46 protein-coding genes, 1 tRNA gene and 1 riboswitch are annotated in these 43,072 nt (G+C 45.6%); of the genes, 9 read left to right on the top strand and 38 right to left on the bottom strand.

Features of this window, described 5'->3' with window-relative positions:
• Window positions 1–248 precede the first annotated feature (248 nt).
• From H7T88_RS21580 to cysT, 11 genes are all read right to left on the bottom strand, one after another.
• Window positions 249–875 carry an ABC-2 transporter permease gene (locus H7T88_RS21580; RefSeq protein WP_221790225.1) on the bottom strand — a complete coding sequence of 209 codons (627 nt, stop codon included), beginning with the start codon at window positions 873–875 and terminating at the stop codon, window positions 249–251.
• Window positions 868–1,734, bottom strand: a complete 867-nt coding sequence (locus H7T88_RS21575; RefSeq protein ID WP_221790223.1) for an ABC transporter ATP-binding protein — start codon at window positions 1,732–1,734, stop codon at window positions 868–870. Before H7T88_RS21575 ends, H7T88_RS21580 begins: the two co-directional genes overlap by 8 nt.
• A 5-nt stretch (window positions 1,735–1,739) precedes the next feature.
• Entirely contained in the window at window positions 1,740–2,114 is a 375-nt protein-coding gene (locus tag H7T88_RS21570) for a GntR family transcriptional regulator (protein ID WP_090918040.1), read from the bottom strand.
• A 236-nt stretch (window positions 2,115–2,350) separates the two neighbouring features.
• On the bottom strand, window positions 2,351–2,932 hold the full coding sequence (gene clpP / locus H7T88_RS21565; RefSeq protein ID WP_123063326.1) for an ATP-dependent Clp endopeptidase proteolytic subunit ClpP: 582 nt from the start codon (window positions 2,930–2,932) through the stop codon (window positions 2,351–2,353).
• Window positions 2,933–2,950: 18 nt separating this feature from the next.
• Complete coding sequence (locus H7T88_RS21560; RefSeq protein WP_260511055.1) at window positions 2,951–3,934, bottom strand: RNA polymerase sigma factor; 984 nt, start codon at window positions 3,932–3,934, stop codon at window positions 2,951–2,953.
• A 164-nt stretch (window positions 3,935–4,098) separates the two neighbouring features.
• Window positions 4,099–4,893 (bottom strand): MBL fold metallo-hydrolase, encoded by a 795-nt coding sequence (locus H7T88_RS21555; RefSeq protein WP_221790221.1) that lies wholly within the window; start codon window positions 4,891–4,893, stop codon window positions 4,099–4,101.
• Between the two features lie 234 nt (window positions 4,894–5,127).
• A complete protein-coding gene (locus H7T88_RS21550; protein WP_221790219.1) occupies window positions 5,128–5,574 on the bottom strand; it encodes a hypothetical protein in 447 nt (148 codons plus the stop codon).
• Window positions 5,575–5,700: 126 nt separating this feature from the next.
• Entirely contained in the window at window positions 5,701–6,786 is a 1,086-nt protein-coding gene (locus H7T88_RS21545) for a sulfate ABC transporter substrate-binding protein (RefSeq protein WP_260511054.1), read from the bottom strand.
• Between the two features lie 28 nt (window positions 6,787–6,814).
• A complete protein-coding gene (locus tag H7T88_RS21540; RefSeq protein WP_221790217.1) occupies window positions 6,815–7,879 on the bottom strand; it encodes a sulfate/molybdate ABC transporter ATP-binding protein in 1,065 nt (354 codons plus the stop codon).
• Window position 7,880: 1 nt separating this feature from the next.
• Window positions 7,881–8,678, bottom strand: a complete 798-nt coding sequence (locus H7T88_RS21535; protein WP_090918049.1) for a sulfate ABC transporter permease subunit — start codon at window positions 8,676–8,678, stop codon at window positions 7,881–7,883.
• On the bottom strand, window positions 8,675–9,490 hold the full coding sequence (gene cysT, locus H7T88_RS21530; protein ID WP_090918051.1) for a sulfate ABC transporter permease subunit CysT: 816 nt from the start codon (window positions 9,488–9,490) through the stop codon (window positions 8,675–8,677). The genes H7T88_RS21535 and cysT overlap by 4 nt, the downstream gene beginning before the upstream one ends.
• A gap of 231 nt (window positions 9,491–9,721) precedes the next feature.
• On the opposite strand from cysT, the gene H7T88_RS21525 reads away from it, so the two are divergent.
• Window positions 9,722–10,123, top strand: a complete 402-nt coding sequence (locus H7T88_RS21525) for a secondary thiamine-phosphate synthase enzyme YjbQ (protein WP_090918053.1) — start codon at window positions 9,722–9,724, stop codon at window positions 10,121–10,123.
• A 176-nt stretch (window positions 10,124–10,299) separates the two neighbouring features.
• Here the strand turns inward: H7T88_RS21525 and H7T88_RS21520 are convergent, their stop codons facing one another.
• The 5 genes from H7T88_RS21520 to tkt form a co-directional block, all read right to left on the bottom strand.
• The gene (locus H7T88_RS21520) at window positions 10,300–10,902 is read right to left on the bottom strand and encodes a TetR/AcrR family transcriptional regulator (RefSeq protein WP_090918057.1); all 603 of its coding nucleotides are present in this window, start codon (window positions 10,900–10,902) and stop codon (window positions 10,300–10,302) included.
• Between the two features lie 5 nt (window positions 10,903–10,907).
• Window positions 10,908–11,540: a YigZ family protein gene (locus H7T88_RS21515; RefSeq protein ID WP_090918449.1), complete on the bottom strand. Its 633-nt coding sequence runs from the start codon at window positions 11,538–11,540 to the stop codon at window positions 10,908–10,910.
• 168 nt (window positions 11,541–11,708) lie between these two features.
• Window positions 11,709–13,064, bottom strand: a complete 1,356-nt coding sequence (locus H7T88_RS21510; RefSeq protein ID WP_090918059.1) for a glucose-6-phosphate isomerase — start codon at window positions 13,062–13,064, stop codon at window positions 11,709–11,711.
• Between the two features lie 182 nt (window positions 13,065–13,246).
• On the bottom strand, window positions 13,247–13,564 hold the full coding sequence (gene ppnP, locus H7T88_RS21505) for a pyrimidine/purine nucleoside phosphorylase (protein ID WP_090918062.1): 318 nt from the start codon (window positions 13,562–13,564) through the stop codon (window positions 13,247–13,249).
• A 154-nt stretch (window positions 13,565–13,718) separates the two neighbouring features.
• Window positions 13,719–15,761 carry a transketolase gene (gene tkt, locus H7T88_RS21500; RefSeq protein WP_154890898.1) on the bottom strand — a complete coding sequence of 681 codons (2,043 nt, stop codon included), beginning with the start codon at window positions 15,759–15,761 and terminating at the stop codon, window positions 13,719–13,721.
• A gap of 372 nt (window positions 15,762–16,133) precedes the next feature.
• Here tkt and H7T88_RS21495 point away from each other — a divergent pair, with 372 nt between their 5' ends.
• Window positions 16,134–16,613, top strand: coding sequence for a hypothetical protein (locus H7T88_RS21495; RefSeq protein ID WP_154890897.1), 480 nt, complete (start codon window positions 16,134–16,136; stop codon window positions 16,611–16,613).
• 106 nt (window positions 16,614–16,719) lie between these two features.
• Here H7T88_RS21495 and purU read toward each other — a convergent pair whose 3' ends face one another.
• Together purU and H7T88_RS21485 are read right to left on the bottom strand one after the other, a co-directional pair.
• A complete protein-coding gene (gene purU / locus H7T88_RS21490) occupies window positions 16,720–17,613 on the bottom strand; it encodes a formyltetrahydrofolate deformylase (protein WP_090918068.1) in 894 nt (297 codons plus the stop codon).
• Between the two features lie 67 nt (window positions 17,614–17,680).
• Window positions 17,681–18,787, bottom strand: a complete 1,107-nt coding sequence (locus H7T88_RS21485; RefSeq protein WP_221790215.1) for a deoxyribonuclease IV — start codon at window positions 18,785–18,787, stop codon at window positions 17,681–17,683.
• Between the two features lie 167 nt (window positions 18,788–18,954).
• Between H7T88_RS21485 and H7T88_RS21480 the strand changes: the two genes are divergently transcribed.
• A complete protein-coding gene (locus tag H7T88_RS21480; RefSeq protein ID WP_154890895.1) occupies window positions 18,955–19,422 on the top strand; it encodes a DUF2621 domain-containing protein in 468 nt (155 codons plus the stop codon).
• Between the two features lie 173 nt (window positions 19,423–19,595).
• The gene (locus tag H7T88_RS21475; protein ID WP_221790214.1) at window positions 19,596–20,507 is read left to right on the top strand and encodes a TIGR01777 family oxidoreductase; all 912 of its coding nucleotides are present in this window, start codon (window positions 19,596–19,598) and stop codon (window positions 20,505–20,507) included.
• A gap of 26 nt (window positions 20,508–20,533) precedes the next feature.
• Here H7T88_RS21475 and H7T88_RS21470 read toward each other — a convergent pair whose 3' ends face one another.
• The 16 genes from H7T88_RS21470 to H7T88_RS21395 all read right to left on the bottom strand — a co-directional run bounded on the left by H7T88_RS21470 (window position 20,534) and on the right by H7T88_RS21395 (window position 35,111).
• A complete protein-coding gene (locus tag H7T88_RS21470; protein ID WP_221790213.1) occupies window positions 20,534–22,333 on the bottom strand; it encodes a DUF6382 domain-containing protein in 1,800 nt (599 codons plus the stop codon).
• Window positions 22,334–22,393: 60 nt separating this feature from the next.
• Window positions 22,394–22,900: an A24 family peptidase gene (locus H7T88_RS21465; protein ID WP_154958494.1), complete on the bottom strand. Its 507-nt coding sequence runs from the start codon at window positions 22,898–22,900 to the stop codon at window positions 22,394–22,396.
• A gap of 15 nt (window positions 22,901–22,915) precedes the next feature.
• Entirely contained in the window at window positions 22,916–23,956 is a 1,041-nt protein-coding gene (locus H7T88_RS21460; protein ID WP_423246152.1) for a pilus assembly protein, read from the bottom strand.
• A gap of 26 nt (window positions 23,957–23,982) precedes the next feature.
• A complete protein-coding gene (locus tag H7T88_RS21455) occupies window positions 23,983–26,211 on the bottom strand; it encodes a hypothetical protein (RefSeq protein WP_221790212.1) in 2,229 nt (742 codons plus the stop codon).
• The gene (locus tag H7T88_RS21450) at window positions 26,192–26,866 is read right to left on the bottom strand and encodes a TadE/TadG family type IV pilus assembly protein (RefSeq protein ID WP_221790229.1); all 675 of its coding nucleotides are present in this window, start codon (window positions 26,864–26,866) and stop codon (window positions 26,192–26,194) included. The genes H7T88_RS21455 and H7T88_RS21450 overlap by 20 nt, the downstream gene beginning before the upstream one ends.
• Complete coding sequence (locus H7T88_RS21445; protein WP_090918085.1) at window positions 26,850–27,026, bottom strand: Flp1 family type IVb pilin; 177 nt, start codon at window positions 27,024–27,026, stop codon at window positions 26,850–26,852. The genes H7T88_RS21450 and H7T88_RS21445 overlap by 17 nt, the downstream gene beginning before the upstream one ends.
• Window positions 27,027–27,039: 13 nt before the next feature.
• Window positions 27,040–27,909, bottom strand: coding sequence for a type II secretion system F family protein (locus tag H7T88_RS21440; protein WP_221790211.1), 870 nt, complete (start codon window positions 27,907–27,909; stop codon window positions 27,040–27,042).
• Between the two features lie 12 nt (window positions 27,910–27,921).
• Window positions 27,922–28,680 carry a type II secretion system F family protein gene (locus H7T88_RS21435; protein ID WP_312027647.1) on the bottom strand — a complete coding sequence of 253 codons (759 nt, stop codon included), beginning with the start codon at window positions 28,678–28,680 and terminating at the stop codon, window positions 27,922–27,924.
• A 167-nt stretch (window positions 28,681–28,847) separates the two neighbouring features.
• The gene (locus H7T88_RS21430; RefSeq protein ID WP_221790209.1) at window positions 28,848–30,143 is read right to left on the bottom strand and encodes a TadA family conjugal transfer-associated ATPase; all 1,296 of its coding nucleotides are present in this window, start codon (window positions 30,141–30,143) and stop codon (window positions 28,848–28,850) included.
• A gap of 45 nt (window positions 30,144–30,188) precedes the next feature.
• Window positions 30,189–31,463, bottom strand: coding sequence for a P-loop NTPase family protein (locus tag H7T88_RS21425; protein WP_221790208.1), 1,275 nt, complete (start codon window positions 31,461–31,463; stop codon window positions 30,189–30,191).
• 177 nt (window positions 31,464–31,640) lie between these two features.
• Window positions 31,641–32,024 (bottom strand): VOC family protein, encoded by a 384-nt coding sequence (locus H7T88_RS21420; protein ID WP_154958501.1) that lies wholly within the window; start codon window positions 32,022–32,024, stop codon window positions 31,641–31,643.
• A gap of 226 nt (window positions 32,025–32,250) precedes the next feature.
• Window positions 32,251–33,108 carry a DUF6612 family protein gene (locus H7T88_RS21415; protein WP_154890885.1) on the bottom strand — a complete coding sequence of 286 codons (858 nt, stop codon included), beginning with the start codon at window positions 33,106–33,108 and terminating at the stop codon, window positions 32,251–32,253.
• Window positions 33,109–33,239: 131 nt separating this feature from the next.
• On the bottom strand, window positions 33,240–33,662 hold the full coding sequence (locus H7T88_RS21410) for a thiol-disulfide oxidoreductase DCC family protein (RefSeq protein ID WP_090918101.1): 423 nt from the start codon (window positions 33,660–33,662) through the stop codon (window positions 33,240–33,242).
• Window positions 33,663–33,811: 149 nt separating this feature from the next.
• Window positions 33,812–34,090 (bottom strand): hypothetical protein, encoded by a 279-nt coding sequence (locus tag H7T88_RS21405; RefSeq protein WP_090918103.1) that lies wholly within the window; start codon window positions 34,088–34,090, stop codon window positions 33,812–33,814.
• A 104-nt stretch (window positions 34,091–34,194) separates the two neighbouring features.
• Window positions 34,195–34,440, bottom strand: a complete 246-nt coding sequence (locus H7T88_RS21400; protein ID WP_090918105.1) for a zinc ribbon domain-containing protein — start codon at window positions 34,438–34,440, stop codon at window positions 34,195–34,197.
• Window positions 34,441–34,691: 251 nt separating this feature from the next.
• Complete coding sequence (locus tag H7T88_RS21395; RefSeq protein WP_090918107.1) at window positions 34,692–35,111, bottom strand: organic hydroperoxide resistance protein; 420 nt, start codon at window positions 35,109–35,111, stop codon at window positions 34,692–34,694.
• A 396-nt stretch (window positions 35,112–35,507) separates the two neighbouring features.
• Between H7T88_RS21395 and H7T88_RS21390 the strand changes: the two genes are divergently transcribed.
• A complete protein-coding gene (locus tag H7T88_RS21390; protein WP_154890883.1) occupies window positions 35,508–36,866 on the top strand; it encodes an Nramp family divalent metal transporter in 1,359 nt (452 codons plus the stop codon).
• A 130-nt stretch (window positions 36,867–36,996) separates the two neighbouring features.
• On the opposite strand, the gene H7T88_RS21385 is transcribed toward H7T88_RS21390, so the two are convergent.
• On the bottom strand, window positions 36,997–37,695 hold the full coding sequence (locus H7T88_RS21385; RefSeq protein WP_221790207.1) for an HAD family hydrolase: 699 nt from the start codon (window positions 37,693–37,695) through the stop codon (window positions 36,997–36,999).
• A 157-nt stretch (window positions 37,696–37,852) separates the two neighbouring features.
• Window positions 37,853–38,281 carry a hypothetical protein gene (locus tag H7T88_RS21380; protein ID WP_090918114.1) on the bottom strand — a complete coding sequence of 143 codons (429 nt, stop codon included), beginning with the start codon at window positions 38,279–38,281 and terminating at the stop codon, window positions 37,853–37,855.
• A 118-nt stretch (window positions 38,282–38,399) separates the two neighbouring features.
• A riboswitch (cyclic di-AMP (ydaO/yuaA leader) is annotated at window positions 38,400–38,575 on the bottom strand.
• Between the two features lie 378 nt (window positions 38,576–38,953).
• Between H7T88_RS21380 and H7T88_RS21375 the strand changes: the two genes are divergently transcribed.
• Entirely contained in the window at window positions 38,954–39,433 is a 480-nt protein-coding gene (locus H7T88_RS21375) for a glutathione peroxidase (protein WP_123063300.1), read from the top strand.
• Window positions 39,434–39,637: 204 nt separating this feature from the next.
• Here H7T88_RS21375 and H7T88_RS21370 read toward each other — a convergent pair.
• Window positions 39,638–39,720: transfer RNA gene (locus H7T88_RS21370), tRNA-Leu, on the bottom strand.
• A gap of 461 nt (window positions 39,721–40,181) precedes the next feature.
• Here H7T88_RS21370 and H7T88_RS21365 point away from each other — a divergent pair.
• From H7T88_RS21365 to H7T88_RS21355, 3 genes are all read left to right on the top strand, one after another.
• Entirely contained in the window at window positions 40,182–40,883 is a 702-nt protein-coding gene (locus H7T88_RS21365) for an urease accessory protein UreF (protein WP_167375681.1), read from the top strand.
• Between the two features lie 266 nt (window positions 40,884–41,149).
• Window positions 41,150–41,353, top strand: a complete 204-nt coding sequence (locus H7T88_RS21360) for a Rha family transcriptional regulator (RefSeq protein ID WP_090918120.1) — start codon at window positions 41,150–41,152, stop codon at window positions 41,351–41,353.
• A gap of 34 nt (window positions 41,354–41,387) precedes the next feature.
• Window positions 41,388–42,014, top strand: coding sequence for a nitrogen regulation protein NR(II) (locus tag H7T88_RS21355; RefSeq protein ID WP_221790206.1), 627 nt, complete (start codon window positions 41,388–41,390; stop codon window positions 42,012–42,014).
• Window positions 42,015–42,103: 89 nt separating this feature from the next.
• On the opposite strand, the gene H7T88_RS21350 is transcribed toward H7T88_RS21355, so the two are convergent.
• The gene (locus tag H7T88_RS21350) at window positions 42,104–42,529 is read right to left on the bottom strand and encodes a helix-turn-helix domain-containing protein (protein ID WP_221790227.1); all 426 of its coding nucleotides are present in this window, start codon (window positions 42,527–42,529) and stop codon (window positions 42,104–42,106) included.
• Window positions 42,530–43,072: the final 543 nt, after the last annotated feature.

Raw genomic sequence — 43,072 nt, 5'->3', positions numbered from 1 at the left:
CGAGTGTCCAATTGGATTAGGGGGCTTTAAAGCCAGAAACCTTATTTAGGCGTTTTTCACAACCTAAAAAATGTAACGATCACCAGTGACCTTATTTCAATGGAAACATGTGATTTTTACCCATTTTCCATCGAAATAACTAAAATAGCATCTCCTGAGATCGTTACATTCTTAAATCACCTGAAATGGAGCAAATAGGCTCATCTGTGATCGTTAGCGCCCGCTTCGAGTCCCTAAAGTCAATCCGCTCACAGATCTTTTCTCTCAAATAACCGGATCGTGACGACATACGAAACAAAAAACAAGGTCACTATGGCTATGGCAATCCCCACGATAATGGGTGTTGTGATCAGCCCATCTTTACCCGCAACATCAAGAATAAACGCAGTCGGTTGAGCAAGAACAATTAAACAAACGAAGAAAACCGTATTAATAATGCCTGCTCCCTTTTTGCTGAGTGCATAGAAAAGTGGCATATAAATAGATACCAGTATAAATACCAACCCCATAGAAATAAGGATATCCAACAGGGAATAATGAGGTTTGTTGAGTTCAGGATAATTCAGGTTAACAATCGTGTGAATGCCGTAGGATACAAGCACTCCAAACAGGGAATAGAGAATGGAAGACAGATACTTTGCTTGCACGATCTGTTTGCGACTGACTGGAAGTGTAACTAAAAAGTTATGATTATGGTTTTTGATATCAATCATCGTAGCTAGCATAATCGAGCCAAAAGCCGTATAAATCCCTACGAGATACATGGACATTTCCATCTTCGGAATAAACGCCCAACTGAAAATCACCACATACAGAGCAATAATCCACAAAGAACTTCTCAGTGCAATAAAGTCTTTACGAAGCAGATTAAGCATGTTGACGCCCCCCTTTTGCCGTGAAATAAATCAAGTCTTCCAACGCCGGCCTATGCAAAAGAGCCTCACTGCCGAACATGCGCTGTGCCTCCACTTTGTTGTCCGATAACGCTTCAAAACCAATCGTTGTTTCACGTATGCCAACGAATTGACGCCGGGTATCCGCATCCAGTAGATCCATATCGCCTTTCACAATGGTGTAGCGCTCAAGTACGTCGTCTTTGGCCTCATTAAAAATCAGCTTGCCTTGATTAACAAAAGCGATATAGTCCGCGATCCGCTCCAGATCCGTCGTAATATGTGTCGAGAAAATGATGGATTTGGCCTCGTCCTGTATCATGCCGGCCAGTAGATCAAGCAGCTCTCTCCGAAAAACCGGGTCAAGACCGGATGTTGGTTCATCCATGACAAGCAGATCGGCATCATGAGACAAGGCAACCGCAAGCGAGAATTTGATCTTCATGCCTTTGGATAAATCCTGGATTTTCTTTTTTGGAGACAATTCGAATTGTTCCAAATAACTCTTGAATACGGCATGGTCCCAGCGACTGTAAAAAGGAGCGATTAACCTTGACATCTCCCTGATGGTCAAATGTTCATAATAAAAGCATTCATCGGACACAATACCGAGCCGCTGCTTGACAGCCACATCACCGCTCGGATTCTCACTGCCCAGCGTTCGCAATGTCCCCTGATCAGGATGGATGAGTCCGGTAATCATTCGGATTAATGTACTTTTTCCAGCTCCGTTTGGGCCAATGAGCCCTGTGATAAATCCCTGTTTCACATCTGTGGATATGTTATCCACCTTAAATAACGGATACCCTTTCGTAACATTCCGCAATTCTATCGCATTCATCTTGCCTATTCCTCCTCTAACAGCAAAGTAAGATGATGAATCAAATCCTGTGCGCTCATGCCCAGTTCCTTGCTCTCCTGAATAACCTCAAGCATCTTCGCTTCTAATTGCTTCATACGTCTCTCGCGGATAAAATCCTGATTTGCACCGGATACAAAACTTCCCTTGCCAACCACGGAATCAATCAGTTGCTCTTTTTCCAGTTCTTCATACACACGTTTCGTCGTAATGACGCTGACTTGCAAATCCTTCGCAAGTTGACGGATGGAAGGAAGATGGTCTCCTGCTGCCAGTTCTCCGTTCAGAATGCTCTGCCGAATCTGGGATAAAATCTGGATATAGATGGGATCGCTCGATGCATTGGATATCCGTATATTCATTTTCTTTCTTTCACCTCATTGCCATTGTTTCATATTAATAACCAGGCATAGTGTATATATATAATATACACACTATATCCGGTTTAGGTCAACCTTTTTTATCCATTTTCTTACCTCCAATAGAAAAAACAAAAAAAAAGAACGACAGTCCCCTGTCGTCCAAATCTTTACATCCGTCGTTTCGATTATATTTGCTGTCTGTGTCACTCGCTTCGTCAATTCCATCTAAGGTGACACTACGCACCTGTAACAACCTTATCCACCAGACCATATTCCACCGCTTCGGCTGCGGTGAGGAAATAATCGCGGTCAGAGTCTTTTTCAATGCGCTCCAGCGGCTGGCCTGTATGGTCTGCAAGCAACTGATTCAGACGCTGGCGGTGCTGGATAATCCGGTTTGCATGTATCAGCATATCGGATGCCTGCCCGCGTGTACCTCCATGCGGCTGATGAATCATAATCTCGCTGTTCGGTAACGCCATTCGTTTCCCCTTGGTGCCGCCCACCAGCAAAATCGTACCAAAACTCGCCGCCATACCGGTACAGATCGTCGAAATATCCGGCTTCACAAACTGCATCGTATCATAAATGGAGAAACCTGCTGTCACCGATCCCCCCGGACTGTTAATGTACATCTGAATATCTTTATCCGGGTCCTCGGCACTCAAAAACAATAATTGGGCCACAATGGCATTGGCCATCTGATCTTCAATCTCTCCTGACACCATAATGATGCGGTCCTTCAGCAAACGTGAATAAATATCATAACTCCGCTCACCGCGAGCGGTCTGTTCAACAACGTAAGGTACTACGTTCATATGTGTCGCCTCCTTATATTAGGCAGCCATGATGACCGTATACGCACTTCCATAAGACATTGGATTCGTGCTCGAAGTGACATAACCGTACATCACTGGCTGCATCGCTCGAGACGGCAGAACCTGTTGCAGAATCGTACCCGCCACAGCTATCGGATCATGCATACGGTTCAGGCACAGATCAATTAGACGTGCAGTATCTCCTTGACGGAAAGCCATCAGATAATTGCGGAGCTGCTCTTGCTCCAGATCTGCGGACTCTTTCATCGTCCCCTGTTCCAATGCAGCATCCATCCCTGCTTCCTCCAATGTATGCCTAACCTTGGTTAAAGCTGTACGGGCACGGCTTAATGCCGCTTTTACAGCACCTTCGGTTGTATGCAGCATCTCAGCGGTTTCTGCCGCCTTATATCCCATGATTTCACGTAATATATAGATTGCTCGTTGCCACGGTGGCAAGGTGTGAACTAACAGCTGCACCGCAGACTCCAGCTCTTCAAATGATTCTTCTTCCGTACATTCGGACATCACAGATTTCATCTCCGCGAGAATAGATCGAAGCTTCTCCTGCTTACGAATTCCATCAATCCATGTATTGCGTGCAATCCGAATCAGATAAGCCTCCCAATTAAACGACGCGTTTGATCTTTCGGAAGCTTGCACCACCTCTGACGATAATCCCTTAAGACAGGTTTCCTGTACGAGATCCTCTGTCTCTGTCACTGATTTGGTCAATGACAAGCAATATGCATAGAGTGAAGCCATCAAATCAGGCAATATATCGTGCAACATGGGGTGCGAAATACGTTTCCCATCAGCATCCTTTGTACAATCCATATCATATCTCTGATTCGTTGTAGTAATCTGATTTATTGAACTAGCTTGATTCATTTGATTGGTAATTCCGCCATCTCCAACATGATCCGTCTTGTAATTACGCGTGTTACTCCATTCATGCTCAAGTCTGTTGACTTCGCAATCTGCGGACTTCACAAAGGCCATCTCGGGGGCCCCCCTTTGCTGGTTCCTGATTAAGTGTTTCATTATGTAAACGAAGAACCTCCTGAAAAGGATACGCTCTTCTAAATTTATTTTTTACAACAAAATCTATTCCTCAACCTCAAATTCTCCAATTTCAATGCCGAATCCTGATTTCACATCGAATCTTAGCCCAGCGTCACCGTCATGCCTGTTCGTGCTATGGTAATGCCCTGATCCAGTTTATAGTCCTGCCTTACATCTACATCATGGGACATATGTGTAAAATAAGTGTATCCCGGCTTCAGCTCTCGCAAAAGCTCCTGCGCCTCCTGCATATCGTACACCGAACGCGTTGAAAACTCCGCCAGCTCATGCACAAAACTTGTGCCCAATACCAGTAGATCCAGTCCATACAACAGTTCCTTCTCGTCTTCCTTCAAATCTATAGCATCCGAACAGTAAGCCCAAGCATACCCCCTACGTTCCAATCGATAAGCGTACGAAAATCCATTGTGTCCGTGACACACTTTCCAGGAGCGAATCGTCCATCCACCGAGTTCAATCCCGTTATCCGTTTCCATAAAATCCATGTGACGAGCGAGCCACGGAAATTGTCCCTGTATCGTAACGATTACCTCACGCGGGGCATACAGCTTACCCTTCACGCCTAGCCAGCGGCACGCATCCGCCCATTCCGGCAGGCCGCCGATATGATCAAAATGCGCATGTGTAATCAGCAACGTATGCACCATACGCATTCCCTGATCTTCCATCTGAGAACGCCAGTCCGGCCCGCAGTCGATCATAAACATCCCGTCTTCAGGCTGATCTTCCACGTGACTACCATCATGAATCATGACCGATGAACGTTTTCGTCGATTTTCTCCTGTCTGCCTCGCCTCTGCACATACCTCACAACTACAATACACCCTTGGGACACCCATGGCGTCGCCTGTGCCCAGAAATGTGAGCTGATTCATTCCGCATTCCCCTCTCGCTCCCTGAAGCCGATTCAGCTCAGATGTGATGTCTCTTCCTTCGTAATCAACAAAGTTGTGCCACAAATATTTTATGTAAATTGTAATCCCCTACCTCCGCTTTTGCAAAAAAAAGACTCCCCCACTCACAGCTCATCACAGCTGGCCGGGAAAGTCTGTCGTCTGACCGGGCTGGAGAAACCCAGCCTCAGACACGATGATTCCATATGCGTCCGCTCACACCAGCGCACGCAGTTTCAACGTCAGTTCACGGCCAGCAGGAACCTCTAAGGCATCCGTGATGACCCAGTTACATGCCAGACGTTGCTCTAGCACCTCAGCCTGTTCTGCAGTCAACTGCAAACCGGTGATGATTCCCTCACCCACCGCGAAATCCTTGTCTACTTGCAGATTAAATGCTTTTTCCAGCCAGATGCCCAGGCCGCCACGTGTATTAAACGTAATTCGATACCCGTTCCGTACAGCCCCTTCCAAGTTCTCACCATGCTCGTCCGCATAGGAGAAAAACGTATCGTACCGATAATGCTCTTCGGATACGGTATCAAATGCCGCTACATCCTTGGCTTGAATCGCTTTTAATATATCCGCTTCTGGCATGCCCTTGCCGCGGGCCTGCTCCAGCCGAATCGCTGTGCTTTGGGACAATTTGATCTCTGTACTCATTACGGTCACACCTCTCTTCAATTACGATTATGCCAACATGTGTATTAGTATACTTCCTATTATAACCTTTTCGTAGTAAAAAACCTCCATCTCGGCATGCCGTAAAATGAAGGTTCACATTAGCTGCTACAGTCCCGCCAGTACCTGATACCATACGCCGCGTTTGGAATACAGTGTCTTCCGCACCTCATCCCATCCACCCAGATAGTTGATATCAAACAGTCCCGCTGGTGTCGGGAACGATTCTTTCGTCTCGGCAAATACGTCCGGGTCTACCGAGCGGAAGCCGTGTTTCGCAAAAATACGCTGCGCTTCAGGTGTCCGCAAGTATGCGATAAAGGCTTCCGCCAGCTCCCGATTGCCATGTTTGTCAGCATATTTATCCACCACCACTGCAGGATTTTCGATGAGTATTGTATTTTTGGGCACCACGATATCATAATCTACACCCTTTGCGATTCGAGCGAGCAATTCATTCTCGTATGTTACGATGACGTCGCCTACACCGTATTCAAATGCCGCCATCGAGGAACGGCCACTCTTATCCAGGGATTCAACGTTCTGGTGCACCTCTTCCAGAAATGCTTTGGCTGCGGCAGGGTCTTTCTTGCCCTCTTTCTCCTCCGAAAGCTTCAATCCTGCACCATAGATTGCATTAATATCCCACTGTGCACCACCGGATGTTTTCGGGTTAGGATACAGCACCTTTACGCCAGGTTTGGTTAAATCCTGAAAATCTTTAATCCCAAGTGGATTGCCTGCTCGTGTTCCCAGTACAACGATTGAACGAGTAATCATGCCCTCATTCGGCGTTTGTTTCCAATCCGTAGTGACCAGCTTGGCCTTCACCAGTTTATCGATGTCACTTTCCATCGCCAGCAAGGCTACATCCGCTTCGAACCCGCCGACGATCGCTCTAGCTTGAGTTCCTGAGGCTTCATAAGACTCTTGAAAATTAATACTCTGTCCCGTTTTGGCTTTCCATTCTGCCTGGAACTTGGGCAACAGTTCACCTACCGCATCTTTCGCTACGCTATATGCACCAATAACCAGTGTGTTCGAAGAATCCCCACTCGAAACCCCGGCTGGCTGCCCTGGCTCCTGCTTGCTGCATCCGGCAGTCACACAGACGAGCACAAGCATCAGGATCACGTATAGAGGTATAAATTTCTTATTGTTTTGGCTCGTCTGCATGGCCGCTCCTTCTTTCATTTCTGCTTTATTCTTAACATAACAGGCTCTAGATCATGACAGGCATCGGATCTTCTTTCAGTCGGTTCTCAACAACCCAGCTCTCCGAGTCGTTGAACAAATAGGCGCGGTGCACAAGCACACGAATCGTTTGCCCGATCTCTAGTGTCGTTTTCTCCAATGAGCGATAAGTGATGAGCTTATGTCCCTCCACCTCAACTTCAACCATCCATTCACTACCGCGGAAGTGAAGATGTTTCACAATCCCTTTTTCCGTTGCAGACAACATCGTGAACTCGTTTTTGAGTCCAATCTCGATATACTCGGGTCTTATCAGCGCACGTGTATTGCCACCTTGCACCGCATGCTCGAAACCTTTCAGCTGAGAGGCATCCTCCACCACCGTGGACTCCCCAATAAAAGTCGCCACGAAAGGGGTCTGCGGATTTTTATAAATATCCCAAGGGGTACCCTTTTGCTCCAAACGGCCTTGGCTGATAATCATAATCTCATCTGCTACTTCAATGGCTTCATCCTGATCGTGAGTAACAAAGATGGACGTGATTCCTACCCGCTCGATCAACTCACGTAGCCATGAACGAAGCTCTTGACGGATCTTTGCATCAATGGCTGCAAACGGTTCGTCCAGAAGCAGTAACTGCGGCTCAGGCGCAAGCGCTCTGGCAAAGGCCACACGTTGACGCTGTCCACCTGACAGCTGGTGCGGATAACGCTGTTCGAAACCTTTCAGCCCAGTCAGCTCAACGAGTTCCATCACGCGATCACGAATCTGGGCTTTGGATGTCTTTTTCACCTTGAGACCAAACGCAATATTATCAAAAACACTCATATGTTTGAACAACGCATAGTTCTGAAATACAAATCCAATGCCTCGCTCTTGAGGCGGCAGATGATTCACGACTTTTCCGTGGAAGCGGATCTCGCCCGACCCTGGGCTTTCAAGCCCTGCTAGCATACGCAGAATCGACGTTTTCCCGCCTCCGCTGGGGCCGAGCAAACCGATCAGATGGCCTTTGGCAATATCGAACGAGACATCTTTTACCGCATGAAAATCACCAAAGTGTTTGTTCAGATCACGAACTTCTACATGCATCTCAATGCACTTCCTTTCGCTTCTTGGCCCATTCCATCAGGAGCAGCAGTCCTACGGAGAAGGTTACCAGCACCAATGCCACACCATTTGCGGCTGACACGTTGAAATTCTCTACATCCTGATACACCAGTGTTGTTGCTGTCTGCGTTTTATTCATAATGTTACCGGATACGACCAATACCGCCCCGAATTCTCCCAGTGAACGCGCTACCGTCAGAACCAGACCATAGACCACTGCCCAGCGGATGGAAGGCCAGGTAACACTCCAAAACGTTCTCCAGCCATAGGCTCCAAGTGTGGAAGCTGCCTCTTCCTGCTGCGAACCTAGCTCTTGCAGGACGGGCATAACTTCCCTTACCATCAACGGGAACGTAACGAACAACGTGGCAATAACCATGCCTGGAAAAGCGTAAACCACATTAAATCCGATGCCCTCAAAAAATCCTCCCATGATGCTGTTTGGTCCAAGCAACAAAACAATCATCAAACCGCCAATAACAGGCGATACCGCATAAGGTAAATCGACAATGCTGTTAAGCAGTCCTTTCACCCGATCACTCAGCCATCCTGCGCGGACCAGATAAATCGCCATCATGATGCCAAACAATGTATTTAACAGAGTAACCACCAGAACGACCAACCCTGTCATCATCAGTGCGTGAAGCGCCTCAGGACGCATAATGCCTTTAACAAAGCCACCTGCACCATCCTCAAATGCGCCAATCAGAATCCGTCCAAGAGGAATGATCAACAGCAGTGTGAATACTACAAACGTAAGTCCGATTAAGAGTCTTCTCATCTTCTTCTCCCCCGCATCTGTACCAGATTGATCAGCCAGAGGATCAGGAAGGAGAGCGTTAGTAGCAACACGGATACGGCAGCAGCCCCAGTCGGGTTATCACTTTCAATCTCACCATAGATAAAAACAGAAGCGGTTAGTGTTCTGCCTGGAATATTACCGGCAACCAGTACAACCGCGCCGAATTCAGCGAGCGCTCTGGAAAAAGCCAACATTCCGCCGCTAATCATGCCAGGAGCCATAGATGGCAGAATGACCTGCATGAATGTACGTGCCTTGGAAGCACCCATCGTGTACGAAGCCTCTTCCTCGGAAGGATCGATCTCTTCCAGCAAAGGCTGCACTGCCCGGATGACAAAAGGAAAGGTAACAAAGGTCATCGCAATCACAATTGCAGGCTGATGAAAAACAATTTCAAACCCCATTGATTCAGCCAGTTTTCCGACAGCACTGATCGGGCCGAGCAACAGCATAATCATCAGACCGCCTACGGCTGTTGGTAACGCAAACGGCAAATCGACGAGACTGTTAAGAAATGATCTGCCAACGAATCGATATCTGGTTAAAACCCAGGCAATCATGGTTCCCAAGACCACATTAATTATAGCGGCGACCACGGCCAGACGTACCGTTAACAGCACCGCCTTCCATGCGATCGGGTCCATGATACTCTCAGCAAAATTGCTCCATCCTTCTGAGAAGGAATTAGCGTACACACCGATGATTGGAAGTACAATGAGCACGATGAAATATAACAATACGGTACTGCGAAAACCCCAAGTCCATCCCTTGTGACGAAGAACGGTGTTCATTACTGTGTTCCCTCCCAGCCTCCGGCTTTAACTCCGGTCGGCAGTCTACCTGACTTCATACGACATTTTCCTGAGTTGGATAAGTTTACTTTATTATTATTCCCATTAGTCTACTTGGTTTTTGCTTATCTGATACTTTACCAGTTTGCAGTGCTGATCGTCAATGCTTTTATTCGAACTATTAGGGAGTTAAAATTGAGGAGAGCCATTACAACGACAAGGAGGAAAGACATGTTATACACAAAAAATATATCAACATTTGCAAGAGATGAAATGAAGGATATCACACGGGAAGTCAAACAAGTTGTACAAAGCAGCGGCGTGCAGAATGGCACCGTGCTTATTTATTGTCCACATACAACAGCCGGCATTGCCATTAATGAAAATGCGGATCCCGATGTTAAACATGATGTCTTGTTACGTCTCGATGAGGTGTACCCATGGGAGCACCCTCAGTATCGTCATGCCGAGGGCAATACGGCCTCTCACCTCAAATCAATAACTACCGGTCCATCACAGACTGTCATCCTTCATGAAGGCAGACTGCTTCTCGGACGCTGGCAAGGAATCTATTTTTGCGAATTTGATGGACCGCGTAACCGGGAGTATTTTATTAAAATTATGGAAGGTTAAGTTCCATCTCCAAAAAAGACAAACACAAACAGGCGCTCCACCCTGTACCGGGGTTAGGAACGCCTGTCTTCATCTTCAGCGTATGAAAATAATATCTTTCGCATGATAACGTAATAAAGAGTTAATGTTATGATCAATCACCGCCTTGAAGTGTAGGGGCAGGCATAAGCGGCAAATTATTGCACGCCAGGCTGCTGACCCAAGTTACGGCACAATACTTTCACATGAGACAACGCAGAGGATTCGATCTCCGCAAACGTTAAACGGTCTTGAATATGATACGATATGAATCCGTGCATAGCCAAAAACAAAGTACGCGGCACATGCTGAATATCTTCTTCGGCACAGCCCTCTTCCTTCATATACTGCCGAATAATCGACGCAAACAGTTCGAAACAACGTCCTTGCTCCGTACGACAATAGGACAATAACTCCTCGTCCCGAATCATAAACATAATCTCGTATTGATACGGATTTTCCAGACCAAATCGAATAAACTCCATCAGAATATGCTCCACTTTGTTCACGCCGCCTGCAACCGGCCTGACCATGGCTTGCAACAGTAGATGTCCCAGATGGTTGAAATCCTCTACCACGATCGCATAGAACAATTCTGCTTTTTCCTTAAAATGATAATACAGCGACCCATGACTATAGCCAAGATGCTGGCCGATGCTTCGCATCGAAATGGCGCGGTATCCTTTGGTAATAAAAAGATGCCTCGCCGCCTCCAGTATCCGCTCCCTCGACAACTCCTGTTCGACTGCTCTTCTAGCCATATATTTTATTCCCCTTCAATAAAATAAAGCCGCTGTCCCTCCGTGATCCGGGATTGCCCTTGCGTCAAATCCGTGATCCAGGCGATAAATGCCTCGGTTTCACTATCCGGCGGAAGACAAGTTAACGTAACTTTATCGGTGAAAGCCGTTTCACCTGTACGCACTTCCCGGCCCCTTAACTCATTTTCCACTTTCCCAAGCCACGTATAATCCAATTCGACAAATACTTCTCGATGCAGCACTTTGGTAATGGCTTCTCCTGCTTCGATCGCTGCCACAGCTCCATCTGTATACGCACGAATAAGTCCACCAGCGCCAAGCATGATTCCCCCGAAGTATCGTGTAACAACAATCGCTACATTCTTTAATTGCTGATTCTTGATCACCTCAAGAATAGGTTTACCCGCTGTACCACTCGGCTCCCCGTCATCAGACTGCTTCTGAATCTCATCCCGCTCGCCAATCATGTACGCCGAGCAGTTATGTGTCGCATTCCAATGCTTTTTCTTGATATCATCAATAAAAGCAATAGCTTCTTCCTCAGTTGAGACCGGCATAATATGACCGATAAACCGTGATTTTTTGATCACAATTTCCAGTTGTCCCGATCCTCGAACCGTTCGATAACGTTCAATCATTTCCAATCCAACTTTCCGTAAATCATCCATTTTACAAGAAAGCAGTTCCCCGCATATTGCGGATGAACTGCCTTGGTTAATGACACCCGGGAAACGATACCCTGCAAAAGCTCGCATTCCCGGATGAACTTAACAATCTTTATTTAACTATATGAGCGAAGCCATGAATTATTCAGACAGTCTCGCTTCGAGCGCTGCTTTCTCTTCTTCAAAGCCTGGTTTGCCCAGCAATGCGAACATATTTTTCTTGTATGCTTCCACGCCTGGTTGGTCAAATGGATTCACACCCAGCAAATATCCGCTGATGCCACATGCTTTTTCAAAGAAGTATACCAGATATCCGAAGGAATATGGAGTCATATCTGGAATGTTCACAATCAGATTTGGAACTTGGCCATCTGTATGTGCGAGCAACGTTCCTTGGAATGCTTTTTTGTTGACGAAATCCATCGTTTTTCCTTCCAAGAAGTTCAAACCGTCCAAATCGTCCGCATCAGCTTCAATGGAAATGTGCTCGGATACTTCTGCGACTTGAATAACGGTTTCGAAGATGTTACGGCTACCTTCCTGAATGAATTGACCCATAGAGTGCAAGTCTGTGGAGAAATCTACGGATGCAGGATAGATGCCCTTGTAGTCTTTACCTTCGCTTTCACCAAAGAGCTGTTTCCACCACTCGGATACGAAGTGCAAGGAAGGCTCGTAGTTTACCAGAATCTCTGTTCCTTTGCCTTTACGGTACAATGCGTTACGAACAGCGGCGTATTGATACGCTTCGTTCTCCGCTACATTCGGATTGCTGTACTCTTTGGAAGCATCAGCTGCGCCTTGCATCATTTCTTCGATGTTGATCCCTGCTGTTGCGATTGGCAACAAACCTACTGCTGTGAGTACGGAATAACGTCCACCTACATCATCCGGGATGATGAAAGATTCATAACCTTCTTCATTCGCCAGCTTTTTGAGTGCTCCGCGCTCTTTATCTGTTGTTGCGTAGATACGTTTGCGAGCTTCCTCTTTCCCGTATTTTTTCTCCAGAGCTGCACGGAAGATACGGAATGCAATCGCTGGTTCAGTTGTTGTACCCGATTTAGAGATAACGTTCACGGAGAAGTCTTTACCTTCTACCAGATCCAGCAAGTGTGTCACATACGTAGAGCTAATGTTGTTACCTGCAAAATAAATCTCAGGAGTTTTGCGTTTGTCTTTCGGCAAGTTGTTGTAGAAGGAATGTGTCAGCATTTCGATCGCTGCGCGTGCTCCTAGGTAAGATCCACCGATACCAATCACGATCAGCACTTCGGAATCACTTTGGATTTTAGCAGCCGCTTTTTGGATGCGGGCAAATTCTTCTTTGTCATATGCTGTCGGAAGGTCGATCCAACCGAGATAGTCGGAACCTGTTCCTGTACCATTATGAAGTTGCTCGTGAGCCAAACGGATCGGTTCAGCGAAATAGTCTACTTCGTGCTGGTTTACAAATTGCAAAGCTGTACTATAGTCAAATGTCACTTTTTTTGCCATGATCTCAAAAACCTCCTGATATCGGTATAATATTTCCGTTTTCCATGTTAAACAACTTGTCCTAAGGATACTTCAAATCCAACTTGCTGACAAGCTTATGCACGAACTTGGCTGTTAACATTCAAGAAGCAAAAAGGGCAAATCGAATCCGCAACAATGCGGTTCGAGTTCCCCTTCTTGTGTTATTCCGCCGGGTACGAGCAGACGTAGTCGGTAACGCTGCGTATCTCCAGTTTGAATTTGGATTCAGCAGGCACGTGGAATGTAGCTTGGCCTTGAATCTCTTGCCACTCTTCTTCACCAGGAAGCAATACTCTCAGATCGCCGGACAGAATCTCCATAATTTCGCGGGAATCTGTGCCGAACTCATAGTTACCTGGAAGCATGATACCTAGCGTCACTTTGCTGCCATCCCCCAAAATAACCGTTCTACTGGTTACCTGGCCATCATAATATATGTTGGCCTTTTTCACTACACTGACTTGATCGAATTGTGACATGCGTACCCGCTCCCCTGAAGTTAATGAAAACAAAAGGCAACACAGATCAGGGCAGCCATGCCGCCCTTGACTCTGCGGAAATAACAACTGTCATGAGCCAGAAGCGCCGGAAGACGTTCGGCCCATGACAGACTGTTGAAGTATAAAGTTTTAATTACAGCAATGCTTTTACGCGGCTAACTACGTTATCCACAGTAAAACCATACTCCTGGATTACACGGTCGCCAGGCGCGGAAGCACCGAATGTGCTGATTCCGAGAATGTCACCTTGATCTCCAACATATTTTTCCCAGCCCATTGGATAAGCCATTTCGATTGCCAGACGAGCTTTAACATCCGGAAGAAGAACGGACTCTTTGTAAGCTTTGTCTTGTTTCTCGAACAGATCCCAGCTAGGCATGCTGATTACGCGAACTTGAATCCCTTGCTCAGCAAGTGCAGCTTGAGCTTTAACAGCGAGCTGTACTTCAGAACCTGTCGCGATGATTTGTGCTACCGCTTTACCGTCTTTAGCATCGGACACCACATAAGCACCACGTTTAACGTTCTCACGTGCACCTTCTACAGTACCTTCGAGGATCGGCAAGTTTTGACGAGTCAGTACCAAGGCAACCGGGTTGCTCTTGTTCTCCAGCGCGTAAGCCCAAGCTGCAGAAGTTTCGTTACCGTCAGCTGGACGAATTACCGTCAGGTTCGGGATGATACGCAGGGAAGCCAATTGCTCGATCGGCTCGTGCGTAGGACCATCTTCACCAACAGCGATACTGTCGTGAGTCAGAACATACGTTACTGGCAGGCTCATCAGTGCAGCCAGACGAACAGCCGGACGCAGGTAGTCGGTAAATACGAAGAACGTACCGCCGAATACTTTCACGCCGCTGTGCAATGCCATACCGTTCATCGCACCAGCCATACCGAATTCACGGATACCGAAGTAGATGTTACGGCCGGAATAGTCTTCCGGAGTGAAGTTCGCCAGGTTGTTCAAGTGCGTCATTGTGGAGCTTTCCAAGTCAGCAGAACCACCTGTCAGATGAGGCACATTGTGTGCAAGACCGTTCAGAGCGTTACCGGAAGCTACACGCGTAGACAATGCTTTGTCTGTTGCCGCATATTTCGGCAGATCACGATCCCAGCCTTCTGGAAGGTCACCGTTAATTGCTGTTTCGAACTGAGCAGCCAGTTCAGGGTATGCTTTTTTGTACTCAGCAAATTGTGCGTCCCATGCTTTGTTTGCAGCAATACCTTTTTCTTTTACTTGAGCAAAGTGATCGCGAACTTCAGCTGGTACGTGGAAGTTTTCTTCATATACCCATTTATAATATTCTTTAGTCAGTTTAGCTTCTTCTGCACCCAGTGGAGATCCGTGAGTACCGCCGTGGCCGCCTTTACCTTGTTTGTTCGGGCTACCGTAACCGATAACGGTTTTCACTTCGATCAATGTAGGACGTGCTGTGTCTGCTTGACCTTCTTTGATTGCTTTTTCAATTGCAGGCAAATCGTTACCATCTTCAACACGCAATACTTGCCAGCCATACGCATCGAAGCGTTTAGCGATGCTTTCGGAAGAAGACAGATCAAGTTTGCCATCCAGCGTAATGTCGTTGGAATCGAACAACATGATCAGTTTACCAAGGCCCAGACGTCCAGCCAGGGAAGCAGATTCATGAGATACGCCTTCCATCAGGTCGCCATCACCGCAGATTGCATATGTGTAGTGATCAACAACGTTAAATTGATCTTTGTTATAAGTCGCGCCCAGTTGAGCTTCAGCCATAGCCATACCAACTGCCATTGCAATACCTTGACCCAGTGGTCCGGTAGTTGCATCAACACCAGCTGTATGTCCGAATTCCGGGTGACCCGGAGTTTTGCTTCCCCATTGACGGAATTGTTTCAATTCTTCCATAGGAAGATCGTAGCCGCTCAGGTGCAGCAAGCTGTACAGCAACATGGAGCCATGTCCTGCGGACAGCACAAAGCGGTCCCGGTTAATCCAAGTCGGGTGGTCCGGGTTATGAGTCATCGTTTTTGCAAAAAGCTGGTACCCCATCGGAGCGGAGCCCATCGGCATACCCGGGTGTCCGGAATTTGCCTTCTCAATTGCATCAATCGCCAAAGTACGTACGGTTGTAATCGACAGATTGTCGATTGTGGTGTTCTCGTCCTTTTGAATCGCTTCGTTCTTGTCAGTCATGGTTTGTCCTCCTCATGTCTTTAGATAAGTCGGGTGCGCAAGCGAGTCCCTCTCATCATACAAGCAAACCGCATAAACAATAAGTGAATCCGCTTGAATGTTTCATTTTGACTTATTCACTTTTGTATTGTATCACTTGCCGTGAAGCTTTTCCATAACCTTCTTTTAGAAAGTTACGGAAAAATTCGGCTGATTCTCGCTAAACCTTGTTAATCCATCGGATGAAGTATAACCTTTAAGCTGAAAACCATACACTTTTTAGAGATTAACGTGAAATTTGCATCTTCTAGTCTGTATCTCTCGATTCGAGAGCAAGGTGAACGGTTTATTTTTCAGATAGCTAGGTATGCTTCATTCCAAGGAGGGCTTGTAATGTCAGATGCAGTGCGACACCCGTCTCGTTCGTTAAAATCATCATTACCCTTGTTTTCCGGGATCATAACCGGAATCGTCAGCGGCGTTTTTCTGGGACTGTTTCTCAAAGTGGTCCAAACATTAACTGACGAAAAGGTATACACCTTGCTACTTAACATTGATTTTGTACCAGGGCTTCCTCCGCGCCTGCCGGAATGGATCGAATTTTTCCTGCACCTTGCTGTATCTGTTATCATCGGGATTTTCTATATCTGGTGGATCAGACGTTCAGGCCGTCCAGTCAGTAGAGGAATACTTATTGGAGCCGTCTCTTCCCTGCTCTATCTCCCTTTGTCTCCGTTATCCCCACGTGTACCCGATCTGAATGACGCTGGTGCCATTTTCTATTGGGTCGTTGGCCATCTTCTCTTTGGTACTTTGTTAGGTCTATGCGGAAAATACATACACGCCAAAAAGCGGCACCCGGTTCATCATTGAACTGGGGCCGCTCGGATTATAGTGCAGCACTCTCTGAGTGACTGAGTCTACTTCTCTTGTAAGGTTACGGATCAACCTTGCACAGTATTAAAGCGTAAACTTAGACTTAAAATACGACTGTTTTATTTTCGTGTACAAGAACACGGTCCTCCACATGCCATTTCACAGCCCGCGCAAGCACAACACGCTCAATAGTACGTCCAATGCGTTTCAATTCGGTCACATTATCCCCATGGCTTACACGCTGAACGTCCTGTTCAATAATTGGGCCGCCATCCAGCTCCTCCGTTACATAATGCGCCGTTGCGCCAATGATTTTAACACCACGGTTATAGGCTTGAGCGTATGGCTTACCTCCAACAAAGGCTGGCAAGAACGAATGATGAATGTTGATAATACGGTTACGGTAATGTTCAATAAACGTTGGAGAGATAATCTGCATATAACGGGCGAGAATAATCACATCCACATCGTTGCCGATCACTTCCAGTTGACGTTGCTCCGCTTCTTTTTTCGTATCGGCTGTAACCGGAATATGGTGATACGGAATGCCGAAAGACTCTACATAGTTTTTCATATCCAAATGGTTGCTGACCACAAGCGCAATATCCGCATCAAGATCGCCAGCCTGCCATTGCCAGAGCAGCTCTACCAAACAGTGATCCTCTTTGGATACAAAAATAGCCAACCTTTTTTTGCGGCTAACCGCTGAAAGAGACCATTCCATCTCGAAACGTGTTGCTACATCGGCAAAATCCGCTTCCAGCTTCGCCAAGTTGCTCTCCAGTTGCGGTAGATCGAACTCGATCCGCATAAAAAACATACCGCCTGACGGGTCCATCGTATACTGGTCAGACTGTACAATGTTGGCACCATGTTGATGCAAAAAGTGTGATACCGCTGCTACAATTCCCGGACCATCCGGACAGGAAATAAGCATACGCGCTCGATTGGCGCGGTTTTGATCATCAGGTCGTATTTGTTTTGCGTGAATCTCCATCGGGTTAATCTTCCTCCTTCAATTAGACAAGACATACATGAACTATATCAGGCAAGACTTGCAGGGATTACCCTGCAAGCCAAGCAATCAAGCGGTGATTGATTTGTTCTTCATTCAAATGCGGGAACAATGCCGCCTCTGTCACCATGTCATACAAGCGTTCCAGCGGTTCACGCGGATCAGCTTTTTTGGCTTTGGCATCATTTTTGAGCAGTGTCCACATATCAAGTACATACGCACGGGAATCCAGTTCCTTACCCTTGAAGAAGTGCTGCATTTGCTCGACTTCACTCAGGAACTCCTGACCGAAACGGCCTTCCACGTCTCCGCGCAGCAATGCAATTTCAATTTCATACATCGGTCGCTGGGTTTTGGCATCTTTACCAATCCACGGCGTTTCCAGAATGAATGGACGATTATTCAGCTTCTCATGGTTTACAATACGGTTGATTGCTTCAAAACCAATCCAGCCCGATCCAATCGGTGTATGACGGTCTTTGCGTGCACCGGCAGGGTTTTTACTATCGTTAATGTGCATTACAGCAATGCGGTCAAGTCCAACCGTTCGATCAAATTGATCCAGTACACCATCCAGATCGTTGACAATGTCATAACCCGCATCATGAATGTGGCACGTATCCATGCACACCGTCAGACGTTCGTTATGTTTCACTTTCTCAATAATCTGTGCAAGTTCCTCGAAGCTACGGCCCATTTCGGTTCCTTTACCAGCCATCGTCTCCAGTGCAATATTCACATCGGTTTCCTGAATACCATCGAGCACTTCATTTAATCCTTGTGCAATACGTTCGATACCGTAATGAGCATCCTTATCCGTAAATGCACCTGGGTGCAATACGATGTTTTTCACACCAATGGCGTGAGTACGGCGAATTTCCTCCTGAAGGAAGTCCACAGCCAGTCCATATGTGCTGTCCTTGTAAGAGCCCAGGTTGATGATATAAGGAGCATGCACAACAATGTCCTCAAATCCGCCTTCCTGCATTGCAAGTTTGCCTTCCTCAATAAACATCGATTCAATAGGCTTGCGGCGTGTGTTCTGCGGTGCACCCGTATATATCATAAACGAACTGGAACCGTACGAGGACGCTTCCTTCGTTGCACTCAATAATCCCTTGTCCGAAAAGGACACGTGGGAGCCGATTTTCAGCATCAATAGATCCCCCTTTTTCTGAATTATCCACTATCATAACGCGATTATCGAAATAAATCTAGAAATGCGATATAATTCGAATGAGAGGCTATTTTTGACAGCAAATTACGGAACATGGACGCCTTTTCATCAGGGCGTGAAAATCAATAAACCGAGGTGATTTGGCAATGATTTTTAATACCTACACCCAGCTTTTAACGAGTAGTTCGCCCAGCAACTGGTTTATGAATACGATTGCGTTCTGGACGCTTTTGCTGCTTGGAAGCATGTGCATCGGTGGATTTTTCATGATGCGCAAGTTCCTTAAAGTGCTGCCGAAAGCTGACGGAAAGTCCAAGCTGGATTGGCAGAATCACTGGGTGGAGACAAGCCGCCACCTATGGACAGATGAAGCCAAAGCTTTTCTGGATCAGCTTGTTGAGCCTGTACCTGGCCCTTTTCGCGACATTGCCAAACATTCCATTGCTGCCGAGATTGGTAAAATTGCCGTGGAAGATCATGCAACCGAAGTGTCCAGAGACCATTGCATTAAAGGTTATATCATTGCGACACCAAAACGGGACAATAAATTTCTGGTTAAGTTTCTGGAGAAAAATAAAATCGACTATACTCCCTATCGCCATTTGATGAAATAATAATTTGATGAATTATAGCGTATGAACCGATTGGAAAATATAGCAGGTCAGCATCGTTAGATGTGGTACCAATTTGGTTAAATTAAACACATGTTAGCTCCGCTCGGTAAGCCCTTTTCACTCATTTAACTTACCTTGCGGGGCTTTTTGACCCATAAGAGAGGATGTTCAATATGAAAATTGCCATTTGTGGAGGTACCGGATTTGTCGGAGGCGCACTTGTAGATTACTGGTTGCAGGCCGGACATCATGTGAAAGTAATCACTCGCAAGCTTCCTGACATGCATAATCCGAGTAAAAACCTTACATATATATCCTGGGATCAGCTCGAAGAAACTCCGCAGGAACTGGAAGGTTTTGATGCTCTGGTGAATTTAGCGGGCGAGACATTGAACCAGCGTTGGACAACGAAGGCCAAGTTGGAAATTGTGGAATCCAGAGTTACAACCGTTGCCCGGGTTGCTAAACTAGTGGAATCGCTACGACAAAAGCCAGAAGTTGTCGTCCAGGCTTCGGCCATGGCAATTTACGGCACCTCTCCCGATGAAACCTTTGATGAGAGCAGCCCGCAAAGGTCGATGAATTTTCCTTCTCGCGTCTCGGAACAATGGGAAGTTGCCGCCGATGCCATCCGGGATGTAAGACTGGTCAAAATCCGTGTCAGTCTCGTTTTGGGTCATAAAAAAGGGGCATTCCCATTGATGAAACTGCCCTATATGCTCGGATTTGGCGGCAAGATCGGCAGCGGCAAACAGTGGACCAGTTGGATTCACATTATGGATATCGTTCGACTGATTGACTTCACTATTCATAACAAAGAGATTTCGGGTCCAATTAATGCTTCTTCGCCCAACCCGGTAACCAATGATGAATTCGGCCGTACGGTAGGCAAAGTTTATCATCGTCCTCACTGGTTCCCTGTCCCTGGCTTCCTGATCAAAACACTGGTTGGTGAACTATCCGTCGTCCTGCTTCAAGGACAACGGGTCATTCCACAAAAATCCTTGGATCACGGTTTTAAGTTTACCTTCCCCACATTGACTCAGGCTCTTGAGGACCTGAAGCATCGCGGGTTATCCGATTAAAACAAATTACATTTGGATCGTACAGTTCATCCTGACACTCGATAAACGTAGACCGATTCGGCCAGGATGAACGTATCCCCATCCGTCAGTGGATATTCTTTGTAAGGAGCCAGCAGATTTCCTTGAAGCATCGTTCCATTGACGGAGCCTAGATCCTTGAGAGCATAACCAGACTTGCTCCGACTCAATTCCACATGTGCACGTGATACACCTGTCGAGTTATCTACATATTGAACCATATCCGCCGCTCTTCCAATGACAAAAGATGCCCCCTTCACATCAACACGTTTGCTCCCTCCACCTTTATTTAAAGTTAGTTCAAGGTAATATGATGGTAGACTAGGGCTTCTGTCTTCATTGGATAATCCGTCCAGTGCCTGCAGATTAACTGTTGCCTCAGCGGCTGAGTCCGTGAGATGGGGTTCAGAAGTGCTCCCCCATTCCCTATCCCGCTTCTCAGTATATGGTGGATTGAGCATTTCTTCAGACTTTAGGTTCATAGGGGATATGCTCATGCTGCGAAGGCGGGAAGAGGTATGATCTTCAGCAACCTCAGGCAAAGATTCAATGGATTTCCCCTTATCTTCTTCGGGCTTATCCATGGCATTCCAGCGCCAGCTCTCCTGAAACATCTCCTCTTCTACTTTAGCCCCCTTATCCTTTTTCCTGCCTAGCACTGATAAAGAGAAAGGGATATGAACGCCGGATTTACCAGCGGAATCACCCGTTCTCTTCCACATCCAACTCGCCACTGCAATGAGGCCAACACTTAGCGCTGTAGACAAAATCATTGCATTCTGACTTGGCTGTTGCATGTAGATAAATCTCCATACTAATGCCATGGAAACTATACAACCTAGCCAGATATATGTTGTACGCGAAGAGCTAATGACCGAATTTTGCTCTTCCATCTCCACATTTTTCTGATCTACGGAAACAAATGATGAAGAGGACTCAAGTTGAGTTGAGGTCTGATTCTGATGAAAGTAGTTTGTATTTCTCGACGAAGGTTGGCCAGCTGTTGGCCTGTGTAATAAAGATTTCGAATAGGGGTCTACTTTTTTAATGTCTACATCCGGTTTGATGATTTGCTGGCGCTCACGTTGATGACGATCTGATTGTTCTGCATCAGGTTTATTGTAATTAAGTCTGGCGACACTTTTCTTTTCAGGTAGCTGACTGGATATCAGTCGTGCTGGTTTACCAGTACACAATTCTAATAAAAGTTCACGTAATTGCCGAATGTCCCACCGCTCATCATCACATAACTGTAATACTCGTTGTATGCCCTCTCCTTCTAATTCCTGAACATGAGCCATAAGCTTGATTACCAAGTCACGGAATATCTGCGGGGGTTGCTTCTCCTGCCGGGCATGGGCATTCATCATGGGTACGTAAACTAAACCAAGCTCCCCTTGCTCCATTGCCCCCTGAATAAATATATAGTCTTCGTGAATACACAAATTTTGTGGTTCCAACATGTAGTGCCTGCACTCCACAAGAGCTTCTGCCAACTGAAATAAAAGATTATACAATACTGGCAAGCTGATTTGACTCGATTTTAACATCTGGGACAACATCTTATATCCGGAGATGTCATACTGTAACGTTACATTCTGATCAATCTCCCGAGTGAATAAAGGTAGCATACGAGGAATTCGATTCGAGGTTAACATACCGATCTGCACCCTGCTGAGTTCCTCCATTCGTAGCCCGTCCGCTTTTTCCAAAACCATAAATGTCCCGCCGTTACGTACGAAATCCCTCGTTAAGCCATACATACCGCTCCTCACTTTCCATTGTTTTAATATGTTAACAAAAGTCATTACACGGATGCTCCAATAACAGAGGAGCCTTTCAATCGCTGTTATTCCAGAGCAGAGCAACTACCCAAACATATAAATCCATGAGCTGACGAAACCGGGAAGTACAGCGAGCATAAACGGGAACTTCAACGTTTTTTCGTGACTTACGAGTTTAAGAGAGCCTAGTTTAAAGAAACCGAATATATTAAACATCATTGTACGTATTCTCTGCGACGCATCTTTGCGAAATAAAAGGATAACTAAGCCGATTAATCCAGCGTACAGAATGGAATATATGATCACGTGTATGCCAAATGTAAACCCCGTCCAAGCTCCTATGCCCCCAAATAACTTCACATCTCCTGCACCGACTGCACCGATGACGTACATTAAAAACAACATACCGAAACCAACAGCAAATCCAGCTAAAGAGAACCACATACCTCCCCAGCCTCCCCAAGCAAGATGAGCAAGCACTCCCATTGCCGTTACTGGTAGAGTCAACCGATTCGGAATTTTCATAGACCGTATATCGGTTACAAACGCCACCAGAAGATATATACCACAGATCACATAAAACCATCCCACCTATATCATCGCTCCTTACTTTCTGGATGCTACCGTAAATGAAGTTTCCGTCTGCATGCCCTCCGCAGTCTCTACAACAAAACTCCAAGTCCCTTCCGTTGTTCGAGTGCCCACAAACCATGTCCATTCTATGATTCCGTTCTCGTCAGCCGTAGCCCAGCCAATATGCTTCGCAGAACTCTCACCAGACTTGTAAAAAATCGTGAGATTAGCCGTTGCGCCTGGCTTGACCTGAACCTTTATCGTTGCATGGTTCCCTATGAATGCTGGATCTGGCTTTGATAAAACAGTTGCTGACCCCGTGCTATTTTCTCCCCCGCTTCCGTTACCACTTCCTTCTCCTGTGTCACCAATCCATATCCGCTCTGATGCAGCAACTTGAATTCGTAAAGGCTTGCCGAGAAAAGGAACCTTCACAGGCAACTCATAACTCAGCTCTAATCTGAAATACGGATTCGTCTTATTCTTCAAGTTAGGAACGGATACTCCGTTAACATGAATACGTTCCATATCTAGCAGTGTAGTTTCAACAAATGGTTGTAACAACGGCTTCACAACCGGATCAAGTATGGCTTCCATTACCGACGTTTTGATTCTTTGCAGTGGCTCTTCACCACGTTTCGCTGCATCTCGCACCCAGTCACTTAAGGGTAAAGGCAAGGAAGAAGCGTAACCGTCTGCCCATTCCGTCAGGGACAGCTGTGGCCATTTCCAGCCCTCCTCCAGGCTCTCACCTCCAGCAGAATCTGAAGGCGCGAAGGCAAGTGATACTGGATAAATCTTCGTTGATAACTGTTTTACCGTTTCCCCCGCTGTACTCTGCAATGCGGTGGAGATCAGTGTCATCTGAACAATGAAGATAAGAAATAGGATAAAGAATAGAAAAATGGGTAGAACCAGCGAAGCCTCCAGCACCATAGTGCCCTGTTCTTTCTTCGCTTCAAGCACCTGTTTTCTCAGTGACTTCAAGCGTTCCAATCTGCTTATCCGCATGATCCGATGTTGCATCTGCACACATTTCCTTTCATCCTGAACCTGAACCCTTTTTTCCATCATGCCTCCATCAACATGTTTTCACGTGTTCAATAGGAATAATCCGCATTCCGTTCAATGAAAAAGCGTCCATCTTGTACTTGATCCTCACTGCCCATAACAGCGCCTATACTTCGCACAATTCCAGGCAAAAACCATAGCTTGATGCTGCTGCGCATCTGACCGGAAGCATAAGTTTGTTTCTCATCCGGGTTAGCTCCCGTATTCAATCGGATCAAGGCTAACATTCGGGACATTTTGCGATCATTATTGCTATGCATAAGCAGGAACAATCTAAGGTGATCCCTGTATGTCAGCTTCACCTTGATATATTTGGATAATTCAACATTGCCGTCCTTCGCCAGCTTCACCATATCTTCTATTGCATGCGTGATTCCATATAGGATCGCGGCAGACAGCACAAGAAGCGGATTCCCAAGCTTACTATTCTCACTTAGTCCTTCAGCTGTACGAATCGCCAGACGCATTCCGAAGACCTCCGCATATGCAGATGCGATGTTACCTGAAGGGTTATGAAAACCGTATAGAATATACTCCAGCTCCTGATTCTCCAGTTTGAACACGTCATTAACATCTCCACTACCTTCCGTCCAGGAGAACAATTGACCAAAATCCATGGAATTAAAGTAAGCAAGCGCATATTCATTCTGAAACAACTCATCGCCAAGTTGTCCGAGTAGTCCTGACATCCCTCCAAACAGGTGATCCATTCCCTTCATGGCATTTCCACCGGAATCATACGGATCACTCGCAATCTCTGTCTTTTCCGCTCGCTCAGAGCTTTTTTGATTGAACGCTATGTTGGCCTCATAAAATTGTTCCAACTGTTTGAATGTCTGCACGGAACCGGAACTTCCGTTTTCTATCCGGCTGAATATCCGTTTGATTTCCTTCAACTTCCCTTTGGACTGCTTGTCATTCTCTTTACGCTGGGCATCCGATCCACGGCCGTTTTCAAGCTCCTGTTGGCTCTGTGTGATAAGATTGGAAGGGCCTGTTCTCCCAAAAGAATTCATATAACGTTCCGTAGTCTGACTTGCCTGCCTGACCGCAGGTTTAATTGGAACACCACTCATACCCGTCACACTCCGAAGCTGGGTATTGAGTTCCATGCTATCTTTTCGCACGCCAGAGAAGTCTTCATTTTGAGAAATCACACGAGATTTTATCCGATCAAATAGAGCATCTTCCCTGACAAGCTCGGAAGCGAGCGAACGAGTACTTTTGGCTTCATTGCCGGAACCCGCAGATGTCGGACTCGTTCCAGGAAGGGTAGAGCTACCCACGTTGTCATAACCGGCATTCTCGGAACGATTTTCTCCTTCCGCAATCAATCGTTTCATTTCTTCATTAATTTCACGTGCCTCTTCGATCTTGTCCTGTGCTTCCAATAGTTTGGTCTTATGCGCCTCTAGCGCTGGTTGCATCAACATGCTGATTCCTGTCACAATCTGATTTACACCTGTCCGGTAACGCCCCAATTCCAATATGTACAGCTGTTCATTGAAAGGCAGTCCCTCGTCTGCTTGTTTCTTGCTTAAGTAATCGGCATAACGTGCAGCCGCTTCTGCCGCTGTCTCTGGCGCTGTCTCAAGCATTTCTTCATAGATGGCCTGGGCTGGCGGTTTCATGATCAAGTCTGGAAGTTTCATTACCTTATCGGCAGATTCAATCTGATTCCCGACCGCTTCATCCAGCAATTTCTCACGTTTGTCATAGAGCTTTTGTAATTTCTTCAACAGATCTACGGTATGTGCTGCTTCCTTCATCTCCTCTGACATCGGTTTGAATCGATTAATCACTTCAATAGCAAAATCAACCGGCGCTCTATACTTCATGTCTTCCTGGATTTGACGATTAAAAATATCATACCTGCCCAGTTCACGTTCCATACCGAGTGAAGTGGTGTCCCATTGAATATCCAGAATCGGGAAACCATCCTTTACGGAAGAAGGTTTCACACTATCATTCAACACTTTGGCCATAATGGCATCGCCGCTACTGTCGCCATATGCAAACAAACCATACTCCCGAAGTGATGTATCATAAGCTGACATAACGGATCTCATTGCGGCATGTGCCATCCGTTCCGTCTGTACTTTGAAGGCGGCAATTCTCGCATAATCAATAAAAATCGCCACAAACATATACACTCCAGCCAGAATCAAAATCAGAAATAACGTTACAGCTCCAGCTTCACCATCTTTTTTTCTAAACAGTGCCTCTCTCCCCCTTTGCTCATTTTTCGTTTTTTCCAAAATGCTGTATAACTTGCCCTGCCTCCACAGCTGAAGTCGCTTCCTTTCCGCCTTTTCCTTTAAACTTGGCACCGTAATAACGGATCAAATCCACCGTTCGGATGAATTCAACCGGTTCTACAACAGCAGAGGAGCCCTTCGTGAGCACAAGATTGCCGGAATCAAACAAAAATGAGGGCAGAGGCAACGATATAACCTGCTCAAGCTCAGTTGTTACCTTCCGCTGGATCAATGCATTTTGATATGTCATTGTGCCCTTCATCGCTGAAGGCATATGGCTTGATGCTTGTGCTAGTTTTTTTTCCGAAAGACTAACGCCTTCAGATCCAGGTATAGAAACACTAACCTCATTGTCCGCTCCCGCCCAACCAAACAAAGCTCCTAACAGCCGATCATCGCTTAACCTCCAATACAAGTGATCATATTTCCCGGAAGCATATTCGCCTGTCAGCGCCTGTTTGTGACTATTATCCCAACTGTAGGCAGCTCGTTCAGAAGCCGCATAAGCATGCTGGTTTAAAAACGTTTTTTGGTACATGTACATCGTGAAGAACAGCAGCAACATCAGGATAAATAAGATGATCGGGAAGACCAGGGAAGCTTCGATAGTGAAGCTCCCTTCTTCCTTTCTAAAACGTCTACTCAAAAAACTCATCACTTTTGCTACTGACATTAACCAGCAGTCTTGTTACCAACTTTTTAATCTGGTCTTTGAAGATCAACGCTATAATGATAATTACACCAATAATCAGAATCAGTTCCAGCGTGCCCAGACCCTCTTCTTCTTTCCAAAATGCCGCTACCTTGTTCTTCATCCCAATTTCCCTCCTACATGTTCATCATCATAAAAGCTGGCGCACCGATCATGATCACGATTGTAAAAAAGATCAGCACCATCGGAAACACTAATTTCGAAGAGGCCTGCTCTCCCTTGGCCCGGCTAACCGCCTTGCGTTTCTCCCACAATACATGTGACAGATCCCGCAGTGCCAATACAAAGTCACCTCCTCCACGCCGGAAATTCAGTAAAACTGTCGTTGTAAAAATCGTTACTTCCTGCACACCACATCGGCGACTGAACTGCTCTAAAGATTGCTGAAACGAGTATCCGTTATTCCAGTCCCCTGCCGCTCTCCGCAATTCGTTGTACATGGGATGATTCCGTTCGCCCTGGCTATTCACACTATGGTTGATTGCACGTTGTACTGTTTCTCCTGCCCCAACCAAGAGCACAATTCGATTAAGCAGTTCAGGGAGCTCTATAAGGATATCTTGGTCTCTTCGCTTCACCTTGGTGTAAAGATCCTTATACATCGCAAGCGGTAAAGCAATTGCAAGAACGACTCCACCAGCTAATGCTCCCGTGCCTACCTCCCTCACAAGGGATAATAAACATCCTGCCAGCAACACTAGCCATGAGTATGTCAACATTTCAGCACAATAGAGTAGCGTTTTCTCACCGCTATGTTGTATGCCATGCATCTTCTGGATCGCGTGCTGCATCCGAAACATAAGTACAGGTAATCTGCGGCCGATCTCGAACTTGTCCAGCATAAACAGAAACGGAGCATGCATTTTTTTCAAACGTAATCCTTCCATATGCAGCTTTCGTAAATGCTTGTAAGTTTTCCCTCGGGTTCGATCAAGCACAATCCAGCCCGCACTAAGTACTCCTCCAATCATGAGGGGAAACAGCATCTTTTCATCTCCTCACACTTTGATATCCATAATGCGATGAATCCATAGATAACAGCAGACCAGCACAGCAAGCGCACCTGTAGAAATGAGATATCCGAGCCCGCTGTATAGTGGTTCCATAAAATCTTTGGCGGTCAGGTTGAGAAATAACAAAAAAATGAAGGGTGCCGCAAACATCACTTTGGATTCAAATCTTTTCTGTGCCACAGCAACCATGATGTCCTGTTGAATATCCAGCTTTTCTCCAATCACTGCGGAGGTACGACGAACCACTTCCACCAGATCACCGCCCGTTCGTTTACAAGTAATAAACACGTCTGCGAAATTCGTAATATCTTCAATCTGTGCCCTTTCCGAAAAATCCTGCAACGCCTCTTCAATCGGCTGACCGTATTCCATGCGTGTCCGCAATATAGTGAACTCTCGAATCAAATCGGTATCAGCCTCAGGGTTCAACATCCGCAGGTCTTCAACGGATTCCTTAAAACCGTTTTCCACTGACTTCCCGGCCGCCAGGGCCGAGGATAGTGCATACAGAGCTTGCTTGAAATGCAGACTAAGTGTCATCCTTCTGCGTTCCAGTAGCACCTTTGTCCAAAACCTGGGCACCCATATACAACCAGCAGCCAGTATCGTACCTGCCAACCAGTGATGATAAAACAACAAGCCAACACCGAAAAATAAACATCCGCTGACCAGCATACAGACAATGCGTTGTCTTGAGCTAAGTGTATATACGGTATAATTTGTTAATGTTTGCTTGCCCTGCACCGCCCTCTGCACCCTCTTTCTCTCACAGCATGGTTTGGAACTTCCCAAAATCGTTAACAACAAGATAGGTCACATCAAAAAATATTAAATTATAGTTGTTATACGACGTTTTTCTTTTCCACTCACCTTGTATCCCATCCTATAGCTCGCTTCACCTTCATAGCTTACTACTTGTTTTCTGGTCCGGCCTGCTCAGCTAATTGTTCTATGTATCCTTCAAGCCACTCTCCAAGTCCGGCCATATGAATCTTATCCACCTTGGTCAGGTTGCCCACCCGGATGAGTCCACCAATGATACGCCCTTCCCGTTCCTCCTGCTCCTGAAATCGAAACAACGGGTTCAAAAGCACTTCACCATGACGTAAACCCATCACTTCACTGATTTCCGTCACACGACGTGAACGGTCTCGAAGCCGGGAAAGATGTACAAAAATATCGATGGCCGAGCTAATCTGCTGTCTTACAACAGTAATGGGAAGTTCCGCTCCACTAAGGACCATCGTTTCAAGTCTACTGATCATGTCCGAGATCGTATTTGCGTGACCAGTAGACAACGATCCATCATGTCCAGTGTTCATCGCCTGTAGCATATCCAGTGCTTCCGCTCCCCGTACTTCCCCAATCACAATCCGGTTTGGACGCATCCGTAGAGAGGACTTGATCAAATCCCTGATGGATATCAGACCTTTTCCTTCTGTATTGGCATTTCTGGTCTCCAGAGAGACGAGATTGGGCACAGTCACGATCTGTAACTCCGCTGAATCCTCAATCGTAATAACCCGCTCATCAGCAGGGATGAACTGGGATAACGCGTTCAGAAAAGTCGTTTTCCCGGAACCTGTACCTCCCCCGATAAAAATGTTGTATTTGCTCCGCACTAACTGCTGTAATAACTCGGCTGCTTCCTCATGCAAGGCCCCCTTCTCAATCAGATCAGACATCTTCATCGGCTCACTGGGAAACTTCCGGATCGTCATCGTTGGCCCCTTTAGCGCAATAGGCGGAAGCACAATGTTGACCCGTGAACCGTCCTTCAGGCGGGCATCCACAATGGGGGAAGATTCATTGACGATGCGGTTCACACCAGACACGATTATTTGAATAATATCCTCCAACCGCTCTCTGGACTCGAATTGCATTGGAATCTGTCTGACCTCCCCTTCTTGTTCCACAAATATCTCCCGATGACTGTTGATCATAATCTCCGTAATGTCCGGGTGATCCACCAGAGGTTGTAGAATATCCAATCCGCGAAAAGAATCGTACAATCGTTGCACCAACTCATGGCGCTCACCTGAAGTCAAATCTTCCAGGCCCGAATCACCGAGAACTTTTCTCTCAATCCCATGCCACAACTCCTCATCCCCGGCAGAAGAAGTCATATCGAGCGAAGCTCGGACCTCTCTGCGAAGCATTTGAAATTGTTCTTCACGGTCTGTGATGTTCCATAAATGATCTGTCATAACTCTCCAGGCTCCTCCTGTATATAAATGCATCTTGTCTTGCGGCTAGCCACCTCCTTCAGCCTGAATCAGCAATTCACACAATCTCTTTACTTCACGCTGGAAGATCGGTGAACTCAGCATGACCTCTTCCTGATTCATCTGTTTCCAAGAAGGAATATAAGGCAACACTGCATCCACATACAGATCAGGTCTTGGCAATGGATTGATCACTTGCTCCCGATATTTGTTGATGACAAAATACGTACGCTCCAGCATACTTCCTAACAGTTCTGTTCGGTTACGCTCGTTATGCTGAAGCCATTGTCCCCATCGATGCATCGCGGCGATATCATCTTCTACTAACCAGACGAAGGTATCTGCCGTTTTCAGGATGCCATCACTACGTTCATCCCAGCCTGAGTCTCCGTCCAGAATCAACACTTCATATTGCCCGGAATCGGTCAGATACCGGATGAGATCCACTGTATCCGCTTTAGACATCTGTAACATTTCCTTACGGTTGGCTAACGGCCAGAACACATCCGCCTTTAATGCCTCATGCCCAACAACATACTCAACTATTGTTTTCATTTGTCCTGTTACCGAGATATCCGAATAAGTAGCAGACGCTATATCTGTATGTGCATCCGTACTTTTCCTTCCCCCCGCACTTCTATCTTGTGTAGGACCTTGATTCAGGCTACGCCGCTGCGTCTGTAACTGACCACCCGCTACCTCCCTTTTACGGGCTTTCAGATCATATAGTAGTCGTGATAAACCTGTCTCTGCTTCCACATGATGCTGACTGCCCTGCCGTAACCCTCTCTCCAGGAAAGGAAATGAGCTGTCCAGAGTCTCCAGATTGAGATACAACACAGAATACCCAGCGAGTCCAAGTTGCTTCGCCATATGCAGAGCTACGGCTGTTTTGCCACTCCCACCCGATGCCGATAATACACCGATGGTTAATGTTTCTTGACCCGAATGTCGACTCCGCTTACTACGTGGTTGCCTGCAAGCCCTCCTGACGGCTTCAAGCAACGCAGGCAACGGCTGATACTTCATGAGTCGCTTCGCCTCGTGCCCTTCGTCAGCTCCTTCGCTAAGCATAAGCCATGGGATACCTGAGACATCCCCACCATTCATCAACCAAGGGTTTAAAAACTCAGGTTCAGCGATGATCAGATCAGGTAGCTCTTGTTCATCCAGTTCATCCATATGATTCCTGAATGCTTCCCACTGTGAAAAAGCGATGAATCGCATCGTGGAGCTTGACGAACTACGCTGTACATAGTCAAGCCAAGCTTGGATATAATCTTTATCCCTCGATACCAGCATTGCCTTAAGGACAATCAATTACGTTTCCCTCCCATCAAAAAAAAGCACAAAAAACACCGCCCATTTCCCGCATGAAATTGCAGGATATGGACGGTGCTTCCGTCACGTGCTATGAATGTATGCACACTATAACATACAATTTCTGGACGAGCAAGGGATTTATTCTAACCATCTCACTTAAGAACCATAAGGCGCTCCAAATTCAATGATATTTCGATCCGGATCAAGGATAAAAATCTGAGCGAATCCAGCCACACTATCTGGTCTAGCTTCATATTCAATACCTTGCTCTTCCAGCCAAGCTAGCGTCTCCGAATAACTGACCACCCAAAGTGCAAAATGTCCGTCGGTTGTATCAATCCCCGCTTCCCGCAGCGTATGACCTTCCGGATGTTGCAACAGATGAAGTTGCTGACTGCCGATCGCATACCACGCACCCGTGGAACGAAACGGAGGACGCTCAATCTCCTGCATTCCGAGCAAACCCGAATAGAATTTTTTTGCGGTTTCCAAATTACGAACAGCCAGACTTACGTGATGAATATGTGCATATTTGATCATCTCGGTATCCCCTTCCCATTAAAACAATGATGAATTAACCTTACGCAACCACATGTTTACAATCACGGCTGATCCTTTTACAAATGACCAAATTTAAAAAATAAATCATACAAGTCCATATTATAACACTCTAAAGAACTTCCAAAATCAAAAAAACACCCCTGATCCTTATCCGGTCTACCCACAGGTATTCCGAAGTAAGAATCAAAGGTGTTTCAGGCTTTACTTATTTTGCGCTGTCCAAAGCCTCTTGCGGGATTTTGATTTCTGCAACTTTGTCATGGTTGGAGAACGAAGTGTCCATTTTCATGTCCATCGTCATTTTCTGATTGTTTTGCTCCATCTCCATCACCATCTCTACATCGATCTTCTCCATAAGAGACGTCTCTTTGTTAATCAAATATTTCATCTTCATGCTCTTAATGTTCATTTGATCAAGCATAGCCTGCATTTGAGCATCTGAACCGTTTTGTTCCATAACGGATTTAGCCAATTCCTTGACATTGTCACCCGATACATCTGCGTTCAGGACATAGTTGTCGCCCTCTTCAGTGATCTTAACGTCTTCTTTTACTTTTTTGAATTGGTCCAGCTCTTTTTCCGGGTTCATGCTAGCTTTCAATTGTTCGATGAGCGCCTTCGTTTGCTCTTCTGGGATCGCTACCCACTGGTCCCCCACTTGGGAGTAAATTTTGTCTGAAGTAATATACTGTTTTACGTTTTGCTTTTGTCCAGACATATCCAGTTCCATCTCTTGATAGATCATCATTGGATCTTTAATGATATCCATTTTCAAAGACGTTTTTACTTGCTGATCTTGAGATTGCTCACCAGCATCCACTTTAATTTTTTGATCAATGTTAGCTTCTGTAGTGAAGCTTTTCAGCGCTTTCGTTGCTTCACCTGTTTTGGCAAGCAATTCATCCAGTGTTGGAACAGCCGCATTCTGCTCCGCTGTATTGTTGCTTTCAGTCGTTGTTTCATTACCTGCTGGCGGCGTTGCAGATTTATCTGTGTCGTTTCCGCATGCTGCCAAGCTTACTGCCAATAATGCCCCAATAATCATTGTCGTCCACTTCTTCAAGTTGTTATCCTCCCAATAATGTAAAAAATAATGTAACCCACAGTAATTACCCAGTAATTGCCGATATTAATCACCTTACATGAAACTTCTTTCTTATGGAAGCTTATCCTTGAAAACTGATACTTTTATACTTATAAAAATCGATCTTTAGTCTCGGGTGTAGGCAACATACATGCATCGTCCTTCCCAAACCAGCGGTACCGATTGCGCGCAACCCAGTTGTATACTGCATTACGAATGAATTTGGGCACAATAACAAACACATAGAGTAGCGGATAAGGAAACTTGAGACCTTTGGCCAACCTTAACGCTGCTGTGGAGCGTGTATAGTATTTTCCATTTTCAATCAATACAAACGTATCCATGCTGTCAGTTCTCAGACCACCCTTCTCCAGCAATCCTTTCGCCACATCCGACTGCAGTGAAGCAAAGTGATATTTCCCTTCCGGGTCACGCTTGATAATCCATTTCGTTATTCCTTGGCAAAAGTTGCATACGCCGTCTACAAGAACAATTGGGTGCCCCTGATGCTTATCCTCTTGGTCTACTGTCATATGATCGTGGCCTCCTATATGGTGCTGTTAGATTACTTACCCATTTTGAGCCAACTTTCCTCGCCTAACCTAAATTTGATCCACCAATCTCTCTGGCAAAATAGAAAAAAAGCGCAGGCTCAGTGCCTACGCTCATAACTGTCCGACAATTACTCAGCCAGTGCTTTTTCCATCCACTCGTCGTTAATCATTTGTTGATGCAGGTCACCTGACCATTGATCCATACATTTGCAGATGAAGTCTTTACGACATACAGGACAAGGTGTTTTCTGCAGACGGCTGATCGCAGTCATTTTCCAATCCGGAGATTTGGAGTAGAATACACGGCACTGTGTACCATCCACCAGTTTCATCGTAAATTCGTACAATCCGTCTTTTTCGTTTTTGCTGGCTACTTGCAGTTGTGCAATGCTTGGTCTATAAGACATGGATATCACCCGTGAATTCAAATTTGGTTCATGCTAATGACACTGACACTTTCAGTACTAAATCATATTAAAGAAATTTCAGGTCGATGTCAACTCACGCATGTCTATCCGCCGAACAGTATATCCAGAATTGTGCCAACTTGCCCTTGTTTCTTGCCTTTCAACACGTCCGGGTTAAACACTTCCACATATCCACAGGCCGTACAGCCTACAAACAAATAATGGTTATGCTGGATATCAAACACCTTACTGAGCCCCGCTCCTGACATAGAGACTTCTTTAATGTTGCATTCCGTCCCCCGGCATTTGGTGCATACAAATTTCCTCTCAATCATCTCTTCAATACTCATCGCCGTTCCCCCTTAATGGAATATGTGGCATGAAGTGACTGTACGTTTATGTAAAAGAGTACGACTTAATACCGAGAAATCCTCCTCCGCTTTCAGATTAGGTGAATTCTCAGGTGATATATGTTGGAAAACAAAACCCTGCTGAGCTACCAGCAGGGCTTGTGTGCTTGAAGATCAGATATCACTGGATACCTTGCTCTTTGTTTTACTTGTGCCTTTCAAAGAGAAAGAGCGAGAAATTCTTCTATCTATTAGACAACGTTGAGTACAACGTCAATGTTGCCGCGTGTTGCTTTTGAATACGGACAGAAGTCATGCGCCTTGCGGGCAAGATCTTCAGCCTGGCTGTGATCCACTCCCGGCATACTTACATCCAGACGAACCGCTAGCTTGAATCCGTCATCTGTTGGATCTTTGCCGATCGATACGTTGCTGGTTACAACGACATTCTCCAATTTCACACCTGCTTTGCGTGCCACGTTAGCCAGAGCGCTCTCGTAACATGCACCGTATCCAGCTGCAAAAAGTTGCTCGGGATTTGTACCTTCTCCACCTGCACCGCCAAGTTCTTTCGGCATTTTCAGATCATGTTGCAGCACACCGTCCGAAGAAGCCACCGAACCTGTTCGTCCACCTTTTACTGTCGCTGTTGCTGTATATAAAGCTTCCATCAGAATCTCTCCTTCGTTAATAAAGTTTTGACTGCCTACAATTCATTTTAAACTTCTGGCTCGATTTGAAACGTCTGATTGTGTACTTTATCAGCTTTTACATTTGGCTACATTTCATGCGTACATGATAAAAGTCGTATCTTTTTACGAAATGGGTACGATATAAAGAGGCTCTTCGAAAAATTCTCCTTTTTTTGTCCGACTACACAAAAGTTGCACTAGACAAAAATTATTGAGGGTGTACAATGTAAACATGAACATAAAATTTTAGATATATGAGCACTCGTATTTATCCCGTTTATTTGCCACAGCATTTGTGCTAGAGCACATCCTAAAAATGAATTTATTCCGGCTACAGGCCGGCCACATCTTATTGTAAAGTCAGGTGATCCATGTATGAGTCAAAAAAATCCGTTCAATTCTCCATCCAGCGAATATGCGTCTGCTTCCGCAGCTACGATGGCCCCCTCGCTAGGTGAGGCACACAGTTCCATGAAAGTACCCAAAAATGCGGCATGGTGGAAAAAGTTCCTCGCCTTTGTCGGTCCAGGGTATCTTGTCGCTGTTGGTTATATGGACCCCGGCAACTGGGCTACGGATATCGCAGGCGGCTCGCAATTCGGTTATACGTTATTGTCCGTCATCCTTTTTTCCAACATGATGGCCGTGGTGCTTCAATCCCTCGCAGGCAAGCTAGGTATTGTCACTGGGCGTGATCTTGCTCAGGCCTGTCGTGAACGCTTCAGCGCTCCCGTTGTCATGATGTTATGGATTCTATGTGAACTGGCTATCGCGGCTACGGATCTCGCTGAAGTCATCGGCTCAGCAATCGCTCTTAAACTTTTGTTTAACATTCCCATGTTGTACGGTGTGATTATTACCGCAGTGGATGTATTACTCATTCTCGTACTACAAAATAAAGGATTCCGTGCACTGGAAACACTCGTCATCGTGCTGATGGCAACCATTGCTCTTTGTTTCGGCATCGACCTATTCTTGGCGAAACCGGATATGGGCGGTGTTCTTCACGGATTCGTTCCTAGCACCGAAATTTTGCAAAACCCGGCCATGCTCTACATCGCCATTGGCATCATCGGGGCTACCGTTATGCCGCACAATCTGTATCTGCATTCATCCATTGTGCAGACTCGCCAGATTGAGCAGACGACTCAGGGCAAAAGAGAAGCTATCCGCTACACCACATTGGATTCAACCATTGCTTTGACGTTAGCTCTGTTCATTAACGCAGCCATCCTGATCGTATCTGCAGCTGTATTCCACAGCGCTGGCATGACACAGGTAGCAGAGATATCCGATGCATATCATCTGCTAACCCCACTGCTTGGTACAACGATCGCCAGTGTCTTGTTCGGCGTAGCTTTACTCGCATCCGGTCAGAACTCAACCCTTACAGGCACGCTTGCAGGACAGATCGTCATGGAAGGCTTCCTGAATATCCGTATCCCGGCGTGGTTGCGTAGACTGGTTACCCGACTGATTGCGATCATCCCTGCTGTTATCGTCACTGCTATTGCCGGTGAGCGCGGCACTGAAGAGTTGCTGATCTTGAGTCAGGTCATCCTGTCCCTGCAGCTGCCATTCGCCGTCATCCCGCTTGTGATGTTCACAAGTGACAAAAAAAGCATGGGGCCTTTTGCAAACAAACTGTGGCTCAAAATTGTCTCTTGGGCTATTGCCGCTATCATCGTTGTGCTGAATGTGTATTTAATCATCCAGACCATCATGCTGTTCTAGTTTATATATGAAAAGGCCGATTCGCTGTTGGTATTGATCCCAACGCAAATCGGCCTTCTTTGTATCATTATTGTGATACGCTCTAATACCCTCATACCTTTAATCTACCCCACACGATCTAACCTGAGACTCATATAGATTTGCCTGCATCCTCATCGGGTATGAGTAGCGGCAGCAGTTCATCTAGGGACTCCACCGTCCAATCTGCACGCTCGTCATCCGAAAGCTCTGGCTGGAACCTTCCGTATCCTTGCAAAATGCGAATGGTGCGTAAGCCTAAACTACGTGCTGGCATAATATCATTATCAATTCGATCTCCAATCATAACCGCTTCTTCCGGCGCGCATCCAGCTTGCTTCAGAGCAACCGCATACAACTCCGGATCAGGCTTGGACACCCCTTCTTCTGCCGAACAGGCCAGGACATGGACATATTTACGAAGTCCGTAGCTTTCCAGCCTCGCTTCAGTCCCAGGACTCTGATTCGCAATGATGCCAATGCGATAGTGATGCGAAAGCTGTTCAAGCACCTTGGTTGCAGAAGGAAACGGTTGCTCCAATTCTTTATGGAATTTCAGCTTGTCCTGAATCTGAATGCGGTGATCTTCATCATGAATATATGTACGTATGGCCACTTTCATGGGCCACTGTTCATAATTACGGTAACAGGTAGCAAACAGTTCTCTTACCGCCTCAATCTTTACTGGATAGCCGTAATCATTCGCTTCCCGAACGAATTGCCCAATAATATCATCTACAGGCTCCCATTCGTCCACCAGCGTATCCCCCACATCAAAAAACAACCACTTCAATCCGGCAATATCCGGCACGCTGATTCCTCCTCGTTAGCTGCAGGTTATCCCTCGCTTCTATACTACCGTACTGTTTCCATAAAAAAAGAAGACCCACGACAAGCATGAGTCTCCTCAAATTCCGTTAGTCTATACCTGCAATTATAACAGGCGTCTTACCTTGGATCAATGTCAATCACAAGCTGCTCACTTCAGCCTCCGGTTTATTGCAGCTATTAAGAAGGAACCCGACTTCTCCATTCAGTGAATACACAATTTTATCGGCGCCCATTCCACGATAAATCCCTTTAGGATGGCTCTGCTCCGTGATCACACACAAGGACTTCGATGTCCAAGAGCGACAAATTTGAAGATAGCGGCATGTCAAGTTCAGACTGTTCTCAAAAATAAATACATTGCCTACACTGCCTTGCGGCAAAAACCATTTCTCAGCAGCTGCTGTATTCATACGGATGACGTGTTCCACGCCAAGACGGCGAAGTTTGCGCTCCTCATCAGCACTGTTCGTCAGAACGGCAAATGGCATTTTTTTATACATCAGCAATTTCACAAATTTACGTCCAGCTTCATTCGGAGCGGTTACCAAAATCATCTCTTTATCCATTCTTCGTTCCTCCCTTGGCGTGAAAAGACAACAAAAAAAGAAGCGTGGGGACCAAGGCCTCCGAAACGCTTCTTAAATAATCCATGACGAAAGCGCCATGAACCAGCGTGCGGTTTGTTGCCTCTCCCTTTAACGCTTACGAGGTTAGCTGACGGATTCGGGCGCGAGAGTCGCCCTATTTCCGGATTTCACCGAAAAATTCACCCCATGAATGTCCGCTGCTGTCATACAGCCCATTCTGTTGGTTCCCCCGTTTTCCATACACAATGAATGGAAACTCAGCGATTAAAACATCGTTCGTAAATCTTGAGTATAAGACCGATCGATATTATCGTTTGTTTCGTTTTTCAGGTACAATTTAATTAAAATTCAAATTACGCTATGAATCATACACCCGTACCATGATCATGTAAAGTGCATACAGATCACCGAATCGCCAGATTTCCGGCAATAACCTTTGATAATAACGCTTACAATGAGGTCATACGCTATCCTTCTCTTCCAAGCTACCTAATTCTCAACCGCACAAAAATTGATTCATGTATTTCTCATCCATTTTGGAGTCCAGCAAGCGAATGGTTATAACAACGCTAAATCCAAATAAGTTTTGCATTATTTAATTGTTTAAAATATAATAAGTATATTAAGAATAACAGGATGGAGGCGTACCCCATGTCAGTCTATGATTACAAAGTAAACACCCTTCGCGGACAAGAGATTGAGATGTCCCAATATCGCGGCAAAGTGTTGTTAATTGTGAATACCGCAAGCCAGTGCGGTCTCACCCCTCAATTCAAGGGCTTGCAAGAGCTTCAGGATAAATTCCAGGATGCTCCGTTTGAAGTGCTTGGATTCCCAAGCAACCAATTCGCGCAGGAAAAAGGATCTTCCGACGATATTGCTGAATTCTGTCAGATGAATTATGGCGTAAGCTTCCCTATGTTTGAAAAAATTGACGTCAATGGTTCAAGCGCTCATCCGCTCTTCCAACACATTACGAAAGAAGCACCAGGCTTGCTCGGTTCCAAAGCCATCAAATGGAACTTCACCAAATTCCTTGTCGATCAGGACGGTAAAGTTGTGAAACGATATGCTCCGCAGACTACACCGGACAAAATCGAAGAGGATATTCAGAAGCTAATTAACAAATAAATATAGACTTTTGAACAAACATATAAACGAAAAAAGCCACCTATAAAGCAAAGAGCCAGAAACTGCTCAAGCTTTTGGGCGGCTTTTTTGCGTCCTCTCTTTTAACACATGTCCTCATCCTAAATAATTCGTCCTTGTTGCTATATGAAAACAAAAAAAGAAGCTCTCCATCACGGAAAGCTTCTCTCGTAAATCTTCATATGATGCGGTCGAGAGGACTCGAACCTCCACGGGCATACGCCCACTACCCCCTCAAGATAGCGTGTCTGCCATTCCACCACGACCGCATGTCGTAAATTATCGGCAACAAAATTGATTATACCGGATTCTTAAACAAAAGTAAAGTCTTTATTAATCACTTTATGAATTACTTTATGAATGACATTTTACTACAACCGGCTTTACTCTAAATTGATAACAGTTCTTCACCCCTTCCTATTCCACACCTCTTGCAAAATTCAGTCATATTTCCTCGAAAATTACATATCATTAATCTGATTCGGCAAAATGGCCAAAGTGATTTTAGACATGGATATATGACACAGATAGAATTTTTAATGTTATATTATATAACACTAATTATGAATTGTATTTAATTAAGTTTTTTATTTTCTCATAAATCATTGACAAAACACGGATATTTATGTGAATATATATATCATATAATTCGGATTTACACATTAAACTTAAGAAAAGATCATCATATGTAATTAAACATAACACAATAAAGCGCAGGAGGCGAATGATCGTGAACCGTGGGAATAAGCTACTCGATTATGCGAAACTGCTTGATCCCTCTGTCCAGGTGGGAGGATTCACCCATTTCTTCGGCATGGACACCCACATCAAGGAAGGCACTATTCGGACAGCTGAGGAACTTGAATCATTTATGCGTTGCCAGTTACACCCCAGTCTCGTTCGTCTAGAAGGTATGGCTATCAAGGGGATTTACACCGCAACAGATCATAAGGATACTTGGCGAATTGCCCTGATCGACAAACTTGTGCATGTACAGCGAACCCCTCCTGAACTTAGAGAGCAAGCAACAATCATAGGCAAACGTTTAATCAAACTGTCTCGCGCCTTGCATCCTTGGATCGACCTTAGCCCGCTTGAACAAATCTTCGTAAAATACAATTCAGTTGGTTGCCTCCCCACCGTTCACGCCTGGATCAACCACCACCTCGATATCCCCGTCGAAGAGGCGGTTCTCGGCTACTTACATTCAGCCATGAATGCATGCGTATCCGAAGCTTGCAAAGTTATCCCCCTAAATGAAAATGCCACTCGGGAACTGCTGGCTCGCCTGACCGCAGACCTTGAGAATGAATGGACTACCGTGAGCGCCTCCTCACCGGATGCACCCATGCATCCTACGTCCATGTCTATGAAGTCGTTATTTCCCAGCTTCCACATGCTTGGAGCAGGCCTGCACGCTTACAGAGCATAATTCCGCACTCCTCCTCGAAACCTCTTTTTCAGAGCACACCAAAAACACGCCGCAACTCCCCTTGCTGGCGTGTTTTTTTATTTTGTTCAATCAACAAAATGCGAACTTACGTCATTTTAATTCAAAAAATACACTTATTTCCGTATTTTTTAATTGTTAGATGACGAATTTACGTATATAATGTAACTAACAGCACGTATTCCTATCTATTTTACACGAAGAATGGCCTGCTGAATACTATAAAATCCACTCAGGGGTGAACCCTATTGAACAAGAAGAAACCAGTCACTCCGTTCGGATGGGCTATCAAACGACGGCTAACCGAACTTCAGGTCGATCAAAAAACCTTTTGCGAACAACATGATATTCCGCCCTACCGTCTATCCAACCTTATTCATGGCACACGCAAAGCAACCCGATTCAGACATCAGGTCGCTGACATTTTGAACATACCAGAGGAACTGAGATAAGAACACTTTCATCATCATAAGGAGGACTTCTCTCATGGGAACCATTACATCCGACCTGGAAAGCCTATCGTTCCAGGCGACCAATCATCAGTTGATCATTATTGATCATCAATGGATGATACGAAGCTGTAACCGGGCCTGGCAGCACGGACTTCATAAACTTTTCATACGTGCAGCCAGCCGCCACAATCATTACCTTCACCTGATGGAAGCATGGGCAGCACAACAGAAAAACCACTATCCAACCAAGTTCGCGAGGTACCTGAGGCATAACGTTGTTCCTTTTAACCAAACTCATACATACGATATCTCTGTTATTACACCACACAACGAAGAGAAATGGTTTCGCGTAGAACTTACTCCCTTACAGAACGGACCTACGACGGATACCAACCTCGCTTTGGTGGCTCACACAGATATTACAGAACAGAAGAAGACAGAACTTCAGCTGCGACAAGCCTTGACTGAAGCTCGTACCCTCCATGGACTACTGCCTATTTGTGCCGTTTGCAAACATATCAAGAATGAATCAGACGAATGGAACAGCGTTGAGCGCTATCTGGAAAAACATACTTCCGCCGAGTTTACACACGACATCTGTCCAGATTGTATCCGCCAGTTGTACCCCAAATACTCCAGTATTCTTGATCAGCATCACTAAACCGATATTTCTACAGAAAAAAAACCTCCCTACTGTCCCGGAAATCATTCCCTTGGGCACAGTGGAGGTTTTTTATCAACCAGAGGCACTTACGTCCCTTCCTGCTCTGACTTATTTTCGCCTTCCGCTTCAGGTTGGTAGCTATAGTTTCCAGAATCTTTACTCTCTTTGAATTTGCGATAACGAGTGAACTCGATATATTCACTAATAAAAGACTGTTCCACAGTCGATAATTCACTCTCTTGGCAATTCAATTGCCGCAACACGTTAAAAAAATAATCTTCCCGCTTTTCCCGCACAATGGCTTCCTTCGATAAACGCCCAATCATCAACCAGTCCAGACTCACATCAAAAAATGAAGCAATTTCAATGAGTTTATTTGTACTCGGGATTGATTTACCACGTTTCCAGTCACCCAAATTGCCTGTGCTTATCTTCAGCTGTTCACAGAAGGCCTTCTTTGTCATCCCTCTTTCGGCAATCAGGTGCTCAATTCGCTCATAGATTGACTGCATGCAAGAACCGCCTTCCAACCGTAATATCAACTTAAATGCCATATGATTGAATTATAGCACAATATTTCTGAATGCTCAGCCTTAATCCATAACAATTTAAGACAAATACACATCCCGACACTAGCACACACAACAATCTTTTTTTTCAAAATCTTCAATCCCTAATTATCTTTCATTAAGTTGATGGCTTAACTTCAACTCGCTTGACCTTGAGTGCAAAAATTTGAAAAAGATTGCATTTTCTAATATCGTACTATTTTATTTATTCCTACAATCAACTCAATTCATCATATCATCAAGAAAAAGACCCACCATGAGTAATAATGAGAGCCTTCCAAGATTTATATTTGTATCTAAGCACGTTGCATCAGTGGATGAGGAAGTATCGGGAACTAAAAAAAGAACCTTTCACTGAACATATGGTGTCAAGGAATTCGAAGCATAGCTAAAAGAGATAAGCCGGTTGCTTCAACATAATCAATCTTAATTTTTGACATGACTCTTATTTAACATTGACGGATTGTCAAGCCAAGTGCGACAGTT

Origin of the sequence: Paenibacillus cucumis (ex Kampfer et al. 2016), assembly GCF_019748695.1 — a bacterium.
GTDB lineage: Bacteria > Bacillota > Bacilli > Paenibacillales > Paenibacillaceae > Paenibacillus > Paenibacillus polysaccharolyticus.
The sequence above is the reverse complement of the archived record's forward strand: the minus strand, read 5'-3'. Positions and strand labels throughout refer to the sequence as shown.

Excerpts from the sequence above, each read along its gene's own strand:
- H7T88_RS21445 (WP_090918085.1), bottom strand. The coding sequence starts at position 27,026 with ATGAAGAACAAGGTAGCGGCATTTTGGAAAGAAGAAGAGGGTCTGGGC.
- H7T88_RS21480 (WP_154890895.1), top strand. The coding sequence starts at position 18,955 with ATGATTTTTAATACCTACACCCAGCTTTTAACGAGTAGTTCGCCCAGC.
- H7T88_RS21515 (WP_090918449.1), bottom strand. The coding sequence starts at position 11,540 with ATGATTGAACGTTATCGAACGGTTCGAGGATCGGGACAACTGGAAATT.
- H7T88_RS21425 (WP_221790208.1), bottom strand. The coding sequence starts at position 31,463 with ATGCTGGTATCGAGGGATAAAGATTATATCCAAGCTTGGCTTGACTAT.
- ppnP (WP_090918062.1), bottom strand. The coding sequence starts at position 13,564 with ATGTCACAATTCGATCAAGTCAGTGTAGTGAAAAAGGCCAACATATAT.
- H7T88_RS21560 (WP_260511055.1), bottom strand. The coding sequence starts at position 3,934 with ATGGCCTTTGTGAAGTCCGCAGATTGCGAAGTCAACAGACTTGAGCAT.
- H7T88_RS21380 (WP_090918114.1), bottom strand. The coding sequence starts at position 38,281 with ATGGATAAAGAGATGATTTTGGTAACCGCTCCGAATGAAGCTGGACGT.
- H7T88_RS21405 (WP_090918103.1), bottom strand. The coding sequence starts at position 34,090 with ATGTCTTATAGACCAAGCATTGCACAACTGCAAGTAGCCAGCAAAAAC.
- H7T88_RS21460 (WP_423246152.1), bottom strand. The coding sequence starts at position 23,956 with ATGATGGAAAAAAGGGTTCAGGTTCAGGATGAAAGGAAATGTGTGCAG.
- H7T88_RS21485 (WP_221790215.1), bottom strand. The coding sequence starts at position 18,787 with ATGCTGAAAATCGGCTCCCACGTGTCCTTTTCGGACAAGGGATTATTG.
- H7T88_RS21520 (WP_090918057.1), bottom strand. The coding sequence starts at position 10,902 with ATGGCTAGAAGAGCAGTCGAACAGGAGTTGTCGAGGGAGCGGATACTG.
- H7T88_RS21555 (WP_221790221.1), bottom strand. The coding sequence starts at position 4,893 with ATGAATCAGCTCACATTTCTGGGCACAGGCGACGCCATGGGTGTCCCA.
- purU (WP_090918068.1), bottom strand. The coding sequence starts at position 17,613 with ATGGAGATTCACGCAAAACAAATACGACCTGATGATCAAAACCGCGCC.
- H7T88_RS21525 (WP_090918053.1), top strand. The coding sequence starts at position 9,722 with ATGTTATACACAAAAAATATATCAACATTTGCAAGAGATGAAATGAAG.
- H7T88_RS21510 (WP_090918059.1), bottom strand. The coding sequence starts at position 13,064 with ATGGCAAAAAAAGTGACATTTGACTATAGTACAGCTTTGCAATTTGTA.
- H7T88_RS21545 (WP_260511054.1), bottom strand. The coding sequence starts at position 6,786 with ATGAAAGAAGGAGCGGCCATGCAGACGAGCCAAAACAATAAGAAATTT.
- H7T88_RS21470 (WP_221790213.1), bottom strand. The coding sequence starts at position 22,333 with ATGACTTTTGTTAACATATTAAAACAATGGAAAGTGAGGAGCGGTATG.
- H7T88_RS21395 (WP_090918107.1), bottom strand. The coding sequence starts at position 35,111 with ATGGAAGCTTTATATACAGCAACAGCGACAGTAAAAGGTGGACGAACA.
- H7T88_RS21420 (WP_154958501.1), bottom strand. The coding sequence starts at position 32,024 with ATGATCAAATATGCACATATTCATCACGTAAGTCTGGCTGTTCGTAAT.
- H7T88_RS21440 (WP_221790211.1), bottom strand. The coding sequence starts at position 27,909 with ATGCTGTTTCCCCTCATGATTGGAGGAGTACTTAGTGCGGGCTGGATT.
- H7T88_RS21390 (WP_154890883.1), top strand. The coding sequence starts at position 35,508 with ATGAGTCAAAAAAATCCGTTCAATTCTCCATCCAGCGAATATGCGTCT.
- cysT (WP_090918051.1), bottom strand. The coding sequence starts at position 9,490 with ATGAACACCGTTCTTCGTCACAAGGGATGGACTTGGGGTTTTCGCAGT.
- H7T88_RS21430 (WP_221790209.1), bottom strand. The coding sequence starts at position 30,143 with ATGACAGATCATTTATGGAACATCACAGACCGTGAAGAACAATTTCAA.
- H7T88_RS21375 (WP_123063300.1), top strand. The coding sequence starts at position 38,954 with ATGTCAGTCTATGATTACAAAGTAAACACCCTTCGCGGACAAGAGATT.
- H7T88_RS21355 (WP_221790206.1), top strand. The coding sequence starts at position 41,388 with ATGGGAACCATTACATCCGACCTGGAAAGCCTATCGTTCCAGGCGACC.
- H7T88_RS21550 (WP_221790219.1), bottom strand. The coding sequence starts at position 5,574 with ATGAGTACAGAGATCAAATTGTCCCAAAGCACAGCGATTCGGCTGGAG.
- H7T88_RS21535 (WP_090918049.1), bottom strand. The coding sequence starts at position 8,678 with ATGAGAAGACTCTTAATCGGACTTACGTTTGTAGTATTCACACTGCTG.
- H7T88_RS21570 (WP_090918040.1), bottom strand. The coding sequence starts at position 2,114 with ATGAATATACGGATATCCAATGCATCGAGCGATCCCATCTATATCCAG.
- H7T88_RS21540 (WP_221790217.1), bottom strand. The coding sequence starts at position 7,879 with ATGCATGTAGAAGTTCGTGATCTGAACAAACACTTTGGTGATTTTCAT.
- H7T88_RS21350 (WP_221790227.1), bottom strand. The coding sequence starts at position 42,529 with ATGCAGTCAATCTATGAGCGAATTGAGCACCTGATTGCCGAAAGAGGG.
- H7T88_RS21475 (WP_221790214.1), top strand. The coding sequence starts at position 19,596 with ATGAAAATTGCCATTTGTGGAGGTACCGGATTTGTCGGAGGCGCACTT.
- H7T88_RS21400 (WP_090918105.1), bottom strand. The coding sequence starts at position 34,440 with ATGAGTATTGAAGAGATGATTGAGAGGAAATTTGTATGCACCAAATGC.
- H7T88_RS21575 (WP_221790223.1), bottom strand. The coding sequence starts at position 1,734 with ATGAATGCGATAGAATTGCGGAATGTTACGAAAGGGTATCCGTTATTT.
- H7T88_RS21450 (WP_221790229.1), bottom strand. The coding sequence starts at position 26,866 with ATGAGTTTTTTGAGTAGACGTTTTAGAAAGGAAGAAGGGAGCTTCACT.
- clpP (WP_123063326.1), bottom strand. The coding sequence starts at position 2,932 with ATGAACGTAGTACCTTACGTTGTTGAACAGACCGCTCGCGGTGAGCGG.
- H7T88_RS21495 (WP_154890897.1), top strand. The coding sequence starts at position 16,134 with ATGTCAGATGCAGTGCGACACCCGTCTCGTTCGTTAAAATCATCATTA.
- H7T88_RS21410 (WP_090918101.1), bottom strand. The coding sequence starts at position 33,662 with ATGACAGTAGACCAAGAGGATAAGCATCAGGGGCACCCAATTGTTCTT.
- H7T88_RS21580 (WP_221790225.1), bottom strand. The coding sequence starts at position 875 with ATGCTTAATCTGCTTCGTAAAGACTTTATTGCACTGAGAAGTTCTTTG.
- tkt (WP_154890898.1), bottom strand. The coding sequence starts at position 15,761 with ATGACTGACAAGAACGAAGCGATTCAAAAGGACGAGAACACCACAATC.